50 protein-coding genes, 1 pseudogene and 1 riboswitch are annotated in these 52,144 nt (G+C 72.5%); of the genes and pseudogenes, 24 read left to right on the top strand and 27 right to left on the bottom strand.

Going from position 1 to position 52,144, the window contains the following annotated elements; all coding sequences use genetic code 11:
• Positions 1-124 precede the first annotated feature (124 nt).
• From AB0F70_RS24520 to AB0F70_RS24490, 7 genes are all read right to left on the bottom strand, one after another.
• Positions 125-2,101, bottom strand: coding sequence for a S8 family serine peptidase (locus AB0F70_RS24520; protein WP_357454798.1), 1,977 nt, complete (start codon positions 2,099-2,101; stop codon positions 125-127).
• Between the two features lie 114 nt (positions 2,102-2,215).
• Complete coding sequence (locus AB0F70_RS24515; protein ID WP_357454795.1) at positions 2,216-3,247, bottom strand: helix-turn-helix transcriptional regulator; 1,032 nt, start codon at positions 3,245-3,247, stop codon at positions 2,216-2,218.
• A 120-nt stretch (positions 3,248-3,367) separates the two neighbouring features.
• On the bottom strand, positions 3,368-4,846 hold the full coding sequence (locus AB0F70_RS24510) for an MFS transporter (protein ID WP_357454792.1): 1,479 nt from the start codon (positions 4,844-4,846) through the stop codon (positions 3,368-3,370).
• 59 nt (positions 4,847-4,905) lie between these two features.
• Entirely contained in the window at positions 4,906-5,322 is a 417-nt protein-coding gene (locus AB0F70_RS24505) for a GNAT family N-acetyltransferase (RefSeq protein ID WP_357454789.1), read from the bottom strand.
• A 43-nt stretch (positions 5,323-5,365) separates the two neighbouring features.
• On the bottom strand, positions 5,366-6,259 hold the full coding sequence (locus AB0F70_RS24500; RefSeq protein ID WP_357454786.1) for a carbohydrate ABC transporter permease: 894 nt from the start codon (positions 6,257-6,259) through the stop codon (positions 5,366-5,368).
• Positions 6,256-7,158, bottom strand: coding sequence for a sugar ABC transporter permease (locus tag AB0F70_RS24495; protein ID WP_357454783.1), 903 nt, complete (start codon positions 7,156-7,158; stop codon positions 6,256-6,258). Before AB0F70_RS24495 ends, AB0F70_RS24500 begins: the two co-directional genes overlap by 4 nt.
• A gap of 117 nt (positions 7,159-7,275) precedes the next feature.
• Positions 7,276-8,562 carry an ABC transporter substrate-binding protein gene (locus AB0F70_RS24490; protein WP_357454780.1) on the bottom strand — a complete coding sequence of 429 codons (1,287 nt, stop codon included), beginning with the start codon at positions 8,560-8,562 and terminating at the stop codon, positions 7,276-7,278.
• Positions 8,563-8,900: 338 nt separating this feature from the next.
• Here AB0F70_RS24490 and AB0F70_RS24485 point away from each other — a divergent pair, with 338 nt between their 5' ends.
• From AB0F70_RS24485 to AB0F70_RS24460, 6 genes are all read left to right on the top strand, one after another.
• A complete protein-coding gene (locus AB0F70_RS24485) occupies positions 8,901-10,019 on the top strand; it encodes an ROK family transcriptional regulator (RefSeq protein WP_357454778.1) in 1,119 nt (372 codons plus the stop codon).
• A 179-nt stretch (positions 10,020-10,198) separates the two neighbouring features.
• Positions 10,199-11,227: a substrate-binding domain-containing protein gene (locus AB0F70_RS24480; RefSeq protein WP_357454776.1), complete on the top strand. Its 1,029-nt coding sequence runs from the start codon at positions 10,199-10,201 to the stop codon at positions 11,225-11,227.
• A complete protein-coding gene (locus AB0F70_RS24475; protein WP_357454772.1) occupies positions 11,224-12,024 on the top strand; it encodes an ATP-binding cassette domain-containing protein in 801 nt (266 codons plus the stop codon). The genes AB0F70_RS24480 and AB0F70_RS24475 overlap by 4 nt, the downstream gene beginning before the upstream one ends.
• On the top strand, positions 12,021-13,214 hold the full coding sequence (locus tag AB0F70_RS24470; protein ID WP_357454769.1) for a sugar ABC transporter permease: 1,194 nt from the start codon (positions 12,021-12,023) through the stop codon (positions 13,212-13,214). Before AB0F70_RS24475 ends, AB0F70_RS24470 begins: the two co-directional genes overlap by 4 nt.
• A gap of 3 nt (positions 13,215-13,217) precedes the next feature.
• Positions 13,218-14,222 (top strand): LacI family DNA-binding transcriptional regulator, encoded by a 1,005-nt coding sequence (locus AB0F70_RS24465; RefSeq protein WP_357454765.1) that lies wholly within the window; start codon positions 13,218-13,220, stop codon positions 14,220-14,222.
• A 155-nt stretch (positions 14,223-14,377) separates the two neighbouring features.
• Positions 14,378-15,964: a ricin-type beta-trefoil lectin domain protein gene (locus AB0F70_RS24460; protein WP_357454762.1), complete on the top strand. Its 1,587-nt coding sequence runs from the start codon at positions 14,378-14,380 to the stop codon at positions 15,962-15,964.
• Between the two features lie 91 nt (positions 15,965-16,055).
• Here AB0F70_RS24460 and metE read toward each other — a convergent pair whose 3' ends face one another.
• The 5 genes from metE to AB0F70_RS24435 all read right to left on the bottom strand — a co-directional run bounded on the left by metE (position 16,056) and on the right by AB0F70_RS24435 (position 22,193).
• The gene (gene metE, locus AB0F70_RS24455; protein ID WP_357454759.1) at positions 16,056-18,437 is read right to left on the bottom strand and encodes a 5-methyltetrahydropteroyltriglutamate--homocysteine S-methyltransferase; all 2,382 of its coding nucleotides are present in this window, start codon (positions 18,435-18,437) and stop codon (positions 16,056-16,058) included.
• 8 nt (positions 18,438-18,445) lie between these two features.
• Positions 18,446-18,548, bottom strand: a riboswitch (SAM riboswitch).
• A gap of 248 nt (positions 18,549-18,796) precedes the next feature.
• Positions 18,797-19,954, bottom strand: coding sequence for a Cmx/CmrA family chloramphenicol efflux MFS transporter (locus AB0F70_RS24450; protein WP_357454756.1), 1,158 nt, complete (start codon positions 19,952-19,954; stop codon positions 18,797-18,799).
• Positions 19,955-20,125: 171 nt separating this feature from the next.
• Complete coding sequence (locus AB0F70_RS24445) at positions 20,126-20,611, bottom strand: GNAT family N-acetyltransferase (protein ID WP_357454753.1); 486 nt, start codon at positions 20,609-20,611, stop codon at positions 20,126-20,128.
• A 9-nt stretch (positions 20,612-20,620) separates the two neighbouring features.
• Positions 20,621-21,565, bottom strand: coding sequence for a hypothetical protein (locus tag AB0F70_RS24440; protein WP_357454750.1), 945 nt, complete (start codon positions 21,563-21,565; stop codon positions 20,621-20,623).
• A gap of 1 nt (position 21,566) precedes the next feature.
• On the bottom strand, positions 21,567-22,193 hold the full coding sequence (locus AB0F70_RS24435) for an RNA polymerase sigma factor (protein ID WP_357454747.1): 627 nt from the start codon (positions 22,191-22,193) through the stop codon (positions 21,567-21,569).
• Positions 22,194-22,205: 12 nt separating this feature from the next.
• On the opposite strand from AB0F70_RS24435, the gene AB0F70_RS24430 reads away from it, so the two are divergent.
• The 5 genes from AB0F70_RS24430 to AB0F70_RS24410 all read left to right on the top strand — a co-directional run bounded on the left by AB0F70_RS24430 (position 22,206) and on the right by AB0F70_RS24410 (position 26,951).
• Positions 22,206-23,171: a D-alanyl-D-alanine carboxypeptidase family protein gene (locus AB0F70_RS24430; RefSeq protein WP_357454744.1), complete on the top strand. Its 966-nt coding sequence runs from the start codon at positions 22,206-22,208 to the stop codon at positions 23,169-23,171.
• Positions 23,172-23,315: 144 nt separating this feature from the next.
• The gene (locus AB0F70_RS24425; RefSeq protein WP_357454741.1) at positions 23,316-24,077 is read left to right on the top strand and encodes a MerR family transcriptional regulator; all 762 of its coding nucleotides are present in this window, start codon (positions 23,316-23,318) and stop codon (positions 24,075-24,077) included.
• 48 nt (positions 24,078-24,125) lie between these two features.
• Positions 24,126-24,716, top strand: a complete 591-nt coding sequence (locus tag AB0F70_RS24420; protein WP_357454738.1) for a putative glycolipid-binding domain-containing protein — start codon at positions 24,126-24,128, stop codon at positions 24,714-24,716.
• 118 nt (positions 24,717-24,834) lie between these two features.
• On the top strand, positions 24,835-25,668 hold the full coding sequence (locus tag AB0F70_RS24415) for an HAD family hydrolase (protein WP_357454735.1): 834 nt from the start codon (positions 24,835-24,837) through the stop codon (positions 25,666-25,668).
• Between the two features lie 56 nt (positions 25,669-25,724).
• The gene (locus tag AB0F70_RS24410; protein ID WP_357454732.1) at positions 25,725-26,951 is read left to right on the top strand and encodes a YibE/F family protein; all 1,227 of its coding nucleotides are present in this window, start codon (positions 25,725-25,727) and stop codon (positions 26,949-26,951) included.
• A gap of 181 nt (positions 26,952-27,132) precedes the next feature.
• On the opposite strand, the pseudogene AB0F70_RS24405 reads toward AB0F70_RS24410, so the two are convergent.
• Positions 27,133-27,414 (bottom strand): annotated as a pseudogene (locus AB0F70_RS24405) (MarR family transcriptional regulator); the annotation flags it as partial.
• A gap of 183 nt (positions 27,415-27,597) precedes the next feature.
• Between AB0F70_RS24405 and AB0F70_RS24400 the strand changes: the two are divergent.
• Complete coding sequence (locus tag AB0F70_RS24400) at positions 27,598-28,494, top strand: NADP-dependent oxidoreductase (protein ID WP_357454729.1); 897 nt, start codon at positions 27,598-27,600, stop codon at positions 28,492-28,494.
• Between the two features lie 499 nt (positions 28,495-28,993).
• Positions 28,994-29,170 (top strand): hypothetical protein, encoded by a 177-nt coding sequence (locus tag AB0F70_RS24395; RefSeq protein WP_357454726.1) that lies wholly within the window; start codon positions 28,994-28,996, stop codon positions 29,168-29,170.
• 52 nt (positions 29,171-29,222) lie between these two features.
• Here AB0F70_RS24395 and AB0F70_RS24390 read toward each other — a convergent pair whose 3' ends face one another.
• Positions 29,223-29,948, bottom strand: coding sequence for a TetR/AcrR family transcriptional regulator (locus tag AB0F70_RS24390; protein WP_357454723.1), 726 nt, complete (start codon positions 29,946-29,948; stop codon positions 29,223-29,225).
• Between the two features lie 61 nt (positions 29,949-30,009).
• Between AB0F70_RS24390 and AB0F70_RS24385 the strand changes: the two genes are divergently transcribed.
• The gene (locus AB0F70_RS24385) at positions 30,010-30,846 is read left to right on the top strand and encodes an SDR family NAD(P)-dependent oxidoreductase (RefSeq protein ID WP_357454720.1); all 837 of its coding nucleotides are present in this window, start codon (positions 30,010-30,012) and stop codon (positions 30,844-30,846) included.
• Between the two features lie 76 nt (positions 30,847-30,922).
• On the opposite strand, the gene AB0F70_RS24380 is transcribed toward AB0F70_RS24385, so the two are convergent.
• Positions 30,923-31,354 (bottom strand): hypothetical protein, encoded by a 432-nt coding sequence (locus tag AB0F70_RS24380; protein WP_357454717.1) that lies wholly within the window; start codon positions 31,352-31,354, stop codon positions 30,923-30,925.
• A 13-nt stretch (positions 31,355-31,367) separates the two neighbouring features.
• On the bottom strand, positions 31,368-32,396 hold the full coding sequence (locus tag AB0F70_RS24375) for an MBL fold metallo-hydrolase (RefSeq protein ID WP_357454714.1): 1,029 nt from the start codon (positions 32,394-32,396) through the stop codon (positions 31,368-31,370).
• 96 nt (positions 32,397-32,492) lie between these two features.
• Here AB0F70_RS24375 and AB0F70_RS24370 point away from each other — a divergent pair, with 96 nt between their 5' ends.
• From AB0F70_RS24370 to AB0F70_RS24360, 3 genes are all read left to right on the top strand, one after another.
• Positions 32,493-33,470 carry a LysR family transcriptional regulator gene (locus AB0F70_RS24370; RefSeq protein WP_357454711.1) on the top strand — a complete coding sequence of 326 codons (978 nt, stop codon included), beginning with the start codon at positions 32,493-32,495 and terminating at the stop codon, positions 33,468-33,470.
• Positions 33,467-34,372, top strand: coding sequence for a serine hydrolase (locus AB0F70_RS24365; RefSeq protein WP_357454708.1), 906 nt, complete (start codon positions 33,467-33,469; stop codon positions 34,370-34,372). The genes AB0F70_RS24370 and AB0F70_RS24365 overlap by 4 nt, the downstream gene beginning before the upstream one ends.
• A gap of 95 nt (positions 34,373-34,467) precedes the next feature.
• Positions 34,468-34,923, top strand: coding sequence for a hypothetical protein (locus tag AB0F70_RS24360; protein WP_357454705.1), 456 nt, complete (start codon positions 34,468-34,470; stop codon positions 34,921-34,923).
• Between the two features lie 42 nt (positions 34,924-34,965).
• Here AB0F70_RS24360 and AB0F70_RS24355 read toward each other — a convergent pair whose 3' ends face one another.
• From AB0F70_RS24355 to AB0F70_RS24345, 3 genes are all read right to left on the bottom strand, one after another.
• Positions 34,966-35,694: an alpha/beta hydrolase gene (locus AB0F70_RS24355; protein WP_357454703.1), complete on the bottom strand. Its 729-nt coding sequence runs from the start codon at positions 35,692-35,694 to the stop codon at positions 34,966-34,968.
• Between the two features lie 101 nt (positions 35,695-35,795).
• Entirely contained in the window at positions 35,796-36,581 is a 786-nt protein-coding gene (locus tag AB0F70_RS24350; RefSeq protein WP_357454700.1) for a DUF899 family protein, read from the bottom strand.
• Between the two features lie 152 nt (positions 36,582-36,733).
• Entirely contained in the window at positions 36,734-37,093 is a 360-nt protein-coding gene (locus tag AB0F70_RS24345; protein WP_357454697.1) for a GntR family transcriptional regulator, read from the bottom strand.
• 52 nt (positions 37,094-37,145) lie between these two features.
• Between AB0F70_RS24345 and AB0F70_RS24340 the strand changes: the two genes are divergently transcribed.
• The gene (locus AB0F70_RS24340; RefSeq protein ID WP_357454693.1) at positions 37,146-38,060 is read left to right on the top strand and encodes a hypothetical protein; all 915 of its coding nucleotides are present in this window, start codon (positions 37,146-37,148) and stop codon (positions 38,058-38,060) included.
• A 187-nt stretch (positions 38,061-38,247) separates the two neighbouring features.
• On the opposite strand, the gene AB0F70_RS24335 is transcribed toward AB0F70_RS24340, so the two are convergent.
• Both AB0F70_RS24335 and AB0F70_RS24330 read right to left on the bottom strand, forming a co-directional pair.
• Positions 38,248-38,898 carry a C39 family peptidase gene (locus AB0F70_RS24335; protein WP_357454690.1) on the bottom strand — a complete coding sequence of 217 codons (651 nt, stop codon included), beginning with the start codon at positions 38,896-38,898 and terminating at the stop codon, positions 38,248-38,250.
• An 80-nt stretch (positions 38,899-38,978) separates the two neighbouring features.
• Complete coding sequence (locus AB0F70_RS24330) at positions 38,979-40,001, bottom strand: hypothetical protein (RefSeq protein WP_357454687.1); 1,023 nt, start codon at positions 39,999-40,001, stop codon at positions 38,979-38,981.
• 212 nt (positions 40,002-40,213) lie between these two features.
• Between AB0F70_RS24330 and AB0F70_RS24325 the strand changes: the two genes are divergently transcribed.
• The gene (locus AB0F70_RS24325; RefSeq protein ID WP_357454684.1) at positions 40,214-41,455 is read left to right on the top strand and encodes a hypothetical protein; all 1,242 of its coding nucleotides are present in this window, start codon (positions 40,214-40,216) and stop codon (positions 41,453-41,455) included.
• Here the strand turns inward: AB0F70_RS24325 and AB0F70_RS24320 are convergent.
• A complete protein-coding gene (locus AB0F70_RS24320) occupies positions 41,452-42,561 on the bottom strand; it encodes a pectinesterase family protein (RefSeq protein ID WP_357454681.1) in 1,110 nt (369 codons plus the stop codon). The genes AB0F70_RS24325 and AB0F70_RS24320 overlap by 4 nt on opposite strands.
• A 176-nt stretch (positions 42,562-42,737) precedes the next feature.
• Between AB0F70_RS24320 and AB0F70_RS24315 the strand changes: the two genes are divergently transcribed.
• On the top strand, positions 42,738-43,985 hold the full coding sequence (locus tag AB0F70_RS24315) for a hypothetical protein (RefSeq protein ID WP_357454678.1): 1,248 nt from the start codon (positions 42,738-42,740) through the stop codon (positions 43,983-43,985).
• A gap of 47 nt (positions 43,986-44,032) precedes the next feature.
• Positions 44,033-44,584, top strand: a complete 552-nt coding sequence (locus tag AB0F70_RS24310; RefSeq protein ID WP_357454675.1) for a DUF1990 domain-containing protein — start codon at positions 44,033-44,035, stop codon at positions 44,582-44,584.
• Here AB0F70_RS24310 and AB0F70_RS24305 read toward each other — a convergent pair.
• On the bottom strand, positions 44,553-45,308 hold the full coding sequence (locus tag AB0F70_RS24305) for an alpha/beta fold hydrolase (protein WP_357454672.1): 756 nt from the start codon (positions 45,306-45,308) through the stop codon (positions 44,553-44,555). The genes AB0F70_RS24310 and AB0F70_RS24305 overlap by 32 nt on opposite strands.
• A gap of 82 nt (positions 45,309-45,390) precedes the next feature.
• Between AB0F70_RS24305 and AB0F70_RS24300 the strand changes: the two genes are divergently transcribed.
• Complete coding sequence (locus AB0F70_RS24300; protein ID WP_357454669.1) at positions 45,391-45,621, top strand: hypothetical protein; 231 nt, start codon at positions 45,391-45,393, stop codon at positions 45,619-45,621.
• A gap of 1 nt (position 45,622) precedes the next feature.
• Here the strand turns inward: AB0F70_RS24300 and AB0F70_RS24295 are convergent, their stop codons facing one another.
• Positions 45,623-46,423: a hypothetical protein gene (locus AB0F70_RS24295; protein ID WP_357454666.1), complete on the bottom strand. Its 801-nt coding sequence runs from the start codon at positions 46,421-46,423 to the stop codon at positions 45,623-45,625.
• Positions 46,424-46,670: 247 nt separating this feature from the next.
• Between AB0F70_RS24295 and AB0F70_RS24290 the strand changes: the two genes are divergently transcribed.
• Positions 46,671-47,192, top strand: a complete 522-nt coding sequence (locus AB0F70_RS24290; protein ID WP_357454663.1) for a hypothetical protein — start codon at positions 46,671-46,673, stop codon at positions 47,190-47,192.
• A 381-nt stretch (positions 47,193-47,573) separates the two neighbouring features.
• On the opposite strand, the gene AB0F70_RS24285 is transcribed toward AB0F70_RS24290, so the two are convergent.
• The 3 genes from AB0F70_RS24285 to AB0F70_RS24275 all read right to left on the bottom strand — a co-directional run bounded on the left by AB0F70_RS24285 (position 47,574) and on the right by AB0F70_RS24275 (position 49,819).
• Positions 47,574-47,810, bottom strand: coding sequence for a hypothetical protein (locus AB0F70_RS24285; protein WP_357454660.1), 237 nt, complete (start codon positions 47,808-47,810; stop codon positions 47,574-47,576).
• Positions 47,811-47,997: 187 nt separating this feature from the next.
• Positions 47,998-48,894 (bottom strand): hypothetical protein, encoded by an 897-nt coding sequence (locus AB0F70_RS24280; RefSeq protein ID WP_357454657.1) that lies wholly within the window; start codon positions 48,892-48,894, stop codon positions 47,998-48,000.
• Positions 48,895-49,189: 295 nt separating this feature from the next.
• A complete protein-coding gene (locus AB0F70_RS24275) occupies positions 49,190-49,819 on the bottom strand; it encodes a hypothetical protein (protein WP_357454654.1) in 630 nt (209 codons plus the stop codon).
• Between the two features lie 1,339 nt (positions 49,820-51,158).
• Between AB0F70_RS24275 and AB0F70_RS24270 the strand changes: the two genes are divergently transcribed.
• The gene (locus AB0F70_RS24270; protein WP_357454651.1) at positions 51,159-51,809 is read left to right on the top strand and encodes a DUF4386 domain-containing protein; all 651 of its coding nucleotides are present in this window, start codon (positions 51,159-51,161) and stop codon (positions 51,807-51,809) included.
• Positions 51,810-52,144: the final 335 nt, after the last annotated feature.

Here is a 52,144-nt window from a genome sequence, read left to right as displayed (position 1 = left end):
CCCGACCCCACCCGGCCCGCCCGGGCCCCCGCGCCGTTCCCGGTTTTGGGCTATCCAGTTGTGGGCGGGGCAGCCCGGGCTGCCGACCACCTGACGTTCTACCGATCACCCTGCCGGGGGTATCTCAGCGGCGGCGGACCTCCAGGTCGGCGCTCGCCTTCGATGCCGCCAGGTCGTCCGGCACGAGCGCGCTGACCGCTGTGCGGTGCACCCCGCCCTCGTCGGCGCCCGCGTAGACCCACGCGCCGTCCGGGCTCACGGCCAGGGAGCGCACCGACATCGCCGTCAGACCGTTCGACGCCGAGGCCCACGTGGCGCCGCCGTCGCCCGAGACGAGCACCCCCGCGCCGTTGGCCGCCAGCCCGTACGGCTTCCACCGTGCGGCGCCCGCGACCAGGAGCTCCGTCCCGGCGGCCGGGCCGTCCGGCACCTCGACGGCCACGAACGTGTCCACAGCGGCCGACGTGTTCGGCACCTCCGCGGCCCGGAACGACTCTCCGCCGTCCGTGCTCACCCGGATGCCCGGCAGCTCGCCGACCACCACGTGGTCCGTGTCCTCGGGGTCGACCCAGACGGACCTGGCCTCGTCCTGCGTCAGCCGGGTGATCGTCCTGCCCAGGTCGTCCGACCGGTACAGGCCGGACGACGTCGCCAGCCACAGCCGCGCGTCGTCCACCGGGTCCGGCACCACCTGCTGGATCAGCATGCCGTGGTCGTAGCTCGTCCACGTCTCGAACCCGTCGCGCGACACCATGAGGCCCGAGTCGACTATCGACGTGTAGCCCACCGCCACGGTTTCCTCGTCGTGCGGGGACACCGCCAGCGCCGTCGGGCTGAAGCCCCCGGTCGGGCCGACCTGCGCGAGGTCGGCGTCGGACTCGCCGGCGCCCGCGGTGAGGATGCGGCCGCCGCCGAACGCGAAGCCGTCGCCGACGTCGACCAGCCGGGCCCGCAACCCGCCCGCGGGCGGGTTCGCCGACAGCGGGAACCGGGTCACGTCCAGGGGCCGGCGCTCGCCGCCCCTCCGGGCCGGGTCGAGCCTGAGGGTCGGGTCGGCCACGCCGGTCACGCTCGCGCCGACGGCGATGACGCCCTCGGCCGCGGCCGGCGAGCCGACGCTCTGGTCGTACGGCCCGGAGTTGCCCGCCGCGGCCACGACCACGACACCCTGCCGGACGGCGGCGGTGGACGCGCGGCCCAGCGGGTCGGTGCCGTCGCCGGGCGTGCCGAGGCTCATGTTCACGACGTCGGCCGGGGCGTCGCCCAGCGGGTCGATCGCGGCGTCCAGCGCGAGCAGCAGGCCCTCGGTGGTGCCGCCGCCGTTCGCGTCCATGGCCTTCCACGCGGTGAGCGTGACGTCGGGCGCCATGCCGGTGAGGTTGTCCCCGCCCGCGCCGACGATGCCGGCCACGTGGGTACCGTGCATGTGGTCGTCCATCGGGTCGGCGTCGTCGTTGACGAAGTCGTACCCGTCCACCACACGGTGGCCCGGGCCGAACCCGGCGCCGAGGTCGGGCAGCGTGTAGTCGATGCCCGTGTCGATGATCGCCACGGTGCGGCCCTCGCCCTTGACGGGCGTGCCGTCGGCGTCGGTGCGCTCCCAGACCTGCGGCGCGCCCGTGGCGGGGATGTTGGCCTCGCCGAGGAGGCGCACTGGCGCGTCCTCGGTGACGCGTGCGACGCCGGGGGCGGCCCGCAGCTCGGACAGGTCCGCGGGGTCGACCGTGGCGGTGATCGCGTCGAGCACCCCGGTCACCGACCGCGTGTCGTCGAGCTCTACGTCGTTGCGGACGGCCCACGAGGTGACGCCGCCCTGAGCGTCCTCGACCGTCTCGACGGCGGCCCGGTAGTCGGCGGCGAAGGCACTGCGCGCCCTGGCCGAGCCCGTGCCGGAACGCGCGGCGGCGACCCGCTCGTCGCCGACCACCTCGGCGGCGCTCGGTGCGTCGAGCTCGATGATCACCCGGACCGGGTCGGTCCCCGGGTCCGACGCAGAGACGGGCTTCGGGGCGGCGGCGGCCGGCGACAGAATCACGGAGGCAGCGACGAGGGTGCCCGTGACGAGAGCACCCCAGCGGCGGCCGGAGGACGGAGGTTGCATAAGGGTTGTCTATCCGCCGTCGCACCGGTTCGGCAATGGCGGTAATGGCCGGTTCCGGCCACTGGCCGGTACCGGCCGCACGTGTTGACACGGCTGTCACGGGGGAGCCGCCGGTCAGATCCAGCCGCGCCGGACCGCCTGCGCGCCCGCCTGGAAGCGGTTGGCCGCGCCGAGGCGGCGCAGCAGGTCCGCGCTGCGCCGGCGCAGCGTGCGCTCGGACAGCCCGAGCTCGCGCGCGATCGTCTCGTCCTTCGCACCCGAGCCGAGCAGGGCGAGCAGCGCCCGGTCGTCCTTGCCCGGGCCGCGGTCCGGGGGAGCAGCGCCCTCCAGGCTGTCGGTCGCCGGGACCTCTATCGAGTCGGCCCACACGGCCTCGAAGGCGGCGCAGAGCAGGTCGACGAGGGGCCCGCCCTCGACGACTATCGCCGTCGGCCGGTGCGGGTCGAGCGTGGAGCTGACCAGCGCCGTCCGCCGGTCGGCGATGGCCAGCTTGGTCGGCAGGGTCCGCGCGATCCGGGCCCGCTCGCCCTTGCTGGCGGCGTAGCGCATCTCGGCCCACGCACCCGGCCGCTCGAGCACCTCAGCCGCGTAGACGGCCCGCCAGAGCACGCCGCGCTCCAGGACCAGCGGCTCGACGGGGTTCTCGCCCGCCAGCACGTAGGGCGGCCGGTCGAACGCCATGAACTCGCCCGTCACCTCGTGCTCCAGGCGGGTGTACCAGGCGCCGATCAGCGCGGGGTCGTCGATCACGTGCACACCGGCACCGGACTCGCCGGCGTCGGTGGTCTGCTCGAACAGGTCCGCCAGATCGGGGATCGCCGCCCGGATCCGGTCGAGGTGGGTCTCCGTACGCTCCGTCAGCGCGCGCAGCGCGATCCGCGGGTCGACGGCGGTGTACTCGCCCTCGCCGCCGCTCGTGCGGTTGATCAGCCCGGCGGCCCGCAGCCGGGCCAGCATGCCGGCGGCGTCGGTCCCCTCCAGCGGGACGTCCCGCAAGACGTCGTCCACCCGGACCGTGCCCTGGGCGAGCACGTAGCGGTAGACGAGCCGGGTGTCGTCGTCGATCCCCACGGCATCGAATCGGGCATCGAATCCGGCGCCGAACCCGCTGTCGGGATCGACGCCGCTGCCGGGTTCCGCTGTCATGGGTCCCAGGGTAGGACGCCGCCGGCGCCGGCCCGCTGCGCGTACCCAGCGATCCGGCCCGAAAACCCGCCGTCTTCGGGCCGAATCACTGGGTACGCGGCCTCGCCGGGGACTCGGCGATCAGGCGCTGCGCAGCAGCCGGCGGGTGAGGGCCGCCGCGACGAACAGGAGCACCGCACCGCTCAGCACGACGAGCCGGAAGCCGTCGACGAACGCCGAACTCGCGGCCTCCAGGAGCGCCTCCGCCTGCGCCGGAGGAAGGTGTGCGGCCGTCGTCGCCGCATCGCCGATGCTCTGTGTACCGCCACCTGCCGTGCCCAGGCGGTAGGCGGCGCTCGCGACGCTGCCGAACAGGGCGATGCCGAGCGCTCCGCCGAGATTGGTGGTCGTCTCGAGCGTGGCCCCGGCGGTCCCGGCGCGGTCGCGCGGGGCAGTGCTCATCGCCAGTGCCGTCGTCACCTGGTAGAGCGGTGCGAGACCGAGGGCGGACACGATGCTCCCCGCGACGAAGGGAACGACGCCGCTGCCGGTGCCGACGAGCCCCATGATGGCGAACCCCGCTGCCGAGACGGTGAGCCCGAGCGCGAGGACGTTCGGCGCGCCGAGCCGTGCCTCCAGCCGGGGAGCCAGCAACCCGCCGACGGCGTAGGCGACGGCGCTGGGTATGGTCCAGAGCCCTGCCTCGAGCGGGGTCATGCCGAGCACGGACTGGAGGTACTGGCCGATCAGCAGCTGCGTGCCGTACAGGACGGCGAAAGCCAGCGCGTTGCCGGCCTGCGGGACCGTGAGCGTCCGCTCCTGGAACAGGCTCGCGTCCAGGACGGGATGGGCGGTCCGTCGAATGTGCAGGCCGAACCCGATCAGCAGGGCCACCCCGCCGATCCCGCTGAGCAGCGGCAGGACGGGCTCTGCCGCCGCCGCGAGCTGCTTGATCGCGTACACGGTGGCGAGGATGCCCGCGATGCCCAGCGCGACACCGACGACGTCCATGCGCCGCGACGTCGCGCTGCGATGCTCTGGGAGCAGCAGGGGGCCGAGGACCAGCAGCGCGACCATGGCAGGCGGCGTCACGGCGAACACCGCCCGCCAGTCGACCGCGGCGATCAGGAAGCCCCCGATCACCGGCCCGAGGATGCCGCCGACGGCGAAGCCGGCCGTCCAGATCCCGAGCGCCGCGGCGCGTTGCCGCGGCACCCGGAACATCGAGCGGATGAGCGCGATCGTCGACGGCGCGATCATGGCGGCGCCCACTCCGATCAGCGCTCGCCAGGCGATGAGAGCCAGGGCCCAGGGTGCGAAGGCCGCGCCGACGGATGCGGCGCCGAAGACGGCCGCGCCGATCAGGAGCATCCGCCGTCGGCCGAACCGGTCCGCGAGCGCGCCCATGGGCAGCAGCAGGCCGGCCACGAGGAACACGTAGACGTCGGAGATCCAGAGCAGCTCGCCGGCGGTGGGTCGCAGCTCGGCGGCGAGCGCCGGCATCGCGAGGTTGAGCAGGTTCGAGTTGACCGAGATGAGCGTGCACGGCAGGACGAGCAGCGCCAGGGCCACCCAGTCGCGCGGACGTGCGCTCGGTTCGATCGTCGCCGCTTCGCTCACCAGGCCATCATGAGGCGACCCACTGACACGGTCAAAGCGTTTGCCCGGCTCGGGCGGTGCTACAGCCGGATGCGCATCCCGAGGCTCGGTGCGACGTCGGCGAAGCCGACGTTCTCGTAGAGCCTGCGTCCCGGCGGGTCCCCGATGAGGGTCACGTACGGGTCCGCCGGGGCCTTGGCGCGGATCTCGTCGAGCAGGCGGTCCAGCACCATCCGGCCGAGCCCCTGGCGCTGGAACTCCGGGAGCGTGGCCATGTCGGCGATGTGGAAGTACCAGCCGCCGTCGCCGATGATCCGGCCCATCGCGACGGCCCGGCCTGGGTCGGCGTGGTCGGCGTCGGTCCGTACGTGACAGAAGTACCAGTTGCCGGTCAGGGCCGGCGCGCCCTGCTCGGGTGTCTTGGGCGAGAGGCCGGAGGACCGGCGCAGCTCGAGGTACTCGTCCAGGGTGGGCGGCTCGTCCACGAGGCGATACATGCGCCGATCATGACACGAGCCGCCACACGAGCCGCTCTAGCCCTCAGCCCTTGACCGAGCCCGACATCAGGCCGCCCACGAAGTACTTGCCGAGCACTATGTAGACCAGCAGCGTGGGCAGCGACGCGAACAGCGCGCCCGCCATCGAGACGCCGTAGTTCTGCAGCAGCGCACCGTTGGCGAGGTTGTTCAGCGCGACGGTGACCGGGCCGTTCTGGGACGACGAGAAGAACACCGCGAACAGGAAGTCGTTCCACGCCGAGGTGAACTGCCAGATGAGCACCACGACGAAGCTCGGGATCGAGATGGGCAGGAGGATCGACCAGTAGGTGCGCAGCATGCCCGCGCCGTCGACGCGCGCGGCCTCGATGAGCTCGTGCGGCACCGTCATGTAGTAGTTCCGGAAGATCAGCGTCGTGATCGGGATGCCGTAGACGACGTGCAGCATGATCAGCGTCGGCACGCCCGTGGGCACGCCGAGGTCCAGGATGAGCTGGTTCAGCGGGATCATCACCGCCTGGTACGGGATGAACATGCCGAACAGGATCACGGTGAAGACGAGGTCCGCGCCGCGGAAGCTCCACCGGGCCAGCACGAACCCGTTCAGCGACCCGAGGAACGCCGAGATGATCGAGCTCGGCACCACTATCGCGAGGCTGCGCATGATCGCGGGGGACAGCGCGGTCCACGCCGTGGCCCAGTTGTCGAGCGTCCAGAGCTGGGGCAGGGCCCAGGCGCGGCTCGGGTCGGCGTCGCCGGTGCCCTTGAAGCTGGTCACCAGCAGCACGTACACCGGGATGAGGACTACCACCAGGAAGAAGATGAGGCCCGCGTACTTGCATGTGCGGGCCAGGGAGTAGCGGCTCCTGCTGACGCGCGTCGGGGGCCCGCTGGGCGCCTGGCGCGGGCTGGCGAGCACGTTGGTCGCGGCGGTCATCGCTTCTCCTCGCGGTTCGTGCGGATCAGGTACGGCACGATGACGAGCGCCACGATGATCAGCAGGATCGAGCCGACGGCGGCGGCGTTCGCGTAGTCGAAGCTCGACTTGAACACGAACATGTCGACGGCGGGAACCTTGGTCTGGTAGTTGGCCGGCTTGGAGATCGACATGATGAGGTCGAACGCCTTGAGCGACATGTGGCCGATGATGATCAGCGCGGACAGCGCGACCGGGGACAGCTGCGGGAACAGGACGTACCGGTAGAGCTTCCACTCGCTGGCGCCGTCGATCCGCGCGGCCTCGCGCAGCTCGTCCGGGATGCCGCGGAACCCGGCGAGGAACAGCGCCATCACGTAGCCGGACAGCTGCCAGATCGCGGGGACGGCGATCGCGACGATGCCGAACGTGACGTTGTTCCACCAGTTGTTCTGCAGCGCGTCGAGCCCGACCATCTGGAACAGGCGGTTCAGGCCGGAGGCCTTGTCGTCCTGGTTGGAGTTCAGCAGCCAGCGCCACACCACACCCGAGGCGACGAACGAAACCGCCATCGGGAAGAGGTACACGGAGCGGAAGACCCCCTCGCCCTTGACCGGCTTCTCGAGCATCCAGGCCCACAGGAAGCCCATGACCATGGTCCCGGCCAGGAAGACGACCGTGTACAGGACGAGGTTCATCAGCGAGTGCTGGAAGTCCTCGCTGGCCAGCAGGTCGAGGTAGTTCGTGAACCACACGTTGGCGGTGGGCTTCTGCCCGGTGGCCTGCGCCGCTGTGTGGTTGTCCGTCAGCGACGTCGTGAAGTTGGCCGCGATCAGCCCGTAGACGAAGACGCCGATGAGGATCAGGGACGGGGCGAGCAGGAGGAGCGGTGGCCCGAGTCGCCGCAGCTTGTTGATCATGTAGGTACCCCAGATGGATGGGCGAGATGGTGGGCGCAGCCGCGCGCCGTCGGGAAGCCCCGACGGCGCGCGACGTACGGCGGTGTGCGTTCCGCTGGAGCGGTCAGCGCGTGAGCATCAGCCCTGTGCGGCGGCTGCCAGCTCGGACTGGAACCCGGCCAGGTCGGACGCGCCGGTGGTGAACTTGCTCGTCGAGTCGGAGATCGCGTTGAGCGTCGCGACCGGCGTCGCCGCACCGTGCATCAGCGAGGACACGATCGTGTCGTTCGCGAACGACTCGATGGCGGTCTGCTGGTACTCCGAGAAGTCCGCGGGGTCGGCGTCGGTGCGGGCGGGGATGGAGCCCTTCGCCTTGTTGAACGCGACCTGGCCCTCGAGCGAGCCGACGGTCTCCAGCCACGCCTTGGCGCCCTCGGGGTCGGGGGCGCCGACCGGCAGCGTGAAGGAGTCGGCGAGGAAGTCGAACGTCCCGTCGGTGCCCGGGACCGGGGCCGCCGTGAAGTCCGTGCCCAGCGCCTTGTCCTGCTCCTCGAACGCCGCGACCGCCCAGTCGCCCATGACGTTGAACGCGGCGCCGCCGTCGATCACCATCTGGGTGGCCTCAGGCCAGTCGAGACCGTCGCGGTCGTCGTTGGTGAAGCCCATGAGGGTCTCGAAGTTCTCGAGCGCGGCGGTGACCTCCGCACCCTCCCAGTCGGTGCTGCCGTCCCACAGCCCGCTGTACGCGTCGGCGCCCAGGCTGGCGAGCAGCACCGTCTCGAGCAGGTGCACCTGGGTCCAGGTGGTGCCCACCGAGAGCGGAGTGACGCCTGCGGCGTCGAGGGTCTCGAGGTCGGCGATCCACGCGTCGAGGTCCGCGTACTGGCCTGACGGGTCGATCCCGTTCTCCTCGAGCACCGTCGGGTTGGCCCAGACGACGTTCGCGCGGTGGATGTTCGACGGGATCGAGTAGATCGCGCCGTCCTCCGACGAGAGCCGGTCGACCAGGTCGGCCGGGAACGCGTCCGTCAGCCCGAACTCGTCGTAGAGGTCGGAGACGTCCTCGATCTGCGCGGCGTCGATGTAGTCCTGCAGCTCCGCGCCCGCGTGGGCCTGGAACGTGTCCGGCGGGTCCTGCGCCTGCAGGCGGGTCTGCAGCAGGTCCTTCGCGGCGGAGCCCGCACCACCGGCGACGGCGCCGTTGACGAACTCGATGCCGGGGTGCTGCTTCTCGAACTCGCCGACCAGGGCGTCGAGTCCTGCCTTCTCGGAGCCAGCGGCCCACCAGGTGAACACCTCGACCTGGCTGCCGCCGCCCTCGGTGCCGCCGTCGCCACCCGTGTTGCCGCCGCCGCACGCGGCAAGCGTGAGACCGAGAACAGCGGCTGTCGCCACCGTCGCGGTGATCCTCCGGTTCGAACGCATCTGGGGTCCCTCAACCTTCCTCGGTCGCTGGAGCACCGACCCGGACGACGTCGTGGTGCGCGCCGAAGGTGAAATCACTTCGCGCCCAGGACCACATCGTTCCTGCGACCGGCCGGGCGCGCCTGTACGCCCGTGAACCCGGGTCCTATCGAACGACCGGGCCGCGTTGGTGTCAAGAATTGAACGCAAGCGACGCCCGATCGTGACCTGAAGGTTCAGTTCGTGTATCCAAACCCCGCATAGTGCCCCGGAAGGCGGTTACCCTGGGCGCTGTGCGCGCGGATCGGGTAACACCGGGTTCGCAGACCTCACTCCGTGAGGCCAACCGAGCCCGTATCGTGAGCGCCGTCCAGCAGCGTGGCTCGCTCACGCAGATCGAGCTGGCCGGCGTCACAGGGCTGTCCCCAGCCACTATCTCGAACATCGTCAAGGAGCTCACCACCGCCGGTGTGCTCCACACCGCGCAGTCCACGCGGAACGGCCGGCGCGCGCTCCAGGTGACCCTCGCCCGCAACCTCGGTGTGGTCGCCGGCATCCGGTTCGGGATGCGCTCGCTCAGCGTCGCGCTCTCCGACGCGTCGATGCGGGTCCTGGCCGAGCAGCGCATGCCGCTCGCCCCCGACCACCGGGCGGACGCCGGACTGCAGCGCGTCGCGATGCTGGTCAGGGAGATGATGGAGGCGGTGGACGCCGACCCGTCCGAGCTGCTCGCCGTCGGCGTAGGGGTGCCGGCTCCCGTCGACATCCGCACCGGCCAGGTGGTGACCGTCGGCATGATGCGCGGCTGGGACGGCGTGCACGTCGACGAGATCCTGGGCGCCGAGCTCGACGTCCCCGTCACCGCCGACAACGACTCGACGCTCGCCGCGATTGCGGAGGCCCGGTTCGGCGCCGGAGCGGGGTACGACTCGGTCGCCTACGTCCGGGTCTCCCACGGCGTGGGCGGCGGGCTCGTGCTCGGCGGCCGCGCCCTGCACGGCAGGTCCGGGGTCGCCGGCGAGATCGGGCACGTGTCCGTCGACGAGCACGGTCCCGTCTGCCGCTGCGGCAACCGCGGCTGCCTCGAGATGCTGGTGGGCGCCACCAGCCTCCTCTCCATGCTCCCGCCCGAGGCGGGCCACCTCACCCTCGCGGACCTCGTGGCCCGCGCGCTCGACGGCGACGCAGGCTGCCGCCGCGTCGTGTTCGACGCCGGCCGGCACCTAGGCATCGCCCTGGCCAACCTGTGCAACCTCGTCGACCCCGACGTCGTGGTCATCGGCGGCACGCTCGCCGAGGCCGGGGACGTGCTGCTCGAACCGCTGCGCACCGCGCTCGGCCAGCGCATAGTCGCGACGTCCCGCGGCCCCGTCGAGGTGATCCCGTCGACCCTGGGCGCCGACGCCGGCGTCCGCGGCGCCCTGGCGGCGGCCCTGGACCAGGCAAGAATGTTCGGCTCGCTAGGAGTGGGCCAGTGACCGTCCCGCCGCCCCGCCCGTTGAGTGCTGGGTATTTGTCCCGTCGAACCGTTTCGAAGGGGCAAATATCACGCACTCAGCGGGCGGTGGGGTGGGTGGTGGCGGTTGGGCTTCTGGTTGGCGGGTGTACTGGTGGTGGAGCGAGCGGGCCCGGCGGGTCGGCCGGGGCCGAGGGCGCCGTGGCCGAGGGGACTATCGGCCTGCTGCTGCCCGAGGCGCAGACCGCGCGGTACGAGGCCTCCGACCGGCCGACCTTCGTGTCCGTCGTCGACCGGCGCTGCCCCGGCTGCACCGTCCTGTACGCCAACGCGGGGCAGGACGCCGCCGCCCAGCTCCAGCAGGCCGAGTCGATGCTCGCGCAGGGCGCCGACGTGCTGGTGCTCGACGCCGTGGACACCGTCGCCGCCGTCGGGATAGCGGTGCAGGCCAAGAGGCTCGGTGCGCAGGTCATCGCCTACGATCGGTTCGTGGACGGCGCGGACTACTACGTGTCGTACGACTACGAGTTCATCGGCTTCCTGCTGGGCTCGGCCCTGGTCGGCGCGGTCAAGGAGAGAGTCGACGAGCGAGCAGAAGCACGGGCCGACGACGGCCCGGACGGCTCCGACGACGGACGGCCAGGGGTGCTGCTGGTGCACGGCTCGGCGACCGAGCCCAACGCGCTCGCGATCGCGGCCGGCACCCGCCGCGCCCTCGAAGGAGAGGACATCGACGTGCTCGCCGAGCACTTCACGCCCGACTGGAGCCCCGACAAGGCCACCGAGTGGACCGAGGCGATGCTGACCAGGTACCCGGGCCAGGTCGACGGCATCCTCGCCGCCAACGACGGCATGGCGGGCGGCGCGATCGCCGCGGCGAAGGCGGCCGGGCTCGACCCCGTGCCCGTCACCACCGGGCAGGACGGCGAGCTCGCCGCCGTGCAGCGGATCATCGCGGGGGACCAGTACATGACCGTCTACAAGGCGACCGACCAGCAGGCCCAGACGGCCGCCGAGCTGGCCGTGCGCGTGCTGCGCGGCGAGGACCCCCGTGCGAGCGTGGTCATCGAGGGTGTGCCGACCATGCTGCTGGCACCGCGCGCGGTCGCCGCCGCCGACGTCCAGCACGTGATCGTCGACGGGCGGGTCTACTCCACCGAGCAGATCTGCGTGCCCGCGTACGAGGCCGCGTGCGAGCGTGCGGGCCTGATCGGGCAGGAGGAGTCATGAGCGACCCGGTGCTCTCCCTGCGGGGTGTGTCCAAGTGGTTCGGGGGCGTCCGCGCCCTGGTCGACGTCGACGCCGACGTGCACGAGCATGAGGTGCTCGCCGTCGTCGGCGACAACGGCGCGGGCAAGTCCACGCTCGCGGGTGTCCTCGCGGGCGCCCACCGGCCGGACGCCGGCCAGGTGCTGCTCGACGGGCGCCCCGTGGTGCTCGGCTCGCCCGCCGCCGCCCGCGCCGTCGGCATCGCCGCGGTGTTCCAGGAGCTGGCCCTCGTGGACGACCTGGACGTCGTCGAGAACCTGTTCCTCGGGCACGAGACCCGGCGCGGGCCCCTGCTCGACGAGGTGGCCATGGAACGCGAGGCCTGGCGCCTGCTCGACCAGCTCGCCGCCAGCGTGCCCACCGTGCGCGAACCGGTGCGCACCCTGTCCGGTGGCCAGCGCCAGGTCGTCGCGGTGGCCAGGGCGCTGCTCGGCTCGCCGCGGGTGGTGGTCCTCGACGAGCCGACGGCGTCCCTCGGCGTGCGTCAGACCGCCGAGGTGCTCAACCTGATCGTCCGGCTGCGGGAGCGCGGCCACGCCGTCGTGCTGGTCAGCCACCAGGCGGGCGACCTGCAGGCCGTCGCGGACCGCATCCTCGTGCTGCGCCTCGGCCGCGTGCACGACGTGTTCGACGGCGACGCGTCCTACGAGGACCTGCTCGCCGCCATGACGGGCGCCGTCCGGCCCGGGACCAAGCTCGCCGGGCCCAAGACCTCCGGCACCGAGCAGCCCGGGCCGGACCAGGCGGCACGCCGATGAGCGCGGGGCCGAGCGTCACCGGCGCGGGCCTGTCCGGCGCCGTCTGGCAGCGCATGCGCGGCCGCAACAGCCTGCTGCCGATCGTCGCGGCGCTCGCCGGTATCTGGCTGATCCTCGGCGCCGTCAACCCCGCGTTCCTCGCGCCCGAGAACCTCGTCAACCTCACGCTGCAGAGCGCCCCCGTCGGCGTCATAGCGCTCGGCGTAGTGCTCGTGCTGCTCGTGGGCCAGATCGACCTGTCCGTCGGGTCGCTCAGCGGGCTCGCGGCGGCGGTGGTCGCCGTCGGCTCCGTGACCCTGGGCTGGCCGGTGGCCGTCGCCATCCTCGCCGCCCTGGCCTGCGGGGTGGTGGTCGGGCTGGGCTACGGTGCGCTCTCGACGCGGCTCGGGCTGCCCAGCTTCGTGTTCACCCTGGCCGGGCTGCTGTTCCTCGCCGGGGTGCAGCTGCGGGTGCTCGGGCCGCTGGGCTCGATCAACCTGCCGTTCGAGTCGTGGTTCGTCCGCTCGGTGCAGCAGGGGTTCCTGCCCTCCGGTGTCGCCTGGGCGCTGGTCGCCGTGACGGTGGTCGCCTCAGCGGCCCTGCAGTTCGCCGCCCGGGCCCGACGGCGGCGCGCGGACCTCGCCTGCGCGAGCGTGCCGCAGATCGTCGTCCGCACGCTCGTCCTGGCGGCTGTGCTGTCCGCGATAGTGGCCTACCTGTACGCGGGCACCGCACGCGGCATCGGCTGGTCGGTGCTCCTCTTCGCCCTGCTGGTGGTGGTCACCGACGTGCTGCTGCGCCGCACGCGGTGGGGCCGGTCGGTGCGCGCGGTGGGCGGTGACCGGCGGGCGGCGATGCTCGCGGGCGTGCCCGTGCGGCGCACGGTCGTGCTGTGCTTCGTGGCCTGCTCGACGCTCGCCGCGCTCGGCGGTGTGCTCGCGGCCGGCCGCCTGGGCGCCGCCAACCAGGGCACCGGGGGCGCCGACACCTACCTCGTGGCGATCGCCGCGGCGGTGATCGGCGGGACCAGCCTGTTCGGTGGACGGGGCAGCGCGTGGTCCGCCGTGCTCGGGGTGCTCGTCATCCAGTCCATCGCCAACGGGCTCACGCTGATGAACGTCGACCAGGCGGCCCGTTACATGGTGACCGGCGCCGTGCTGCTGCTGGCGATCATCATCGACATGCTGCTGCGCAAGCGCCGGGAGGCCTGACACATGATCCGTCGTCCGACGTTGGCAGTGGTGGCCGAGGCCGCAGGGGTGAGCCTGAAGACGGCGTCCCGCGTGCTCAACGGGGAGCCCAACGTAGCCGCCGCCACCCGCGAGCGGGTGCAGGACGCCGCCACCTCGCTGGGCTTCCGGCGCAACGCGGTGGCCGCCGACCTCGCGCGCGGCGGCTTCTCGCGCCTGGTCGGGTTCATCACCGGCGACCTCGCCAACCAGTTCTACTCTGCCCTCGCCAGCGGTATCGAGCGGGAGCTGCGGGAGCACGGGCTGCAGCTGCTCACGGCGTCGTCCGACGAGGACCCCGCGCGCGAGGGGTCGCTGACCGGCGAGCTGCTCGAACGGCGCGTCGGCGCGCTGATCGTGACGCCCGCCGGCGCGGACCACTCGGCGCTGCAGGGCGAGATCGACGCCGGGCTGACCGTGGTGGCCGTGGACCGGCCGGCGGCCGGGATGGACGTCGACACGGTGGTCATCGACAACCGCGGCGGCACGCGGGCCGCCGTCGACCACCTGCTCGCCCACGGGCACCGCCGCATCGCCTTCGTGGGCGACGAGCCGCACCTGTGGACCTACCAGGAACGCAGCAGCGAGTTCCTCGCGGCCATGCGCGACGCCGGGATGCCCGACGCCGGGCGCCTGCTCCGCTCGGGTGCCCACTCCGTCGCGGCCGCCCGCGACCTGGTGCTGGAGCTGTTCGCGGCTCCGGAACCGCCCACCGCGGTGCTCGCGGCGAACAACCGCGTGACCGTCGGGACGCTCCAGGCGCTGCGGGACGCGCCGGGCGGCTCCGATGTGGCAGTCGTCGGCTTCGACGACTTCGAGCTCGCCGACCTGCTGGGCATCACCGTCGTGGCCTACGACGCCGTGGAGATGGGCCGCCGTGCCGCCGAGCTCGCCGTCGCGCGGTCGGCGGACCCAGCGCGGCCCGTCGAGCTCGTGGTGCTGCCGACCCGGGTGGTCGCCCGGGGGAGCGGGGAGCGTTCGCCCCGTTGACGGTCGCGCCGCCTGAGGGTGCACAGCGGTGCATCTGTCGGGCATAAGGGGTGATACGTACTTTCCACACGACGCCGTCCCACCCGTTCTGGTGGTGACGCGGCGTCAATACGCTCCCAGGCACCCGGTTCTCCAGGCCTGATGAGGAGCACACCATGTCACGATCCTTGAGAGCTTCCCGCTCTCTGATAGCGCTGTCGGCCGCCGCGATCGTCGTCGGTACAACGTTCACCGGAGCCGCCGCAGCGGGGGCAGCGCCGCCCCTGCAGGCGTCGGCCGGCACCACCCAGCTCAGCACCACCCAGCTCGCGCGGTCCACCGCCGAGCTGCCCGACGCCCAGGTCCGCGCGATGGTGCGCGACCTCGGCCTCACCCGCGCCGAGATCCCGGACCGGCTCGCGCTCGACGCCGAGGCCGCGATCGTCGAGGCCCACCTCACGTCCCGGCTCGGCGGCGCCTACGCGGGCACCTGGCTGCCCGACGGCGCCGACGCGCCCCGGGTCGCCGTCACCACCCAGGCGGCGGCCAAGGTCGCCGAGCGGGCCGGCGCCGACGCCGTCGTCGTCCCGCACAGCCTCGAGGCGCTCACCGCGTGGAAGGAGTCCCTGGACAAGGTGGGCGCCGCGCCGACGGTGCACGCCTGGTACGCGGACCCGACCACCAACGAGGTGGTCGTCCAGGCCGCCGATGTCGCGGCGGCGAAGGCGATGATCGCCGAGGCCGACCTGCCGGCCGGCGTCGTGCGGGTCGAGAGGTCGAAGGTCGCGCCCGAGATCGCGCGCGACATCCGCGGCGGCGACGAGTTCCACCGCCCGACGGGCGACGGGTTCGTCACGCTGTGCTCGATCGGGTTCGCCGTGCAGGGCGGGTTCGTGACCGCCGGGCACTGCGGCGCCGCCGGCAACCCGGTCAACGCGTCCGACGGCGCGGCGCTCGGCACCTACCGCGCGTCGACCTTCCCGGGCCACGACTGGGCCTGGGTGGCGACCAACGGCAACTGGACTCCCACCCCGCGCGTCAACAACTACGCGGGCGGGACGGCGGCGGTCGCCGGCTCGGCGGAGCAGGGGATCGGCGCGACGGTGTGCCGCTCGGGCCGCACGACGGGCTGGCGCTGCGGCGTCATCCAGGAGAAGAACGTCACCATCAACTACGGCAACGGTGACATCCCCGGCATGGCGACGGGCTCGGCGTGCGCGGAGGGCGGCGACTCCGGCGGCTCAGTGCTCTCGGGCGACCAGGCGCAGGGCGTCACGTCCGGCCGGATCGGCGACTGCTCCTCGGGCGGCCGGTTCATCTACCAGCCGCTGAACCCGATCCTGAGCACCTACGGGCTGCAGCTCACGACGACGTCGGGCGGCGGCGGACAGGCCCTGATCGGCGTGGGCGGCAAGTGCATAGACGTACCCAACTCCGAGTTCACCGACGGCAAGCGCCTGCAGATCTGGACGTGCAACGGCACGGCGGCGCAGCGCTGGACCTTCCACTCCGACGGCAGCCTGCGCGCCGGCGGCAAGTGCATGGACGTCGCCTGGGCCAACACCGCGGACGGCACGGCGGTGCAGCTCGCGAACTGCAGCGGCAACGCGGCCCAGCGGTTCACGCTCAGCGGGGCGGGGGACCTGGTCTCGATCTTCGCGAACAAGTGTGTCGACGTCCCGAACGGCAACACCGCGAACGGCACGCAGCTCCAGATCTGGACCTGTAACGGCACGGCGGCGCAGAAGTGGCGCGTCGGCTAGCCAGCCCTCCGGACCGCACACTTCGAGGCCTAGGTTGCTCCGCTCTGAAACGCTTCAGAGCGGAGCAACCTAGGCCTCGAAGTGCAGTGGGTCAGAGGGTCGCGCGGACCTCTTCGGTCGCCTTCACCAGGTTGCGGAGCGACTCCTTGGTCTCCGCGTAGGCGCGGGTCTTGAGGCCGCAGTCCGGGTTGACCCAGACGAGCCGCGGGTCTATCGACTTGGCGGCGAGCCGCACGAGCTCGGTCACCTCCTCGACGGACGGCACGCGCGGGCTGTGGATGTCGTAGACACCCGGCCCGATGCCGCGGCCGTACCCGGCGTCGGCCAGCTCGGGCACGATCTCCATGCGGGAGCGCGCCGCCTCGACCGACGTCACGTCGGCGTCCAGGCCGTCGATCGCGCCGATGACCTGGCCGAACTCCGAGTAGCACAGGTGCGTGTGCACCTGCGTGGCGGTGCCCGCGCCGGCGGTCGAGAGCCGGAACGAACGCACCGACCAGTCGAGGTACCCCGGGTGGTCGGCCCGGCGCAGCGGCAGCAGCTCGCGCAGCGCGGGCTCGTCCACCTGCACGACGCCGATGCCCGCCTCCTCCAGGTCGCTCACCTCGTCGCGCAGCGCGAGGGCGACCTGGTCTGCGGTGTCGCCCAGCGGCAGGTCGTCGCGGACGAACGACCACGCCAGGATCGTGACCGGACCCGTGAGCATGCCCTTGACCGGCTTGTCCGTGAGCGACGCCGCGTACGCGGTCCACTCAACGGTCAGCGGCGCGGGCCGGGACACGTCGCCCCACAGGATCGGCGGGCGCACGCAGCGCGAGCCGTACGACTGCACCCAGCCGTGCACGGTGGTCACGAACCCGTCGAGCTGCTCCGCGAAGTACTGCACCATGTCGTTGCGCTCGGGTTCGCCGTGCACCAGCACGTCCAGGCCCAGCTCCTCCTGGAGGGCGACGGTGCTCGCGATCTCTGCGCGCATCGCGGTCGTGTACTCGTCGTCCGACAGCTCGCCGCGCACCCAGGCCGCCCGGGTCTTCCGGATCTCCGCCGTCTGCGGGAACGAGCCGATCGTGGTGGTCGGCAGCGGCGGCAGGTCGAGCTTCGCCTGCTGGGCCGCTGCCCGCTCGGCGTAGGGCGCGCGTTCGACGTCGGCGGGGGTCAGGGCCGCGGTTCGCTCCCGGACCTCCGGTACGACGACGCCGGGCGCCTCCGCGCGGGACCGCACCGCCGCCGTCGACTCGGCGAGCGCGTCGGCGACCGCCGTCCGGCCGCCGGTCAGGCCGGTCGCCAGCGTCACGACCTCTGTGACCTTCTGGTCGGCGAACGCGAGCCACGACTTCAGGCCGGCGTCGAGGCGGGGCTCGTCGGCGACGTCGTGCGGCACGTGCAGCAGCGAGGTCGAGGTGCCGACGGCGACGGCGGACGCCCCGAGGGCCCCAAGGCCCTCCAGCGTGGTCAGGCGGGCGTCGAGGTCGGCGCGCCAGATGTTGTGCCCGTCGACGACGCCGGCGACCAGGGTCTTGGTCTCCAGGCCGGCGACGGGGCCGGTGGGGACGGCGCCCTTGACGAGGTCGACGGCTATCGCCTCGACGTCGGTGCCCGCGAGCAGCGCGAGTCCGTCGCCCGCGTCGCTGCGCAGGTCGCCGTACGGCGCGGTGACCAGGATCGCGGGGCGCTCGGCAGCGCCGTCCGCGCCAGGCGCGGGGGAGAGTTCGGTGGCGAGGCGCGGGTAGGCCCGGCGCACGGCGTTGGCTACATCGGAGAACGGGACGTCGAGCAGGTCGGTGACCAGCGCGGGCTCGTCGAGCTGCACCCAGGGGGCGCCCGCGGTGGCCAGTGCGCGCAGCACGTCGGCGTAGGCGGCGACGACGTCGTCGAGCCGGTCGAGCGGGTGGAAGCCGTCGGGCGCGCCGTCCGCCGCCTTGCTCAGCAGCAGGAACGTCACCGGGCCCACGAGCGCGGGACGGGTCACGACCGCCTGGCCGCCGTCGGCGGGCTGGGCGAGCTCCGTGAACTGGCGCACCACGCGGTCGTCCACGAACCCGATCGGGGTGTCCGGCCCGATCTCCGGGACGAGGTAGTGGTAGTTCGTGTCGAACCACTTGGTCATCTCGAGCGGCGGCTTGTCGCCCTCGCCGCGGGCCAGCGTGAAGTAGCCCTCCAGCGAGAGTGCGCCCCCGGCGCCCGGGACCAGGTCCCGGAACCGCTCGGGCACCGCGCCCAGCAGGGCGACGGCGTCGAGCACCTGGTCGTAGAACGAGAACGAGCCGGGGACGGCGGCCGTGCCGTCCAGGCCCAGTCCGGCGAGATGCCGAGCGGTGGTCAGCCGCAGGTCGCGGGCTGTGGTCTCCAGCTCCTCGGCGGTGGTGCGCCCGGCCCAGAAGGACTCGACTGCGCGCTTGAGCTCGCGTCGTCGGCCGATGCGCGGGTAACCCAGGATCGTGGCGTGGGGAAGGTGCGTGAACTCGACTGCCATGCGTATCAGCTCCATCGGACCTGGCGTTAGCACCTTGCCCGGAATTGGCGCTCCGGAGGCAGGTTGCTGCGGTGTCGTTGAGCCAGGACTCTCGACCGCTCTGGATGATTGACCTGGATCGTAAGCATGACCGCGATGTGAGCGGAAAAGCGTCCACGCTTCGGGACGATGCCGTCTGGGCTGGTCAGTGGCCGAAAAGTGTGCCAAGCGCAGCGGTCGATCAGCGCGCCGGCTGATGACCATGCGGTTGCTGCCATGCGAGGCCCCGATCTGGCAGTAGGTGCATGGTCAAATCGTGGGTGAGGCGAGCACGGCGGTTGCTGCCAGGCCGAGGGTCGGTTTGGCAGCAACCGCTGTGGTCAACTGATGCCGCGGTGAGCGGAGTGCGTCGCGAGCCAGAGGGTGACGGCGGTGCCCGCCAGCGTCGCGCTGACCACCAGTGGGCCCACGAGCCCGAGCGGCCCGATGGCGAGGCCGCCGAGCACCGGGCCCACCAGCGCACCCAGGTTGAGCGCGACCGTCGAGTACGCCCCGCCCATGGTCGGGGCGCCGTGGGCGGACGCCATGCTGCGGGCGATCAGCGTGCCGCCCACCGCGAACGAGAGCGCGCCCAGCACCGGGGCGAGCAGCCACACCGCCGACGGGCGCCCCGCGAGAACGGCCCACAGGACCCAGCCCGCGACGAGAACCGGGATGCCGATCCCGAGGACCCGGTGCCCGTGCGCGTCGGCCAGGCGCCCGGCGGCCGAGACGCCGCCGAAGGCGCCCAGCCCGAACAGCGCGAGCACCACCGGTACCAGCGCCGAGCCGAGCCCGGCGCCGTCCGTGACGATCGGCGCCAGGTAGGTGAACGCGCAGAACGTCGCGCCGTTCACCAGCACCCCGAGCACGAGGTACCGCAGCAGGCCGGGCGAGCGGAGCGTGCCGAGCTCGGCCCGGAGATCCACCCGGGTGTGCGGCACGCGAGGCCCGAGCCGCCCCGGCGTCAGCGCGGCGACGGCGGCCAGCGCGAGCGCCGAGACCCCGGCGATCGCCCACAGGGCAGACCGCCAGCCCCAGATCTCGCCGAGGAACGCTCCGGCCGGGACCCCGGCGATCAGGGCGAGCGTCGTGCCGCCAAGGATCGCGGCGAGCGCCCTGGCCTGCTTGCCCGCCGGGACGACCGCGGCCACTGTCGAGAGCGCGACGGCGAGGAACCCGGCGTTGGCCAGGGCGGCCACGAACCGGCTGACCAGCAGCACGGCGAACTGGTCGGTGAGCGCGCCCGCCGCGTGGGCCGCGACGAAGACCAGCAGGCAGCCGGACAGGGTCCAGCGGGGTGGCAGACGACTGCCGAGCGCAGCCGTCAGCGGTGCGCCGACGACCATGCCGACCGCGAAGCCCGAGGTCAGGTAGCCGGCCTGGGCGATGGTGATGCCGAGGTCGGCGGAGATGCCGGGCACGAGCCCGGCGAGGACGAATTCCGACGTGCCTTGCGCGAAGACCGCGACGGCGAGCACGTAGAGCAGGACAGGCATGGATGCCTCCGAAGGAAGGGGGAACGGGTAGGCCTGGGCGGCACTACGGGGCCCTTCGGATGCGCGGAAAGCGGCCGAGCGGTAGCTCGGCGGTCTCTACAGGGGCATCTCGGGCTACCGGAGTACCGGCAGCCCGAACCTGGATGCTTCTGGAGACCTCATGCGCCGAGCCTATCCGGCGGCGAGCCGTGCGCCGGAATCGGCGCGCACGGGCAACGGCCGGTGCCAGGCGACCTCGCGGTCCAGCTGGCCGGTCGAGCGGAACAGCCGCACCTGGTGGGCGTCGGGGAGCGCCGCGGCGAGGTCGTCGGTGGTCGTGGCGGTGAAGCCGAGCTTCTGCCAGAAGCCGCCGGAGCGGCGGGAGAACAGCCAGGCCTGGCGCGCCCCGGCGTCGGCGGCCCGGTCCAGCGCGAAGCGCGCCAGGCGCAGCCCGTCACCGGTGCCGCGCAGGTCCGGCCGGACGGCGACGCTGCGGACCAGGGCGTGCTCGCCGCTCGACCCGAGCTCGAAGCCGGTGGTCGTGCACACGGCTCCGGCGTCGTCGCGGTCGAGCCACAGGTGCACCGCCGGTTCCGCGAGGGCGGCGACCGTCAGGTCGGCCGAGCGCAGGAACGCGGCCAGGTCGTCGAGGTCGTCGGGTGTCGCGGGGCTGAGCACGCCGGAATGCTATCGGGAACGGCTCCCCGGGTCGGACGGCGCCGGGTCGCCGTCAGTGGACGCCGGGCTCGGGCTGCTGCTGGGGCTGGCGCACGACGTCCAGCTGAACTCGCTGTGTACCTGATAAGCCTTGCCGCCGTCGGACTTGGCCCAGGTCTCCGCGGTGTACGGGAGCCAGGTGGTCGTATCGACGACGACGTCGAGCCCGGTCAGCTCGCCACCGAGCACCAGCTCGCGCGGGGGCGTGAACCGGATCCGGACCATGGTCCGGCCGTCCTCCTCCTCGAGCAGGAACTCGTCGTCCAGGCGGTAGTCCGTACCCTCGAGGCCGGCCAGGTCGAGGGCCGCGCCGACGGTCGCCAGCTGCAGCACCTCCAGCGGACGTGTGTCCAGCGGGACCGGCTTCGGCGTCCCGGTGTCCGTCGCGGCGGCGCCGTCGAAGCGGGTCGCCGACTCCTTGCCGAGCGTCGAGCGGGTCTTCACCGCGCAGTCCGCGCCGGCCACCGCCGGCGCGGCGCGGTCGACCACCTCGGACGGCGTCAGCGCGACGGTCGGTGACGGTCGCGGCTCGGGGACGGCCGTCGGCGAGAGGCTGGTGCCGGGCGCCGAGCCGGGCTGCGCGCCCGGCGCAGGCAGGTTGACCACGGTCACCACGACGGCGGCGGCTGCCGCCGCGGCGACGCCCCACACCAGTGCCCGCCCGCGGCGCGCGCGGGACCGGCCGCGCCGGGGCTCCGCGTCGAGGTCGTGCAGGAGGACCACTACGCGCTCGTCCTGCGCCCAGTGGTCCTGCGCGTGGTCAAAGCTCTGCTCGTACAGGGGCTCGTCGCCGTCCAGGGGCTCGTCGACACCGTGCGCGCGTGCCCGCGACTCGGCGTACACGCGCGCCAGGTCGAGCTCCTGGTCGACCCCCCGCAACGCGCGCCGGGCGCGGGTCAGCTCTTCGTCTTCCACGTCAGGAACCTTCCTTGATGAGCTCTTCGTAGGCCGCCCGCAGACGGCGCCGTGCCCGGTGCACCCGGGTGGCCGCCGTCGCCGTCGTGCAGCCGAGTACCTGGGCGACCTCCGCCGTGGACAGCTCCGCGGCCGCGAGCAGGGCGATCACCTCGCGGTCCGCGGGGCGGAGCAGGGCCAGCGCCCGGCGCAGCTCGTCCAGCTCGCCGACCAGCCGCACGCCGTCCTGACCCGCCGGGTGCGGGTGCGCGCGGACCCGCTCGACCAGGGCGTTGCGCCGCTGCTGGGCGCGAACCTGGTTCGCCATCACGCGGCGGGCCACCCCGAGGAGCCAGGCGCGCGGGTTGTCCGGCAGCTCGCCCTTGCGCCACACGACGGCGAAGACCTCGGCCACCACGTCCTCCGCCTCGGCGGCAGGGAGCCGCGAGCGCGCGTACCGGTACACGGCGCTCGCGTGCGCGACGAAGAGTGCCTCCGTATGGGCAGGCGTGAGGTGGGCAGGCGTGAGGTGGGCAGGCGTGTGCCTGCCCGGTTCGAGACGCTGTGGCTCGGTGTTCGTGGCCAGGGTGGACTCCGGAGACGAAGAGACGTGCTTCCTAGTCAGTGTGTCCGGCAGGAGTGCCCTCATGACACCTCACGCATGTTGTCCACGTCACAGCCCGCCGCTGTCATCGCGGTCCGGACCGTGCACACCAACGCTGATGTGACCGTCTCCTTCGTTCGTACTCGTAACCGCGCCCGTGTCCGCCCGGCGGGCCCCGCCGCCGTCGTCCTGGTCGGGAGCCTGCTCCTCGCGGGCTGTGCTGCCGCAGAACCGGGTAACGAGGGGGGCAGCGCGACCGGGGCGGAGCCGCAGGCCACCGCGTCCGGCCCGGCAGAGAAGGACCCGGCAGAGAACGACCCGGCAGAGAACGACCCGGCAGAGAAGCCGGTAGTAGCCCAGGCGCCGCAGACGGAGCCGAGCCCGGTGGCCCCCGCGGAGGGCCCCGTCGACGGCCCGCCACCCGCCACCGGCCTCGACCTGTCGGAGCACTCGACAAGCGATCCCGCAAGCCCGTGGGTGATCGTCAACAAGCACACGCCGCTCGACCCGGTCGACCACGAGCCCGACCTCACCACCGTGCGCGGTTACCTCGTCCGGCGGGACGCGGCCCCCGACGTCGCCGCGCTGCTCGATGCCGCCGACGCCGACGGTGTGCGCCTCACCCTGCGCAGCGCTTACCGGGGCTATCCCAAGCAGGCGTCGGTCTACGAAGGGTGGGTGGCGCAGCTCGGCGCCGAGCGGGCGGACGAGGTGTCGGCTCGTCCGGGGCACAGCGAGCACCAGACGGGCCTCGGGGTCGACGTCGGCGGCACCACCCGGCCGGAGTGCGACTTCGAGGCCTGCTTCGGCGAGACCGTGGAGGGTCGCTGGGTGGCCAACCACGCCGCCGAGTTCGGCATGCTGGTCCGGTACACACGCCAGAACAGCGCGGTCACCGGCTACGCACCCGAACCCTGGCACCTGCGCTGGGTCGGCCGGGAGCTGGCGGCGCACATGCGGGCCACCGGGGTCACGACCCTGGAGGAGGTCTTCGACGTGCCGGGCGGGGACTACACGGACTGAGTCGTCGACCGGGCATGGTCTCGCGGCAGGAGTGCCAGGGCTTGACCCTGCCCCTGCGGCAACCCTGCATCCTGCGTGCATGACGACCGCACGCAGCACGACCGCACGCAGCACGACCGAAGGCAGCAGGAGGAGACTGGCCACATGCTGACGATCAGCCAGCTCGCGTCGTACGCCGGGGTGACCACGCGCGCCGTCCGGCACTACCACGCCAAGGGCCTGCTGCCGGAGCCCGGGCGCGACCACTCGGGCTACCGGCGGTACGACGCCCAGGCCGCCGTGGACCTGATCCGGATCAGGGTGCTGGCGGAGGCGGGTGTGCCGCTCGCGAGGGTCCGGGAGCTGCTGCGCGCTGACGCTGAGGAGTTCGCGGCCGCCGTCGCCGAGATCGACGCGCGGCTGCGTGCGGAGATCGACGAGCGGGAGCGGCACCGGGAACGGATCGCCAGGATCGCCGCGGGCGACAGCCTGGCGCTACCGCCCGAGGGCGCTGCCTACCTGGACCGGTGGCGCGAGCTCGGCCTCCCGGAGCGGGTGGTCGAGATCGAGCGCGACAGCTGGATCCTCACCCTCGCGGTGCTGTCGCCGGAGCAGGTCGCCGGGGCGATGGCGCTGAAGGGCAGGCTGCTGGACGACGAGCAGTTCGTCGAGACCCTGCGGCGGCTCAGCGCGGCGGTCGACTGGGCGCCCGACGACCCGCGGCTGCCCGCCCTGGCCGACCTGGTGGCTGCGCTGCTCGACGAGCACGCCGGCTGGTCCGACGGCTCGGCGAGCGAGATGGAGGCGGGGCTCGTCGACCTCTTCGACTCGCTGGCCCTCGACTCCTTCCCCGCCGGTCGCCGCCTGGAGCGGCTGCTGGAGGAGCGCGGCTGGTCGGGCTGGACCCGCCAGGAACGCACGGGCTGAACACCGCCGCAGGGCGGTGTCCGCCCTCGCGCGGCTAGAGTTCGAACCGTGCGGCTGGATCCGTTGCCCGACGTGTCCGCCTGGACCCACAGCGGGGTCCGGGCGGGCTTCGAGGTGCTCTTCGCGGAGCCGACGGCGGACGGGTACCTGCTCCGCGGGCACACCACCGCCGTCGAGGGGCCGCAGGCGTGGTCCGTCGGGTACCGGATAGAGGTCGACCCGCAGTGGTGCACCCGCCGGGCCGAGGTGCGGGCGGTGTCAGCCGTCGGGACCGTCCGGACGACCCTCGACCGGACCGGGCAGGGCGACGACTCCCGGTGGCTCGTCGACGGCGTCCCGCGCCGCGACCTCGACGGCTGCCTCGACGTGGACCTCGAGTCGTCGGCGGTGACGAACACGCTGCCGGTCCACCGGCTGGACCCCGCCCTGGGGGAGTCGCACCCGGTGCCAGCGGTCTTCGTCCGGGCGGGTGACCTGGGGGTCGAGCGGCTCGAGCAGGAGTACCGGCTCCGGAGCCGGACGCCGACCGCGATCAGGTTCGACTACGCGTCGTCGACCTTCGACTTCGAGTGCGTGCTCACGTACGACGCCTCGGGCCTGGTCCTGAAGTACCCGGGGATCGCGGTCCGGGAGCGGTGACCGGAGGCTGACCAGGGGGCTGACCTGCGCGAGCAGGTCTCCGACCGGTGAAATGCGAGTACCAAAATGTCCCAGTATGGGCAATGATGCTCTCACCACCTATCACCAGGGGAATATCGTGACCGCGACCGCCTCCGGGGCCGCAGCACTGTCGGACGTGCCCAGGTCCACACCCGCTCTCGTCGCCTGCGACGTCGAGGGCACGCTCGTACGCGCCGGGCGGCGGCCGACCGGCGCGGTACTCGACGCGATAGCCGCGGTGCGCGCCGCCGGCCACCATCTGGTGGTCGCGACGGGCAGGTCGCTGTCGGGCGCCGTGCAGGCGGCCCGCCAGCTCGGGATCACCGACGGCTGGGTGGTCGCGGCGAACGGCGCGGTGACCGCGCGGCTGCGCCCGGACGGGTACTCCGTCGTCGACGTGACCCCCCTGGACGCGGGACCCGTGTGCCGGCTCGTCGCCAGGACACGGCCCGACCTGCGGCTCGCCGCGGAGGTGGTCGGCACCGGGTACCGCGTGACCAGGCGGTTCCCCGACCGCCTGCTCAACGGGCACCAGGAGGTGCTGGGCACGCTGGAGGAGATCTGGGCACGACCGACGCCGCGGGTGGTGGTGTACGGGCAGTGGGCGCTGCGGCTCGCGCCGGCGCTCCGCGCGTCGGGTGTCACCGCGGTCGCGGCCCGCGTGGACTGGGTGGACGTCACCGCCCCCGAGGCCACCAAGGCGACGGCGCTCGAGCGGATCCGGGTCGAGCTGGGGGTCGCGTCGTCCCGGACCGTCGCACTCGGCGACGGCGAAAACGATCTCGAAATGCTTCGGTGGGCCGCCTTGTCGATCGCCATGGGGCATGCGCCCGCGACGGTCCGCGCCATCGCCGGCCGGGTCACGGGCACGGTGGACGAGGACGGCGCCGCGGCCGCGCTCGTCGACGCGCTCCTGCTACCGACCGCCTGAGACCGGACCGTCCCGCTCGCCGCGCCCACGGCGCGGCCTTGGGTCAGGATGTGCGCATGGCGCACGCTCACTCGCACCGTGCGGCCGGCCCAGCCGCGCCACGCACGACGTTCCTGCTGGTCGTGACCCTGGTCTCCGCTCTCCTGGTGACCCTGGCCGGGCTGTGGCTGCTGTGGCCGAACCCCGGGGACGTGCCCGACCGCGTGCCCGCGAGAGCCGAGGGCACGTCCTTCGTCGACGTCACCGTCACGGGGCCCGCCGACCCCACCACGGGGAGCATCCCGGTAGTGCTCCCCGGCGGCGAGTCGTCCCGGATGCAGTCGCCCGGCCCGTCGATCCCGCTCGCCGAGGGGGACCGGATCACCGCCGTCGACATCTCCCAGGTCTCGCAGCCCGGCGTCGACCCGCTGGTGTTCATGGACTTCCAGCGCGAGCTGCCGATCGCGCTGCTGGCGATCGTCTATGCCCTTGTCGTGCTGCTGGTCGCGCGCTGGCGCGGGCTGGCCGCCATGGCGGGGCTGGGGCTCGCGTTCGTGGTGCTCCTGGGCTTCACCATGCCCGCTCTGCTGGCGGGGGAGTCCGCCATCGGCGTCGCGCTGGTGACGTCGTCCCTGGTGATGTTCGTGACGCTGTACCTGGCGCACGGCCTGTCGGCCCGCACGTCGACGGCGCTGCTCGGCACGCTGGTCGGCCTCGCGCTGACCGCCGGGCTCGCCGCCTGGGCGTCGGGGGCCGCGCAGATCACGGGGACGAACGACGAGATGTCGGCGTTCCTGCCGTCGAGCGCACCGGGTGCCGACCTGCGCGGGATCGCGCTGTGCGGCATCGTCCTGGCCGGGATGGGCGTGCTGAACGATGTGACCATCACCCAGGCGTCCGCGGTGTGGGAGCTGCGGGCGGTCGCGCCCGCTGCGTCGCGTGCCGAGCTGTTCACCAGCGCCATGCGGATCGGCCGCGACCACATCGCGTCGACCGTCTACACCATCGCGTTCGCCTACGTCGGGGCCGCGCTGCCGCTGCTGATGATGGTCTGGCTCGTCGACCAGTCGCCGGCCACCGCGCTGACCTCCGGCGAGATCGCCGAGGAGGTGGTGCGCACCCTCGTCGGCTCGATCGGGCTGGTGCTCGCCATCCCGATCACCACCGCCATCGCGACGCTCACCGTCCCCGGGCCGGCGGCGGAGGGGTCGACGACGCCCGAGCCGGCTTCCGACCCGGAGCTGATGGCTCCCGTGTCCGAGGCGTGGGCCGTGGCGCCCGCTCCCGGGACGACGGCGACCTGACGGTCACGGCGGTGCTGCCCACGTTCTGCTCCAGCGCGCGCAGGAGCGCCGTCGCGTCGTCGCGGTGCGCCGGGTCGAGCTCGCCCGCCGTCGCCCGCTCCAGCTGGGCCCAGATCTCGGCGACGCGCGGCCGGAGCGCCAGGCTCGCGGGTGTCGGCTCGACCAGCGTGACGCGCCGGTCGACGGGCCCGGGCCGACGGCGCACGAACCCCGCGCGCTCAAGCCGCTGGACCGTCCGCGTCATCGAGGCCGAGTCCGTCGCGACGTGCTCGGCGAGGTCCGTCTGCCGCTGGGGCCCGTGCTCCCACAGGAACATGAGCAGCAGCTCCTGGCCGGGATGGAGACCGAGCGGGCGCAGCAGGTCCGCGGCGAGCGCCCGGTGCGTCCGCGCGAGCGAGAAGATCGCGAGGCTGAGCGGTCCGGCGGCTGACGCGCTCGGCTCACTGTCCGGGTCAGGTGCCATGCGCTCCATCGTAGGACTCGGGACCGGGGCGGTCGCAGGGACGGTCGCAAAGACGGTCGCAAGGCCGATGGCAGAGGCGATGGCCGGCGGAATAGTGGAGACGGTTCCCGGGGTTACCTGTCCGGAACAGCGAAGTGGGTAGACGTTCGGCCCGGATGCCTCCCGAAGACGAAGGAGAACACGATGCGCGCAGTAGTTTTTGACGAGTTCGGCGGCCCCGAGGTCCTGCACCTGGGGGAGGTGCCGGAGCCCCAGGCCGGTCCCGGCCAGGTCCGCGTCCGGGTGGAGGCGGTCGGCGTCAACACGTTCGACGGGAAGGTCCGGTCGGGCGCCATGGAGGCGGCATTCCGCACGCGGCTCCCGGCGGTCCCCGGCCTCGAGGTGGCGGGCATCGTCGACCAGGTGGGGGCCGACGTCGCAGGGGTCGCCCTCGGGGACCGGGTCGCCGGCCCGGCCGGTCGGGGCGCCGCCGAATTCGCGGTCCTGCGCGTCTGGGCGCCGGTGCCCGACGGGATGGAGGTCACCCAGGCGGCGGCGCTCCCCGTGGTCGCCGAGACCTCCCGGCGCGCGCTGCGGATCCTCGACGTGAAGCCGGGGGAGACCCTGCTGGTGCACGGTGCGAGCGGTGGTGTCGGCGGGCTGGCGACGCAGCTCGCGGTCGCGGCGGGCGTACGCGTGATCGGCACGGCGTCGGCGGCCAACCAGGAGCGGGTGGCGGCGTACGGGGCGACGCCCACCACCTACGGCGAAGGCGTGGTCGACCGGGTCCGCGCGCTCGCACCCGCCGTCGACGCGGTGCTCGACAGCGCGGGGAGCGGCGTCCTGCCCGACAGCATCGAGCTGCGGGGCGGCACCGACCGGGTGCTGACGCTCGCCGACCCGGCGGCCTACACGCTGGGCGTCGAGTTCTCGGAGCAGTCCGAGCACTCGGCGGAGGTTCTCGCGGAGGTCATGGGGCTGGTCGCCCGCGGCGAGCTCTCCGTGCCGGTCGCGAAGGTGCTGCCCTTCGCGGAGGCGGCGCGGGCGCAGAGCCTGGTCGACGGCGGCCATGCGGGTGGCAAGGTCGTTCTCGTGCCGTAACCCGTTCCTGGGTCTCCGGCGTAGGCGCGGGACCACCGCCCTGACTCGACGTACCCGGTACCGCGAGTCAGGGCCGCGGGGGATCTGTTCGTACTGCACCGCGCCGACCACCGGGTTGACGCACCCCATGGCCAGACCGCAGCAGGCGGCCAGGACGGTCGCGGGCACGATCGTGTCCAGCACCGCGAGGCCGAGGTAGAGCGGTGCTGCGCCGACGAGGAACGCCACCGAGTACAGGAGCCACCGGTTGGCCCGCGGGGCGATCCAGGCCCCGGCCAGGCTGCCTGCGAGGGCGCCGACGCCGAACCCGGCGGCCACGGTGCCGACGGCGGCCACGGGGAGCCGTTCGGCCAGCGCCCACGAGGGCAGCAGCACGCTCACGACATCGCGGCCGCGATGCTCGAACAGGTTCCGCGAGCCGTGACGTCGCTGGTCGACCCGGCCGACCGGCAGGTGCTGCTGGGCCGACGTCGTCGTCGCGAGCGGCGACCCCCGACGCGTGGTCCGACGACGCTTCGACGTGCTCACCGAGGTCCTCGCGCTCGACCGATTCCGGGCGACGGGCTGGACGCTCGGGCGGCTGCTGCAGAACTCGCTCTGGGACGTCGAGGACGGCGCGACCTCCCTGGCGCCCGCCTCCGTCGTCATGGCGGACGCGCTGCTCGACCGCGACTGACGTGCGTCGACCGGCGCTGCGGGGCTTGACGCCGACCGGCGCCGGACAGGGGTCAGACGCGCGCGGCCTCGCGGACCAGGCCCTCCAGCTCGGCGGCCAGCAGGCGCTCGCCGTCGAGCCCCATGGTGCCGAACGCGCCGACGATCTCCAGGGACACGAGTCCGTGCACCCGGTACCAGGTGGACAGGGCCAGCCGGAGCGCCGCCGGAGCCGCCTCCGCCGGAGTGCTGAGGGACCTGCCCCAGCGGACCAGATCCTGGTCGAGCGCTGATCCCTCGGCAGCGCCGCCCGCGTCGGCAGAGCCCGTGCCAGTGCCGGATGCGATCTCCTGGATGGTCGTGACCAGGGCGAGCATGCTCTGGCTGATCGCGCCGACGCTCTCCAGGGGGTCCACCGCCTCACGCCGGCTGCCGGTGAAGAGCATCGAGTACCGGCGCGGATGGTCCAGGGCCCAGCGGCGCCAGGCACCGGTGATGGCGGCCAACCGGTCCGCCGGGGACCGGTCCTGCGCCTGTCGTACCGCGATCTCGACGGCGGTGCCCAGGTCGGCGTACCCGGCCAGGACCAGGGCGTCGAGCAGCGCCTCGCGGGAGGCAAAGTAGTGGTAGAGCGCGGGCGGCGTCATGCCTACCGCCTTGCCGACCGAGGCGAGCGACAGGCCGTGCGCACCGCCGTCGTCGACGAGCCCCAGTGCCGCCTCGACGATCTCGTCGACGGTCTGCCGCCGGAGCCGTTCGCGCCGGGTCAGGGGCCGGGTGTCGTCGTCGTCCTCTGGCATGTCGCGAGCCTAGTGCTAATGGCGAGTGCCGACACGGCGCCCACCTGGCACGATGTCGCCCATGACGGCTGAAAGCGCGCATGTGGACGCGGCACCTAGCCGGGTCTGGTTCGTGACGGGCGCGAGCCGTGGGCTCGGCCGTGCCATCGCCACGGCGGCCCTGGAGCGCGGCGACCGGGTGGCGGCGACGGCGCGCGACGTCGCCGCGCTGGACGACCTGGTGGCCGAGCACGGGGACGCCGTCGTACCGCTGCGGCTGGACGTGACCGACCCGGCCCAGGCTGCCGCCGCGGTGCGGGCTGCGGCCGAACGGCTCGGCCGCATCGACGTGGTCGTGAACAACGCGGGCCACGGGCTGTTCGGGTACGTCGAGGAGATCACGCCCGAACAGCTGCGCGAACAGCTCGACGTCAACCTCTTCGGCGTGCTGCACGTGACCCAGGCGGCGCTCCCGGTGCTGCGCGCGCAGGGTTCGGGGCACGTGGTGCAGGTGTCCAGCTCCAGCGGCGTCGCCGCCTGGCCGGGGCTCGGGGGTTACAGCGCGTCCAAGTGGGCGCTGGAGGGGCTGTCCGAGGCGCTCGCCCAGGAGGTGGCCGGGTTCGGGATCCGGGTCACGCTCGTCGAGCCAGGGCCCGTGGACACCGCATGGCGGGGGGAGTCGGCGGTGCGGGCGGAGCCGCTGCCCGCGTACGACGCGCTGCGGGCAGCCGCGTGGCATCCGCCCGGCTCGTCGTCCCCGGCGGACGTCGCCCGTGTGGTCCTCGCCGTCGTCGACGCGGACGAGCCGCCACTGCGGATCCTGGTGGGCGACCTGGCGGCGGACGCCGTCCTGCCCCTGACCGAGGACCGGCTGGCGGGCTGGCGGCGCTGGGAGGACCTGGGCCGCTCCGCGGGCTGACGGCCCGACGGACAGCCCGACCACGGCCGGCGGCATGGCAGCACAACCGCACCAGGCCAACCGGCTCCTGACCGGATCAGCCGGCTGAGGGCGCCCGCCAGCCCGGCAGGAGGCGTTCCAGGGCGTCGGCCAGCGAGATGGAGTCGCCGTCCTTGCCTCCCGCGCCGAGCAGCAGGGGCGGACGGCGCGGCTCCGGCCGCACCCCGCGCACCCGGTCGAGCAGCCCGATGGGTGCGGTGAGCACGTAGAAGTCGCCGTCGGCGCTGATGCCGGACGTGCGGTCGACGCGCAGGTACCAGCCCCGCAGCGGCGTGCGAGCGGTGCCGCGGCCGCCGTACCCCTGCACCTGCAGGGGCTCGGGCGGGAGCCCGGTGTTCCGGGCAGCGGCCACGAACTCCCGCAGCAGGGCCTCGGCGCGGGTGTGCTCGGCGTCCTGCCGCGCCTGCAGGCGTTCGGCCTGCAGGCGGACCGCTTCCGCTCGCTGCTGGGACCACTCGTCGTCGCGCATGGCAGGAAGTGTGTCAGAGCAGCCGCAGCGGCGTGCGGTACTCCGGGACGACTACCTCGGTGCCCGGCGACAGCCGCCCGATCTGCTCCGTGAGGCGGGCCATGCGCACCTTTGTGCTCTCGCCGGCGTGCGGCGGGTTGGTCAGCGGCGACTCGAAGTCGTCCCAGTGCACAAGGACCACCTGGCCGGGGTTGTCCAGCGCGGCCAGGAGGCGGCCCGCGTAGTCGGCGGTGACGTCGGTGCTCGGCACCGGCAGTGCCACCGTGTCGACGCGCAGCCCGCGCAGCGCCCGGTCGTCGTAGTCGCTGCCCCCGAGCAGCAGCACCGACCGGCCCTGCGGCGAGCGCAGCAGGTACGACAGCGTGTCGCCCTCCGGCAGGTCGGCGATGGTCCGCGGTTTGGCGGGCACCGTCGTGTGCAGACCGGGGAAGAGGAGTGCGCCGGACGCGGTGCGGCTGTGCAGGGAGGGCACTACCCGCAGGACCAGGTCCCCGAGGTGCATCTCCTCGCCGCCGCGCACCACCGCGAGCTGCTTCTGCGGCACGCCCATGGCGAGCGCCAGGTGATACCCCGTGAGGGTCGTGAACACCGTGGCCCCGCGGGTGCGGGCCAGGTGCGGCACGTCCGAGAAGTGGTCCCAGTGCGTGTGCGTCACCAGGATCGAGTCGACGGCGCCCTCGGGCGTCCCCGGCGCGCCGAGGGCCGCGTCCAGCGCTGCCGGGTCGACGCGCAGGCGCGTGGTCGCGCTGAACTTCCCGGCGGCGAGCCCGGTGTCGAACCGCGTCACGTACGGGTCGAGCAGGACCGTCGTCGTGGGCGTGCGGATCTGCCAGCCCGAGGTGCCGAGCCAGGCGAACGAGGCAGAGCCAGCTGCGGCCGGAGCCTGCCGGGCGGGCGTGGCGGCGGACGCCGGAGCCGCGGGTGTTCCGGTACCGAGGGCCTCGGCGCCGGTCACACCGCCCAGCACGCCGAGGGCCGCCCCGGCACCGGTCAGCAGGGTGCGGCGGCTGAGCGCGCGCTCCGAGGTCGTGGGGTTCGTCATGCGGCACACCCTCGCGGGAGCCCGCGACGAGAGTCAAAGAGTCTTGCGGACGTGACCCGAGACGTTTTTGATATGGCCCGCGGCTAGGCTCCCGGCGTGGACCTCCTGAAGCATCTCGGCTTCTTCAAGGCAGTCGCCGACGTCCGGCACTTCGGCAACGCGGCCGCCGACCTCGGTATGACGCAGCCGCCGCTGTCGCAGGGCATCCGCCGGCTGGAGCGCCACCTCGGGGTGCGGCTCTTCGACCGGGACGCGCGCGGCGTGCGGATCACCGCGGCCGGACGCCGGCTCCTGCCCGCCGCGCGCGACCTGCTCGACGCCGCCGACGACCTCGTGTCCACCGCCCGCGACCTCGCCCTGCCCGAGCAGGTTCGCCTCGGCATCGCCGCCGACCTGGAGGACGGCGTCCCGCACCTGCTCCGTGCGCTCACGGCCGAGGCTCAGGCCCGGACCGCGCCGCCGCCGCCGACGTCGTCGGCCGAGCCTGTCGAGACCTCCAGGGCCGCCAGAACCTCCGTCGCGCCCACGGTCGCGGGCAGCGTCGAGCTGGTCGACCTCCTGCGGGACGGACTGCTCGACGTCGCCGTCGTGCGGCACCCGGGTGTGCTCGACGGGCTGACGGCGGGCCCCGTGCTCGTGGTGCCGACCCGACTGGTCCAGGCGCCGCTGGTCCCGGCCGACGTGCGCCTGCCCGTCGCCGTCCCGCCCCGGCACCACCAGCCGCCCGCACACGACCAGCTCGTCGATGCGCTGCGGCGCGCGGGGCACAGCGGCGACGTGGTCGAGGCGCGGGACACGGCCCAGCGCCAGGCTCTGGTCGCTGCCGGCCTGGCGGCAGGTCTCCTCCCGGCGTTCCCGGACGCCTCGGGGACCTCGGGAGCGGCGCCGAACGGTCCGGCGGGACCGCCGCTCCGGCTGCGGGTAGCCCTGCCGCTCGCGGCGCAGCGACGGCCGGAGATCGACCACGAGGCGGTAGCCGAGGCGATCCGCGCGGCGCTGAGCCCGGCGTCCGACCCGGCACCTGACCCGACATCGGATCCAGCACGCCGCCCACCGCGCGGCGACGCCGGATGAGCGCTCACGACCCGGCGGTGACCGCCGCGCTCCGGGCGGTGGCGCGCGACGCCGGCGTCACCGCCCGCATCCACGCGACACGCCTGGCCGGCCCGCCCGGTACCGTCGCGCTCGACGACACCGAGCCGGTCGCGATCGCCTCCCTCTACAAGCTGCCGCTCGCGCTCGTCTGGGCGGACCTCGTGACGGCGGGGCGCCTCGCCGCGGACGCGCCGGTGCGGCTTCCGGTGTCGTCCCGCATGCCCGGCCCGACCGGCGTGGCGATGCTGCTCGACGACGTGGTGCTGACCGCGCGCGACGTCGTGCGCCTCATGCTCGCCGTGTCCGACAACGCCTGCGGTGACGCGCTGCTGGCGCTCGTGGGGCGCGAGCGCGCGCACGAGCGGCTGGGGGAGCTGGGCCTGCCGGCGACCCTGGTGCGGCAGGGCTCCGCCGACGAGACGCGGGCGCTCCTGCGGGACACCGGCACCACAACCTGGGCCGGCGCACAGCGGGCACTGGCCGACCCGGACCACGCGGCCGAGACGAGCCAGTACGACCCGGCGCTCGCGAGCGCCGCCACCGCTGCCGAGCTCGGGCAGGTGCTGCGCCTCCTGTGGTCGTGTCGCGGCCCGGCGTACGACCTGGTGCGGGACGCGCTCGCGCACCAGGCGTGGCGGCACCGGGTCGGCAGCGGGTTCCCGCACGACGACGTGGTGCTGCACGGCAAGACCGGGACCCTCGGCAGGCTGCGCCACGAGGCGGCAGTGGTCGGGTTCCCGCACGAGCACCCGGTGGGCGTCGTCGTGCTGACCTGGGCGGCCCGGCCGGAACGGCACCTGCCGGGCGTGGACGCCGCGGTCGGGGAGCTGGCCCGCCTCGCGACGGGACCGCTGCGGATGCCCGACGACGAGGCAGGGTGACGAGACCGGCGGACGAGCAGGGTCGGGACAACCCACCGCCCAGGACGGAGGCCAGCCGGATTCTCCCGGAGCCGCGTCCTGACCAGCATGTACTTATGACCGAAACCAAGCTCCGCACACTGTCAGCGGCCGCCTTCGCGCTCGCCGTCCTCGCCGGGATCGCCGAGGGCGCCGTCTCCGTCGCGGCCATCCACGCCCAGGAGGGCATCGACGGCGACCTCGTCACCCAGATGGCCTTCCGTGGCCTGATCTTCGCCGCGGCGCTCGCGTGCGCCTGGTACCTGGCGGCCGGACGCCGTTGGGCCTGGTGGGCGCTCCTGGCCGGCCTCGGCGTGCTCGGCCTGGCCTCGATGGTGGTGCCCATGGCGGCCGACCTCGCCGGCGGCGCGAGCTGGTACTACACGCTCGGGGGCGACGTGTCCCCGCTGATGCCAGCGATCCGCGCGCTGCACATCGCCTTCGTGGTGGCCGGCGTCGTGACCATGCTGCAGCCGCGGGTGCGGCTGAGCCTGGACGGCGCCGGACGCCCGGACCGCACCGCGGCGGCCTGAGCGCCCGGGCACCCTGGTCAGCAGGGGCCGGCGGGGACAGATTCAGGGCCGGCGGAGGAACTCGCTCACCGCGGCGAGGAACTCCTCCGGCGCCTCGTCGTGCACCATGTGGCCCACGCGGATCTCGGCGAGCCGCCCGTCGGCGACACCCGCCGCGAAGTCCACGAGGTCCGCCTGGTCGACGTTGCTCGCCGGGCCGCCCGCCACGACCAGGACAGGGACGTCGATCCGTAGCCCGGCGGCCCACCACGCCGGGTCGGGCTCGCTGCGCTCGGCGCGCAGCGCGTTGACCAGCGGCCAGTCGAACGGCACCGGGTGGTCTGGCTTCTCGAACGGCTCGAACGCGGGCCCGCCCGGGCGGACCGGGGTGGCGTCCTCCAGGACGAGGCGCGTCACGCGCCCGGGGGAGCCGTCGGTAAGGAGCGTGGTCACCAGTGCGGCGGTCGCGGCGCCCATCGAGTGCCCGACGACGGTGACCGCGGCAGGCGCCGGTGCCAGCGCGTCGCAGAACGCGACGGCGTCGGCGGCCAGGAGCTCGTAGCCATACGTGCCCGGACGGTCGCTGTCGCCGTGGCCCCGCGCGTCGGGCGCGAGGACCCGGTAGCCGAGGGCCGCGAGGTCGTCCAGCAGGGGGTCCCAGGAGAGCGAGCTCTCGCCGAGAGCGTGCAGGAGGAGCAGCGGGGGCGCCGCGGGATCGCCCGCCTCACGGTAGGCGAGGCGCAGCCCGCCGACGTCTACATGGTGGACCGGGTGAAAAGTTGCGAGGGTCATCCGCGCAAGTATGCCCACCTTGCGCGGGTCCGTGCGACGAACCGCACGGACCCGCGCCGGCTCCTGGCTGGTAAGACTGGCTGGTCAGACGGTCAGGACGGTCAGTGGTGGTGCTCGCCCGCCGTCACCGGCGTCGCGCCCGGACGGGTCCACTGGACGGCGGGCCGCCCGCCGTTCCAGCTGTTCCCGGCGCCGTCCTCGTCGGCACGCCAGAACCAGCCCGGCACCTTGCCCTCGGGCCAGCCCTCGGGGTAGTCCTGCCAGGCCTCCTTGCGGCCCCGTGCCGTCATGTCGAGCAGGGCGAGCGCCGGCATGGTCGCCTCGGCCCCGCGTCCCGTGACGGAGCTGGTGAGGAACACCCGGTCGCCCTTGCGCAGGAAGCACAGCCAGGTGCCGAACTCGCCGCCACTCACCGTCTCGTCGTCGGAGTCGAAGACCGAGTACCAGTCCTGCGGGTACCCCATGAACTCGACGAACGGCGCGAGCTCGGCATACGGCGCCTTCGCGAACACCGCGAACGACACACCCCGCGCCTTCAGGTACGCCGGGTCCTGCACCGCCCAGTAGGTCATGGTGCAGCCAGGGCACTGGTTCTCGAACGGTTCGCCCAGGTGCCACATGTGCTTGTAGACGACCAGCTCCTCGCGACCCTCGAACAGGTCCAGCAGGGTGGTCGGCCCCGCCGGGCCGACGACGACCGCCGCACCGTCAACCTCGGTCATCGGCAGCCGGCGCCGGGCCGCGGCGATCGCGTCACCCTCACGGGTGTGCGCCTTCTCGCGCACCAGCAGCTCGTCGCGCGCTACCTGCCAGGCGTCCCGGTCGACGACTGGCGGGACGGCGGCCGTACCGGCCTGCTCGGTGTGGCTCTCGTGCGTTGCGGTCATGACGTCTCCTCGTTGGCCGTGATGTCGGGTCCCACTCCCGGGAGTACTGACGACCGGCCGCACAAGAGTTCATCGGTCGGTCGCCCACCACTTCGACGAACGACACCGGCGCGGATCGACACCGAGCCGAGAGACCCTGACCAGACCCGCTGCTACCGCAGCGCCGCCGAGACGATCTCCAGCGCCTCGGCCCGGCCGATGCCGAGCGCGCGGACCGTCTCCGCGTACGTGGAGGCCGCGCCCTGGGCGAGGGCCAGGCGCTGGTCGCCCGCCGCGCTCACGAAGGTTCCGGCCCTGCCGCGGGTCTCGACCAGGCCCGCAGCCTCCAGCTCGCGGTACGCGCGGGCCACCGTGTTGACGGCGATGCCGAGCTCCGCCGCGAGCGCCCGCACCGTAGGCAGGCGCGTGCCGACGGGCAGGGTCCGGTCCGCCATCTGCTGCGCGAGCGTGGTGCGCACCTGCTCGAACGGCGGAACGGGGGAGTCGGCATCGATGCTGATCACGGCACCCACAGTACAAGTGGTGGGCGTTCAGCACGGCGCGTTCGCGGTTAGTCTCACATCCATGAGCGACGCCTACCCGCGACCCGAACCCACCGAGCAGCGCACCCCCGAAGCGATCCCGCTCGGCACCGCGCCCCGGCCCGCCGACGCCGCAGATCTTGTCGCCCGCGTCCGGGTGGCGCTCGCGGAAGCGCTGGGCGGCCGGGCGGTCGGGCTCGAGCGGGCCGCCGTCGACGCGGTCCTCGACGGCGCCGACGTCGCGTCCGCCGACATCGACCTGACGGGCGTCGTCGTCAGCGCCGACGGCGCCCCCGGACCCGGACAGGCGGGTGGCGCCGCCGACGCCGCGAAGCAGTGGCGCCCCGAGGTGGTCCGGCGCGAGCCGGGCACGCTGCGCCGTCTCCGCGTGGACGCGCACCGGCTCGTCGCGGTGGACCTGCCGATCGACATCACCGCCGAGGTGGAGGGGCTGCGGTTCGACTGGGTCGAGGACTCCGACGGCCGCGTCGGCATCCAGCCGGTGGAGCCGAGTGAGGCGCACCCGGTGGCGGGCCACGCGCGCGTCGCGGTCGACAAGGCGGGCCTGGTCGCGACGGCCCGCGGGCTGCTCACGGTGGTGCTGCTGCAGCAGGGCATCACGCTGACCGCGCTGGACGTCGACCTGGTGTCGCGCGGCCCGCGTGCGGCGGCGCTCCGGGTCGACGCCGCGATCAAGAAGGGCATGTTCCTCTCGGCCCGGGTGCAGGCCACCGCGTCGGTCAGCGTCGACGAGAACATGGTGCTCGCGGTCCGCGACGTGCAGCTCGCGAGCGGCAACCCGATAGTGGCCGCGCTGCTGGGCACCATCAGGGGCCGGGTGCAGGCCGCGACGAGCCGGGACATCGACCTCGCCGAGCAGCTGCCCGACGGCGTCCGGCTGGCCGACGTGCGCCTCGACGTCGGCCAGGAGCTCGTGGTGAGCGCCAGGCTGGCCTGACGTCGTCAGGCCTACCGGTCCGCCTTGATCATGCGGTTGCGCATGCGTTTCGGCTCTACGGCATGCGCAACCGCATGGTCGAAGCGGACCTCAGGCGCTCGCGTCAGCTGGCCTGAGCCTCAACTTGAGGTTGAAGGTTGGCTAACTCTCAACTTCGACTCGAACCTCAGCGCGCCGTCGCGGGCGTTCAGGCTTGCGGCGCTCGGGGCTCGCCGAGGACGATGCCGCGGCCGGCGTAGAAGCGGTCCAGGTCGGACCAGCTGACGCGGGCGTACTCCTGCGATCTCCCAGGGAACCCGGACGGGTCGTGAATCACTACGTGCTCCTCGTCGGCGCCGACGGCGAGCACCAGGTGCCCACCCCGGCGGGGCGGAGCCGGGTCGAGCACGCGGAGAGTCCGGTAGACCGACAGCATCACCAGATTCCCGGCGGCGACGTGCTGGGTGATCTGGTCGATCGGAAGGTCCGGGTAGACGTCGGCGACGAGGCCCCACCGGGCCCGCACGTAGGCGGCGAACGGGGCGTAGATGAGGCCGTCGAGACCACCGTCGTCGCGGTGGACGTAGGCGCCGACCGCTACGCAGTCGGCGGCGAGCCGCATCGGGGTCGGAACGTCCAGGTGCCAGTACCCCAGGGCCATGCGCAGGCACGCCACGCCGCACAGCTGATCGGCCCACCACTCGTACTCCTCGGGGGTGCTCGCCCCGTAGTCGGCCCATCGCGGATCGTCGGCGGCGCGCATGGTGCCGCCGACGATCGCGGGCACGAGCTCGGGAGAGGCCCACTGCGAGTAGTACGGGACCTGGTGTCGGACGGCGGGTGAGGCGGTGTCGGTCACGGCGCCATTCTCGCGCGTCAGACGCTCAGGTCACCCCGGTGACCTGAGCGTCTGACACCTGACACGAGCCGGCCGCTGGATCAGTACGGGTTGTTCACGTAGGCACGGTCCAGCGCCTCCGGGATGCGGAAGTAGTTCGCCGCGAGCCCCGCCGGGTCGGTGGCCAGTGCGCCACGGCCCGGGCCGTCGTTGCCGTCGTCCCAGCCCCACGGCGCGTTCGCCGAGTTCTGCGAGCAGGAGATCCCGCCGTCGCCGCAGCTGCCGGAGCCGTCGCCCGCGAAGGTGCCGTGGCTCGCGAACAGCGATGTGTTGGTGCGCTGCGACCAGAGCCCGCCCGGCGCGTGCACGTCCACCAGGCGGTAGGAGACGTCGCGGTCGTCCGGGTGCTCGGGCACCTCGGCGCGGCCCGCCGGGTAGTAGATGACGCCGTCGCCCCGGATGTCGTAGCCCGGGCGGGCCTTGAGACCGTGCCCCTTGGCCTCCTGGGCGGTGACGGGATGAGCCAGCCCGTCGTGCGGGCTGGTCGCCGTCTGCAGGGTGCCGTCGATGTTCTCGGCGCCGGCGCCCCAGGTGCTGCCCGACGGCGTGTACGAGAAGAAGTCGGTGTGCGCCACGGTGACGGCCCCGCGCAGGACGCCGTACGCCGAGCCGTCCTTCTGGACGGCGACCATGACGCCCTCGGCGTCGTTCTCGTGCTCCGTGTCGAAGATCGAGTCGGACCAGTCCCGCGGGTGGAAGAACATGTAGGTGACGAACCAGTGGGTGCCCGTCTCGAGCACCGAGTAGTAGGCGGTGGCGGCCAGCGTGTGGCTGCCGGTGTTCTCCCAGTTGTTGCGGGCGTGGAGGTCGCCGTCGAAGTCGTAGGCCGCGATGTAGTCCGAGCGACCGCCCAGGGCGTTGGTGCCGGTCTGGTCGACGTCCTGGTAGTGGATCGGCGCCCAGCGCTGCGCCAGGTCGGCGTCGCTCGCCGCGGAGAGCTCCGCGGGCGCCGGCGTAGTCGCCGTCGTACCCGCCGCCGCGGATCCCGCGGCCGTGACGCCCAGGGCTACCGCTGCCGCCGTCGTACCGATCGCGAGCTTGAGTGTTCGTGCAGGTCCAGGCATGTTTTCCCTCGTCCCGATCAGCAGGTGGTGACCTTCCCGCCGAAGACTTCACCCGCGGCATTGCCGACGAGCGAAGTGCGCATGGCAAACGGATGACTACTTGTCTCGCAAGGGCCCGTACCGGACTTTTCGGTACAGGCCGCCGCGCATGCGATACGTTTCGATCGACGACGACGTACCGTGCGCCTCTGGCGCGTCGAGAACCGAGAACCATGACAGTCACGACGACCACCCTGGCCGAACGCCTGACCGACCTGGCCGACCTGACGCCGCTGACCGAGACCACGAGGAGCCCCGACCCAGCGGCGGTGTACGAGCGGCTGCGCGCGAGGTGGGGCAACGTCGCCCCGGTGCTCCTGGAGGGCGACGTGCGGGCCTGGCTCGTGCTGGGGCACCGGGAGCTCGCCACGCTGCTGCGCAACGAGAGCCTGTACTCGCGCGACTCCCGCAACTGGAGCCTGGTCGCGGCCGGCCATCTGGACCCGCGCAGCGGCGTCGGCGCGGTCCTCGCCCCGCGGGACAGCGTCTACTACGTCGACGGGACGCGGCACCGGCACCTGCGCCGTCTTGTCGACGACGCGTTCGAGAGGTTCGACGAGCGCCGCCTCGCCGTGACCGTGCGGCAGTGGTGCGAGAGCACGCTGGACCGGGTGGTGGCCAAGGGCGAGGCCGATCTGGTCAGCGAGTACGCGTGGGCCGTGCCGCTGCTGGCGATGTCCACGATGTTCGGGCTCGACGCGGAGGAGGCGCGGGCGATGCTGGGCCACGCGCGCCGGATCTTCCGCGCCAGGGGTGCCGAGGGTGCCGAGGCGCTCATCGCGCAGAAGCGCCTCGTCGTCGACCTCGTGGCCCGGCGCCGGGAGCAGCCGTCGGACGACATGACCTCGGCGATCCTGCGCCACCCGAGCGAGCCCTCCGACGAGGACGTGCAGAGCGCGGTCTCCACGATGCTCGTCCTGGGCAGCGAGTTCGAGGTCGCGTGGATCACGCAGGCGCTCCGGATGCGGCTGACGGACCCGCGGTTCGACGGGCGGTCGGGCGGCATGCTGTCGGCGTCGGACACGCTGGAGGCGGTGCTCGGCTCCATCCCACCCGCGAGCAACACCGGGCCGCGCTTCGCGATGGCCGACACGACGCTGGGCGGTCGCAGGATCGCGGCGGGCGACGCCCTCGTGCCCGGCATCCTCGGCGCCAGCGCGGAGTCGCGTGGCGCGTCGGGGGACGACCTCTGGCTCGAGCCCGGCAACCTCGCCTACCTCACCTGGGGCGCGGGCCCGCACGCGTGCCCCGTGCGGCGCCCGGCCAGGGTGATCGCGCAGGTGGCGGTCGAGGTGGCGCTCCGCCGGCTCGGCGGGGTGACGCTCACGGTCCCCTTGGACTCGCTGCCCGTCACGGGAACCCTGTGGTCGTCCATGCCGTGGCAGCTCCCGGTGCGGTTCGAGGTGCCCCGCTAGCGCTTGGCCTGCTTGGCCTGCTTGGCCTGCTTGGCCTGGGGCGCCCACCCGTCGGCGCCGGCCAGGTAGTCGTCGATCTCGTGGTCTGCGGCCTGGGCGTCGGACAGCTGCGGCCGGTGCTCGTTCACCACGGCGCCCGGTCCGTGGTTGTCGTGCTCGGCGTTGCTGCCCGCGGCCCAGTCGTAGCCCGACATCGTGGTCCACGGGTCGGTCTTGAGGTAGGTGCCGAGCTGCGTGTCGCGGACGACGGCGCGCGGGTTGTTGTCCGGGGCGCTGGACGGGTGCCAGGGCCGGCCGAGGTAGTAGGAGCCGTCCCGCGCGTCGGACACTATGGCGCTGTCGATGACGAGGAACCCGCGGGCGAACCCGGCAGAGGTGCTCGGCGCCAGCACGTAGCCGCTCGGGTCCGAGGCTCGGGGCAGGGCGTTGATCGTGGTGTCGTCCAGGACGGCGGTGGCGCGCCCGAAGATGAAGTCGACGTCGCCCTCCACGTAGCTGTCGTGCACGTACACGCGTCCCGGTGTGGTCGCCGAGGGGGAGTCCAGGTAGAGCGTGTCCTGGTTGCCGAGGAACCGGACGTTGTCGAACTCGACCCGGTCGGCGGCGGTCTTCACGGCGACGGCCTGGTGGCCGCTGAACTCCGGGTGCGCGGCCTCGTCGAACGCGTTCTCGAAGGTCACGGCCTCGGCGCGGAAGTCGGCGCCCTGGACCGTCACCGACGCGCTGCCGCTCGTGCCCCACGTGCCGCCGCCGGGCTTCGGGGTGCCCGCGGCGCGGTCGTCGGTGATGACGACGTCCTCCGGATCGCCGGTGGAGCCCAGGAACGAGAGCCGCTGGTGCGCCGAGTCGATCACCACACGTCCCGCGTACCGGCCGGGCTCGAAGACGATCTCCACCCGCCCCGCGAAGTCCGTGGGCGCCAGGTCCACGGCCTCCTGGGCGCCGGTGGCGTCCCCGCTGCTGTCGGCCGCCACGACTATGCGGACGACGTCGTCGGCGGGTGACGGCTCGCACGCCGACGCCGCGCCGCCGCCCAGCAGCGGCGCCAGCGCGAGCGTGGGGGAGAGGACCAGGGCGAGCGCGGGCAGGGCGAGAGGTGCGGGCATCGTTGCCTCCAGGGCTGTTGCGTTCCTGTACTGAGAAACCGGTTTCTCGGTACAGGAAAGCACAGCGCGGGTGACAGGACAAGGCTTCGAGTTCATTACAGTGCATTGGACATGAGGTACATTCCGCCTAAAAGCCATGGTGCGCGATCTGTCGCGCCCAGAACCCCAGGGGAGCCATGACAGTCACGACGACCACCCAGTCGGAGCGCCTGATCGATCTGGACGACCTGACGCCGCTCATCGAGACCACCACCAGCGCCGACCCGGCGCAGGTCTACGAACGGCTGCGCGCGCGGTGGGGCAACGTGGCCCCCGTGCTGCTGGAGCCCGGCGTGCCGGCCTGGCTGGTGCTCGGACACCGCGAGCTGGTCACCGTGCTGCGCAACGAGAGCCTCTTCGCGCGGGACTCGCGCAACTGGAGCCTGCTCGTCGACGGCACGGTCCGCCCGGACAGCGGCGTCGGCGGCGTCCTCGCCCCGCGCGACGGGATCTACTACGTGGACGGCGTCCGGCACCGCCACCTGCGCCGTCTCGTCGACGACGCGTTCGAGAGCGTCGACGAGCACCGGCTCGCGACGATCGTCGAGCAGTGGTGCGGGATCGCGCTGGACCGGCTGCTGGCCAAGGGTGAGGGCGACCTCGTGGGCGACTACGCGCGCGCCGTCCCGATCCTGGTGCTGTCCACCATGTTCGGTCTCGACGCCCCGCAGTCCCGCGACATGCTCGGCCACGCCCAGCGCGTGTTCCAGGCCAAGGGTGCGGCTGGCCGCGAGTCGCTCAACGCGCAGCGGGCGCTGATCGCCGACCTGATCGCCAGCCGCCGCGCGGAACCGTCGGACGACCTGACCTCGGCGATCCTGAACCACCCCAGCGCCCCCACCGACCTGGACGCGCAGAGCGCCGTCTCGGCGACCCTGATCCTGGGCAGCGAGTTCGAGGTCGCGTGGATCACCCAGGCCCTGCGCATGCGGCTCACCGACCCCCGGTTCGACGGGCGGGCCGGAGGGCTGCTGTCCGCGCCCGACACCCTGACCGCTGTGCTCGGCTCGGCGCCTCCCGCACCCAACGCCGCGCCCCGCTTCGCGCTCGCGGACACGACGCTCGGCGGCCGGAAGATCCTGGCCGGCGACGCGGTAGTGCCGGGCATCCTCGGCGCGAGCGCGGAATCGCGCGCCACCGGCGACGACATCTGGATGGAGTCGGGCAACCTCTCCTACCTCACGTGGGGCGCCGGCCCGCACGCCTGCCCCGCCCGCCGGCCCGCCACGGTGATCGCGCAGGTGGCGGTGGGCGCCGCCTTGCGCCGCCTCGGCGGCGTCACGCTGACGGTCCCGCCCGAGGAGCTGCGCTCCGCCGGGACGCTGTGGTCGTCGGTGCCCCGGGAGCTCCCGGTCCGCTTCGAGGAGCAGCGCCCGGCGCGGTGACGTCCCAAAGCCGCAGGCTTCCCGGGTGGGGCCTCTATGCTTCCCGGGTGCAGCTGACCCGGCCCGACCTCGCGCGGATCCTCGACCGGTCGGCTGCCAGGCGGCCGACCGCCGAGCTCGCCTGGCTCGACGCGCCACCCGCGAGAGCGCGCGTGCTGCGCGAACGGGTGGTGCTCGGCCCCGACGCGTCGCTGACCGCCACCGCCGACGCGCTCTTCGGCTGGCAGATCCACCGCGGCGCGGGGCTCGTCATCGTCCCGTCCGGTCACGCCGACGTCGGCGTGACGGTGGTGCAGGCCGTGCGGGCAGGGCCGCTCTGGTTCGCCGCGCCGTGCCGGGTCGTCGACGTCGTCCGGACGCCCGACGAGACGGGCTTCACCTACGCGACGCTGCCCGACCACCCGGAGACGGGTGTCGAGTCGTTCCGCGTGCTGCGCGACGGCGACCGGCTCGTCTTCGAGATCCACGCGGTGGCCCGGCACGACTTCTGGGGCTCCCGGATCCTGCCGCGGATCGCCCACCGGGTCCAGGACCGGGTGACACGCGGCTACCTGGACGCCGCCCGGCTCAGCGCGGGAACTCGGCCAGGAAGTCGGTGACCAGCGCCGTCATCTCGTCCGGACGTTCGAGGTTCGGCAGGTGGCCGGCCCAGCCGAGCTGAGTGTGCTTCGCACCAGGGATGTGCCCGGCGAGGTGGTTCGCGACGGCGCGGAAGTGGTCGAGGTCCTGGCCGCCCGAGACGACGAGGGTGTGGGCGGTGATCGACTCCAGGTCGATCTCGGGCCCAGCCTCCTGGTGGATGGCGTCCCCGGCGCCGAGCTGAACCTCGAACGCGTGCCGCTGCATCGTGCGCAGCAGCTCACGGGCGTCGTCGTCGGCGTCGGGCCCGAGCCAGGTGGCGACGTTCAGCTCGGTGGCGCCGTCGACGTCGCCCGCCTCGAGCAGCGCGTCCTCGCGCCGCCCGAACCGCTGCAGGGAGCGGGTGGCGGGCAGGGCGAAGGCCGAGTTCAGCAGGACGAGGTGGGACACGAGGTCCGGCCACTCGGAGGCGAGCTGGAGCGCCACGTTCCCGCCCGCCGACGCCCCGACGATCGCCACCGGGCGCTCGCCGAGCGAGCTGAGCAGCGTCCGCACGTCGCCCGCGTTGTCGAACGGTTCGCTGGTCAGCGGCGTGGTGCCGTAACCGCGCAGGTCGCACCGGATCACGCGGTGGTGCAGGGCGAGGGAGGGTCGCTGCGGGTCCCACATCCGGGAGTCGGCGACGCCGGCGTGCAGGAGCAGGACGGCGGGCCCGGCGCCCGTGACGTCGTGGCTGAGAATCATCCGCCGACCGTAACGGTGGCGGCGCTGAGCTGGCCAACGCATTCGATGGACTCCGGTGTGGGCGACGGGTAAGATCGAACACATGTACGAATCAACGGAAGGTCAGGCGCCCGGCCGGCCAGGCGCGCAGGCGGTGGGCTCGCCGGTCGACGCGGCGTTCGCCGCACTGCTCGACGAGCTGTTCACCGGCCCCCGGGTCACGTACTCGCCGGTCCGGGAGTCGCCCACGTACTACGGGGGTCATGCGTACGGACGTCGCCGGCACCGGCGCTTCGTGCTGCGCGCCGGTGTCGATCTCGACGATCCGCGCTGAGCTACAGCACCACCGCGAGCACCGCGGCCACCAGGGCCAGGGCGATGCCCACCCAGGCGAACGTGGTAGCGGTAGCCGCCTTCTTGGTGGCGGCGTCGGCCGCCTCGCGGGCAGCGTGTGCCGACGTCGTCGCGGCGTCCGCGGCAGCCTGAGCGGCTGAGGCGACGGCGCGCGCCGAGTCGAGGTCGGTGCGCAGCGCGCCGGTCGTCGAGGTGAGCTCGTCGATCTGCTCCCGCAGCCGCGCGGCCTCCTCGCGGGCAGTGCCGGCGGACTGCTCGATCGCGGTGGCGAGCTCGCCTGCCGCGGTCTCGCGCGCCTGCTCGATCGCCTGGGTGAGGGCCTGCTCCTGCGCCTTCGCCTGTGCGACGCTCTCCTTGGCGATGAGCTCGCGCAGGTCCGTGGCCTGTTCCTTGAGGTTGACGGTCAGCTCGGCGCGGACCTCCTCCGGGGTCAGGGGCTTGTCCGGCTTGGCGAGGTAGGCGTCCGCCCAGGTGCGGCGTGACCTGCTCGGCCGGCCGGACTGCGCGCCGTCGTCGGCGGCAGGCTTCTCTTCGTCGCTGAGGCGGTCGAGAGCCTCAGCCGCGGCCTTGACCGCCGGCGGGGTCTCGACCGGCACCTTGGCGCCCTTTGCCGCCTTGGGCGCCGCGGCCGCCGCCACGGGTGCGGAGTAGTCCGCGTCCTCGCTGTCGTTCGACGCGGACTCGGGAATCTTGATGGGCTTGGTCAACAGTGCCCGGAGGCGGTCCATCCGCTCGGCCTTCTCGCCGCCCTCGCTCGGAGGCGCGTCGCTGTCGCTGCTCATGGGCAAAAGGTACTGCTCTGCCCGTTCTAGGTCGACCACCTCGACGGGCGCGGCGTCTTACCTGTGCCGATGCTTGACGTCGGGCGGCTCCCGCGAGAATCGACGCGGCGAGCAGTGCCACAAGACTGTCGGGACCTTCGCTGCGGCACGGGGGACCTTCGTCCCTGCCACGCGCGGACCTTGCGGAGAGACGTTGGAGCTGTCTCCCCGTACCCCTCGAGCAACTGAACCCAGGCAGGAAGCAGCCATGCGTGCACTAGTGGTCTACGAGTCCATGTTCGGTAGCACGGAAGCCGTCGCCCAGGCGGTCGCAGGAGGGGTCCAGGAATTCATGGCGGTCGACATCGTGGAGGTGGGCGCGGCACCCGACGCCGTGCCCGACGAGGTCACCCTGCTGGTGGTCGGCGGGCCGACCCATGCGTTCGGCATGTCGCGTCCGGCGACCCGGATCGATGCCGCTCGTCAGGCGCCCGCGATCATCTCGCTGGAGCGCGGTATCCGTGAGTGGCTCAAGGGCCTCCCGGTCCGGACGAGCGCGACCCAGGCCACCGCGTTCGACACCCGCGTGACGTCGCGCGTCACGGGTTCCGCCGCACGTGCGGCGAGCCGCCGGCTGGACCGGCTGGGCTACCTTCTCGTCGCGGTTCCCGAGGGCTTCCGGGTCACCGGTGTCAAAGGGCCCCTGGTCGACGGTGAGCTCGACCGGGCGCGGGCCTGGGGCATGGCCCTGGGTGTCGCGGTGGCCGCACGTCAGGCCAGCCGGTCATGAGCGCCGTCCACGAGGCGTGCCCTGGAGCTGAGCCGACGGTCGAGCAGTAGCACGCCGGCACAGGTGACGAGGGCTAGCTGTGTCTTCAACGTGTGCTGGACACCTCTTCGAAGGACGCGAGCAGGTCGGGTGGTGGCCGACGGCGGATCGTCACCGTCGAGGTGAGATGCGCACTGTCGCGAGACACGAGGCCGAGCTGACAGCGAAGAGCGCCGACGCGCCGTACTTCTGACGTTAGGCGGCGTCGACCGCAGGTCCGCTCGCCGTGAGCGACGACCATGCCAAGTTCAACTTCCTGGGCGCCCGGACCGGCGGGCCCGGCCGAGAGATGCAGCGAGAACGTCTCGTGGAGTGCGGTTAGCACGGCTGCGGTCGAGGGGCTCATCGCGCTTCCGCTCCCGCGGTCGCCGTCCAGGAGGCGAGTATGCGCAGCGCCTCGTCGGACGGCGATCCGGCCTCGGCCGTCAACACCATCAGCCGCTGGCCGCTGCCGTCGGGGCTGGACCACGTGTCGCAGTCGAGGGTGAGGTCACCGACGAGTGTCGGTGAGCAGGTCGAGCAGACGCCGCATCGCCGGGCGCAGAGTCTGGCGCGTGCGGCGACGGCGCGGGCGGGCATCGGCCTTGTCGGCGACCTCGTAGAGGTAGCGCTGCGGGTCCTCGTCGAGGCGCAAGGCCGCCTCGATTGCCGTCACGGCCACCGCATTGACTAGTCCAGGATGCTCACCGAAGGCGTCATACTCGGCCATGGCAACCCGTGGGGTCATCCGGGCACTCGCACCCGCCGACTTGAGCGCGGGATCTGATCAATCCTGGTAGTAGGTCACTTCGGAGCGCACGGTGGCGCCGTGCATGCGATGCAGCCGACGTAGTTCCCAGATCGCGATGAGGATGCCGATGAGCGGCACCGGTACGGTCAAGAGGTACCAGCCGAGCTCGCCGCCGCCAGAGAATGTGAAGTAGGTCGCCGCGAGGTCGCCGGACTCGGCGAAGTCGAGATCGAAGATCTCGAATCCGAGGAGGCCGAAGGCGAGGTAGGTGCCGAAGACGCCGATGGCGATGAGCGCGCGCATCGTCGGGTGCCCGTCGATGGCTCGGAAGTAGTTGGTGGCGATCGATCCGGAACCCGAGAGCACGATCCAGCCCATATAGAAGAGCAGGCCGATCAACATCCCCTGCAGCACGCAGGCTGCTATCCCCAGCGGCAGCAGCGCCAGGCCGGCCAGGATCTTCAGTGGCCACCAGTCCTCGGGGAGGAGGAAACTGGCGAGGGCAGCCGCCGCGAGGGCGTCGACCAGCAGAAGCGGGAGAAGCACTTTCAATGGCGTCATGATCATCCAGCGCGCCGGGGCGAACGCGATCTGGGCGCACTGGTACACCGCCTTTCGGTTCCCGGGCCGCGCTACCACGAGCAGGAAGATCGTGACGATCCACATCACGACGAGCACCAGGAGGAACGCGATCAGGCCATCGGCCATGGTCTCCAGCGGGCCCAGGACGGCCCAGTTCTCGACGGTGCGCTCGGCTGCGTCCCGGGGTAGGGCACTGAAATACCAGAGGGCGAGGAAGATCAGCATGCCGCCGGTGCCGCGCAACCCGGCGACGGTCTCCATCGTCCGGTCCCTCTGCCCGTCGAAGAAGCTGTAAGTGGGTTGGACCATCTCGGTCCAGCCGTCCCGCGCCAGCTGGAACCCGACGCCCATACCCTCGAACCAGGCTTTGACAACTTCGAGCATGACAGGAGCTCTCCTCGCACGGTTCGGATATCCCGGGACGGTGTCGCATCAGCGAGTGGCATCGAACGTTATTGAGCCAGCCGACCGGGCACAACGGAGTCCGGGGTGAACCAGCGGGTGAACTGACGCGGCGAGCGCTGGTGTCGATGCGGGTGAGAAGAGCGGTGGCCCGTCCCGGCAGTGTTCCCAACGGTGAAGGTAGGTCTTCGCGTCGGGGGTCGGCCTTCGGGGGCTGACGTCGTCGGGGACTCGGACAGGCGGGCTACTTGGACACGACGTGCCGGAGCGTTACAGAGGCGTCGCGCCCGATCTTGTAGGTGCCACCGGTCGTCGTCACCGTGATGTGCACTGCCTCGATCTCGCCGGCCTCGGATCCATCGGCGAGTATCAGCGTTCTGCCTGCGTGATGAGCGGCCAGCGACACACTCTTGATCTCCTTTGTGATCACTGTCCCGGGATGGCTTGGCGAGGGCTTGGTCCAGTTCTCGATGTCCGGAGCGCACTTCTCACAGCGGCGACGAGTGCGGGGCAGTGCCTCGAGCTCGTGCCGGTGGTACAGCGTCGGGCCGGGCCGGATGGTTGCGTTGTACTCCCCGGCGCCGAATCGTTCGAGGAGCGCCCGCCAGGCCGACATGCGATCGAACCGCTCGCGCACGATCGAGCAGTTGAGGGTGTGCACGACGGCCGATCTGAACTGCGCGTATGTCTTGCCGTCCGCGACCGCCCGGTCAAGCTCGGACTGCTCCCCTTGGATCATTTGTTCGCCCGTGTTCAGCCACTCCCGGTCAGCCTCGTCCTGGGCTGCGAGTGCTTCGTCCTCGGCGCCGCGAGCTAATGAACCCATCACCAATTGGCTGTAGGGAAAGACCGTCTGCTCTGTCTCGTCGGACATCAGCTCGCCTCTTTTGTTGTTTAGGGCGAATCCTTGCATCTATTGGCGGCGCGCCGGTGATAACACGTAGTGATCGACGGTGGTAACGTCCTCGTCTCTGTCGTCTGGATTTCGGCGCCGGCCGCGGGCTAGCAGGCGGCGGAAAGGTCCTCCGTCACCGGGAACGGCTGTCCGGTGCCGTCGTCCTGACGCCCGAGGGCCTGGCCTCGGGGGAGGGGCTGATGCCGTGCAGGTGATCGAGGATCCGGTGCTCGTTGCGCAGCCAGCCCGCGGTCTCTTGGGTAGTCGCTCCTTTGACAGACGCGGCGCTGCGATCGCTGAACGTGACGCCGAGCCGGTCCGCAGCCGACAACCCGAACTCAGGTGCGCGCCAGGCCACAGGGCTCTGTCCAGAGGCAGTGCCTAGCGTGCCGCTGGGCATCTGAGATCAGTGCCCACATCCTCGTGCTCGTTGGCAAGCTCGGTGTTGTTACTGGCCGTGGACGCCGTCGCCCGCGACATTGCATATCGACGACTGCTCCCTGAGAGCATTGAGCCGTCGAGGGTTAATCGCCGAGCAAGAACGCAGGGCAAAGCTCTGCGTGATCCCGAAGCGCGTGCTCACTTCCGTCGAAGAAGATTATGGTCCACTCGTCGATGTCAGCGCGGCTGATGACTCGCCCAGGCTCCCACTGGCCGGGCTTCCATCGGGCGGCGAAGATCCGCGTTCCGACGGGGTAGGGGTCGTTGGCCTCCAAGAAGTCAAGGGTGAGCTGGTCGGTGTCACGCGGCCCGACATGCGTCTTGTCGATGCGTTGTTTGTTCGGGCTCGACCGCAGCCCACATCTGCGCCAGAGCGGAGACATAGTCGACGCCGCTGCGTTCAGGCAGAGCTGGCCGCGACGCGGAGCCCATCAGCCGGCTCGCTTGAGGCGGCTCGTCCCTGTACCCGTGGGCTGGACAGGGCGGGGGAGCAGCGCAGGGAAGGGCTGGAGGCGCTGCGCGGACGACGGTTTCACCACTGCCGCCCATGGAGAGACGTCCTGGGGTAGGTCCGGGTCGGCAGGCCGCGCGTTCGCTGGCATCCGTTCCACAACGTATGCCCCCGTATGCCCCATATACCCACGGTTGCATTCAAACGGCAGCAGTGCCGCGCCCAGATCGGCCGCCGGGGTGGGCGGGATTCCTCAGCGCGAAATCCACGGGTCCACGCACGACGCGGCCGATTCCTTCCACACCCGGGTAACTTGCGGCCCGCGACGGGGTGAACTAGCCCCGGGTACTGGCCTGCGGTATCCGACCCTCATAGCCGGGCCTCCCTGTAGGTACCGCGAGTTCCCACCTGTTTGAGGAGCCGGACATGACTACGAGCATCGCCCCGCCGACCGGTCCGGCTCGAAGAAGGATGATCGCGGTCGCCGTGGGCATTCTGTTCTTCGTGCAGATGGCCACCGCCATGGTGGGCACGTCGTTGATCCAGGCTTTTGTGGACGGCGACACCGAGAGGGCGCCCCTGACGGTCGGTGTCCTGCTCATGATGTGTTCCGGCCTTGCTGTCGTAGGCATCGGCCTCCTGATGTACCCGGTCCTGAAGGCCGTCGACCAACGGCTGGCCATCTGGTATCCGGTGCTCAGGATCACCGAGTTCACGGTGTCCGCGGCTTGCGGTGTCTACCTCCTGACCCAGTTGGAGGTGGTCCCGAACCACCTGCTGTGGGTATACATCCCGACGGGTGTCGGTGGCGTGATCCTCAGCTATCTGCTGTTCGTCTCGAGTCTGGTTCCTCGACCCGTCGCAGTACTCGGCTTGGTCGGGTACGGCCTGTTCTCCCTCGGAGTTCCGTTGGACCTCCTCGGCGTCCTGAACATGAACGAAGGGCTCGGCATGCTGATACTCCTCCCCGGATTCCTGTTCGAGCTCGTCGTGCTGCCGCTCTGGTTGATCACGAAGGGATTCAGCTCTCGGTCGCACGCAACGGACTCCACGTCACCGCTGGCGGCAACGAGCTGACCGACCCGCGAGAGCTCCCATGGTGTCGCCCCTCGGTGTGGCGCTCGCACTAGAGCCCGGCCGGGCGCTCTGGGGGCGGTCGTAGGGGTGATGTTCTGCGGCAAGGTCGAGCCACGTCGCTGCGGACCGTGCATCGAGATGCTCGTTCGCGATGACGGCAGCCTGGGCCAGAAGGTCGGACATGCCGTACAACGTAACGGGACTCTCGTAGCCTCGGCTGAGACCCGCACAAGACCCGTACTAGGGCCTGTTTGGGATTGTGGTCCTGACCTGCTGGTTCGGCATGATGCGGGGTCGTGAGCGATGCGCGACGCCATGACCTGTCCGACGAGATG

This window comes from Promicromonospora sp. NPDC023805, from assembly GCF_040639635.1.
In the GTDB taxonomy this organism is placed as follows: domain Bacteria; phylum Actinomycetota; class Actinomycetes; order Actinomycetales; family Cellulomonadaceae; genus Promicromonospora.
Note: the sequence above shows the minus strand (reverse complement) of the source record. Positions and strands in the feature narration are given on the sequence as shown.

Excerpts from the sequence above, each read along its gene's own strand:
- AB0F70_RS24520 (WP_357454798.1), bottom strand. The coding sequence starts at position 2,101 with ATGCAACCTCCGTCCTCCGGCCGCCGCTGGGGTGCTCTCGTCACGGGC.
- AB0F70_RS24515 (WP_357454795.1), bottom strand. The coding sequence starts at position 3,247 with ATGACAGCGGAACCCGGCAGCGGCGTCGATCCCGACAGCGGGTTCGGC.
- AB0F70_RS24505 (WP_357454789.1), bottom strand. The coding sequence starts at position 5,322 with ATGTATCGCCTCGTGGACGAGCCGCCCACCCTGGACGAGTACCTCGAG.
- AB0F70_RS24500 (WP_357454786.1), bottom strand. The coding sequence starts at position 6,259 with ATGACCGCCGCGACCAACGTGCTCGCCAGCCCGCGCCAGGCGCCCAGC.
- AB0F70_RS24495 (WP_357454783.1), bottom strand. The coding sequence starts at position 7,158 with ATGATCAACAAGCTGCGGCGACTCGGGCCACCGCTCCTCCTGCTCGCC.
- AB0F70_RS24490 (WP_357454780.1), bottom strand. The coding sequence starts at position 8,562 with ATGCGTTCGAACCGGAGGATCACCGCGACGGTGGCGACAGCCGCTGTT.
- AB0F70_RS24475 (WP_357454772.1), top strand. The coding sequence starts at position 11,224 with ATGAGCGACCCGGTGCTCTCCCTGCGGGGTGTGTCCAAGTGGTTCGGG.
- AB0F70_RS24470 (WP_357454769.1), top strand. The coding sequence starts at position 12,021 with ATGAGCGCGGGGCCGAGCGTCACCGGCGCGGGCCTGTCCGGCGCCGTC.
- AB0F70_RS24465 (WP_357454765.1), top strand. The coding sequence starts at position 13,218 with ATGATCCGTCGTCCGACGTTGGCAGTGGTGGCCGAGGCCGCAGGGGTG.
- AB0F70_RS24460 (WP_357454762.1), top strand. The coding sequence starts at position 14,378 with ATGTCACGATCCTTGAGAGCTTCCCGCTCTCTGATAGCGCTGTCGGCC.
- metE (WP_357454759.1), bottom strand. The coding sequence starts at position 18,437 with ATGGCAGTCGAGTTCACGCACCTTCCCCACGCCACGATCCTGGGTTAC.
- AB0F70_RS24450 (WP_357454756.1), bottom strand. The coding sequence starts at position 19,954 with ATGCCTGTCCTGCTCTACGTGCTCGCCGTCGCGGTCTTCGCGCAAGGC.
- AB0F70_RS24435 (WP_357454747.1), bottom strand. The coding sequence starts at position 22,193 with ATGAGGGCACTCCTGCCGGACACACTGACTAGGAAGCACGTCTCTTCG.
- AB0F70_RS24430 (WP_357454744.1), top strand. The coding sequence starts at position 22,206 with ATGTTGTCCACGTCACAGCCCGCCGCTGTCATCGCGGTCCGGACCGTG.
- AB0F70_RS24425 (WP_357454741.1), top strand. The coding sequence starts at position 23,316 with ATGCTGACGATCAGCCAGCTCGCGTCGTACGCCGGGGTGACCACGCGC.
- AB0F70_RS24410 (WP_357454732.1), top strand. The coding sequence starts at position 25,725 with ATGGCGCACGCTCACTCGCACCGTGCGGCCGGCCCAGCCGCGCCACGC.
- AB0F70_RS24400 (WP_357454729.1), top strand. The coding sequence starts at position 27,598 with ATGCGCGCAGTAGTTTTTGACGAGTTCGGCGGCCCCGAGGTCCTGCAC.
- AB0F70_RS24390 (WP_357454723.1), bottom strand. The coding sequence starts at position 29,948 with ATGCCAGAGGACGACGACGACACCCGGCCCCTGACCCGGCGCGAACGG.
- AB0F70_RS24385 (WP_357454720.1), top strand. The coding sequence starts at position 30,010 with ATGACGGCTGAAAGCGCGCATGTGGACGCGGCACCTAGCCGGGTCTGG.
- AB0F70_RS24380 (WP_357454717.1), bottom strand. The coding sequence starts at position 31,354 with ATGCGCGACGACGAGTGGTCCCAGCAGCGAGCGGAAGCGGTCCGCCTG.
- AB0F70_RS24375 (WP_357454714.1), bottom strand. The coding sequence starts at position 32,396 with ATGACGAACCCCACGACCTCGGAGCGCGCGCTCAGCCGCCGCACCCTG.
- AB0F70_RS24365 (WP_357454708.1), top strand. The coding sequence starts at position 33,467 with ATGAGCGCTCACGACCCGGCGGTGACCGCCGCGCTCCGGGCGGTGGCG.
- AB0F70_RS24360 (WP_357454705.1), top strand. The coding sequence starts at position 34,468 with ATGACCGAAACCAAGCTCCGCACACTGTCAGCGGCCGCCTTCGCGCTC.
- AB0F70_RS24355 (WP_357454703.1), bottom strand. The coding sequence starts at position 35,694 with ATGACCCTCGCAACTTTTCACCCGGTCCACCATGTAGACGTCGGCGGG.
- AB0F70_RS24350 (WP_357454700.1), bottom strand. The coding sequence starts at position 36,581 with ATGACCGCAACGCACGAGAGCCACACCGAGCAGGCCGGTACGGCCGCC.
- AB0F70_RS24340 (WP_357454693.1), top strand. The coding sequence starts at position 37,146 with ATGAGCGACGCCTACCCGCGACCCGAACCCACCGAGCAGCGCACCCCC.
- AB0F70_RS24330 (WP_357454687.1), bottom strand. The coding sequence starts at position 40,001 with ATGCCTGGACCTGCACGAACACTCAAGCTCGCGATCGGTACGACGGCG.
- AB0F70_RS24325 (WP_357454684.1), top strand. The coding sequence starts at position 40,214 with ATGACAGTCACGACGACCACCCTGGCCGAACGCCTGACCGACCTGGCC.
- AB0F70_RS24320 (WP_357454681.1), bottom strand. The coding sequence starts at position 42,561 with ATGCCCGCACCTCTCGCCCTGCCCGCGCTCGCCCTGGTCCTCTCCCCC.
- AB0F70_RS24315 (WP_357454678.1), top strand. The coding sequence starts at position 42,738 with ATGACAGTCACGACGACCACCCAGTCGGAGCGCCTGATCGATCTGGAC.
- AB0F70_RS24305 (WP_357454672.1), bottom strand. The coding sequence starts at position 45,308 with ATGATTCTCAGCCACGACGTCACGGGCGCCGGGCCCGCCGTCCTGCTC.
- AB0F70_RS24300 (WP_357454669.1), top strand. The coding sequence starts at position 45,391 with ATGTACGAATCAACGGAAGGTCAGGCGCCCGGCCGGCCAGGCGCGCAG.
- AB0F70_RS24295 (WP_357454666.1), bottom strand. The coding sequence starts at position 46,423 with ATGAGCAGCGACAGCGACGCGCCTCCGAGCGAGGGCGGCGAGAAGGCC.
- AB0F70_RS24290 (WP_357454663.1), top strand. The coding sequence starts at position 46,671 with ATGCGTGCACTAGTGGTCTACGAGTCCATGTTCGGTAGCACGGAAGCC.
- AB0F70_RS24285 (WP_357454660.1), bottom strand. The coding sequence starts at position 47,810 with ATGCCCGCCCGCGCCGTCGCCGCACGCGCCAGACTCTGCGCCCGGCGA.
- AB0F70_RS24280 (WP_357454657.1), bottom strand. The coding sequence starts at position 48,894 with ATGGGCGTCGGGTTCCAGCTGGCGCGGGACGGCTGGACCGAGATGGTC.
- AB0F70_RS24275 (WP_357454654.1), bottom strand. The coding sequence starts at position 49,819 with ATGTCCGACGAGACAGAGCAGACGGTCTTTCCCTACAGCCAATTGGTG.
- AB0F70_RS24270 (WP_357454651.1), top strand. The coding sequence starts at position 51,159 with ATGACTACGAGCATCGCCCCGCCGACCGGTCCGGCTCGAAGAAGGATG.